Raw genomic sequence first — 56781 nt, 5'->3', positions numbered from 1 at the left:
TCCATGTGACGATAACGCCACCCACCCCCGCGATTTCGTCCCGTTCGCTGTGAGCGCTTTTCGCTGAGAGCGCAGCCCGGTGAATTCGTTTCATCGGCACCAGTTCAACTGTCCCGGTTTCGGCACACGTCCCGTCCCGGCCCACCCACCCCGGGCACGGTTCACGCCTCCCATCCGGTTCATGTGGCCTCACCCGGTTCGCGGCCCCTCTCGGAACCGTCCACGCCAACGAGAATCACTCTCCGTCACCAGGCGATCTCGCTGTGTGTGATGATTGCCACACCATGCCAGTGCCCGCGCCCCTGCGTCTCGCCCGCTCCTCGGCCTCCGCCGTGGTGCTTCTCAGGCTGGGCGTGGTCGCGCGCACGTGCACCGGGATCACGGCCACGGCGTGGGGCGCGGCGGGCGGGCTGGTTCCGGGGCTCGCGGCCGCCCTCCGCCCGTCCCCGCTCCGTCACGTGGTGATCCGGCGAGGCCCCCCCGGGCCCTGCCCCGTCACGCCCTTCCGACGGGGCCTCGCGACCTGACGACCCCGGGCCGGGCATGCCGGCGCCGGGTGTTCCACCCGACCTCCCGGCGTCTTCCCGCGGCATGTCGAGCACAGCTCCAGCCGCGGCGCCGTACACCCTGAAAGGTTTTCCATGATTGTCAGTCGTGTTCTCTCCGCCGCCCTTCTGGCCGCCCTCGCCACCGCGTCGGTGAGCGCATGCGGCGGCGAGTCCCCCAAGCAGGAGGCCGTACCGGCCGCGAACGCGCCCGCCGTGGCGAACACGGCCAACAAGGTCGTGCCCCTCTCGATCACCGATCCGTGGGTGAAGACCACCAAGAAGGGGATGAGCGCCGCCTTCGGCACCCTGGTCAACAACACCGACGGCGACGTGACCGTCGTCTCGGGCGCCTCACCGCTGTCGCCCAAGGTCGAGCTGCACGAGGTGGTCGACACCAAGGGCAAGATGGTCATGCGGCCCAAACAGGGCGGCTTCATGATTCCCGCGCGCGGCACCCACCAGCTCATGCCGGGCGGCGACCACCTCATGCTGATGGGCGTCACCAAGGAAGTGAAGCCGGGCGCACAGATCCCCTTCACCCTCACCCTCTCCGACGGCGAGACCCTGAAGTTCACCGCCGTCGGCAAGGACTTCGCCGGCGGCAAGGAGGACTACCGGCCCGGCGCGGACATGGGCAGGAAGCACGGCTGACCCAGGGACCGGAAGCATGCGAGACCCCCGAATCACTCGCAGGGGGCTGCTCGCGGGGGGCGCCGCCGCGGCGGCCGGCGCCCTCGCCGCGTGCGCTCCCGAGCAGACCCCCTCCACCGACCGTGCCGCCTCCGGGACCGCGCAGGTGGCGCTCTCCGCGCCGGCCGACACCGAGAACGAGTGGACGCCCCCCATCGGCTCGGCCGTGTTCGCCATCCCTCCGGGATGCTCGCCCGACGGCTGGATCGGAGAGACCCTCCTGTCCTGATCTACCATTTTCGCAGGTGAGAGCCGTTTAGCAGTGGGACACATCACCTACACTGGACTTGACAGTCCACTGCTGCCACCGCAAACTATGGACTAAACAGTCCATAGTTTGTCGGGGGATGAGACATGGGCGAGTATCCGTCTGAGCGTGCGATCTTTCTCGATCCGGTACGGCGAGCACCTATGGACGCACGATGATCGCAGCAGAACGGATCGCCGCCGTGCGGAGAAAGAAGCGCCTGGCGATCGCCAGGGCGTTGCGCGACCGGCAGAGTGCGGCCCCTCTGGAAGAGGGGATATCGGCCAGAGACACACCGGTCGAGGTGCCCTGACGTGCCCGTGGAATTCCGGTGCCGCCCGTGTGGCACCTCGCGGGACCGGTGCCGCCCGTCCTGAGGCCGTGGCTCCCGGCTCAGGCTGCCGAGAACGCGCCGCTCCCCTCCCGGGCGGTCGGCCCGGTGTGGAGGGCCTGGTGCTCCCACTGGTGCCGCGGCTGGGTGTGCAACCGCCAGTAGTGCTCGGCGATGTCGTCCGGATCGAACGCGGTGCCCGGGGCGTCCTGATCACATCGTGAAGCGGCTCAGCAGCCTCTTCGCGCCGGCGAAATCGGCGACCACGTCGGCGGCGGTCCGTTGCCGCCGCACCATCCCCACGGCCTGGCCCGCATAGATGCAGGCGGTGTCGAAATCGCCCTCGCGGCGGGCGTCGTCGAGCGTGGCACACGCATCGTCATCGGATGCCAGCTCCTCCTCCCGGCCCGCCCACCGGTCGAAGAACGCGTTGCGCAACGCGCGTCCGCCGTACTCCGGCGGCCAGGCAAGCCGCTGGGCGATGTCGAAAACCCGCCCGTAGGACGTGTCGGTCTCCCCCGCAGCCAGAAGACGCCGCCTGGCCTCCGAGGAGATCGTCGTCTCGACGCAGCCCATGAAGGCCGTACCGACCCAGGCGCCGTCCGCCCCTGCGGCGAGTACGGCGGCCAGCCCGCGAGCGGTCGCGATGCCCCCCGCTGCGAGCACCGGGATCCGCACCGCCTCCAGAACGCTCTGCAGAAGAGGCAGCGTCGCCACATCGTTGCGCCCGTGGCCGCCGGCTTCGGAGCCGCGCGCCACCACGACATCCACCCCGGCCTGCTCGGCAGCGCGCGCCTCGTCCGTCGTGCCCACCTGGGTGACCACGGTGCTGCCCGCCTGCCGCAGAGACTCGACGTATCCCGCGTAGGGCCCATAACTCACCGACACCAGATCGGGCCGGGCGGCCAGGACCGCCTCGAACGGGGCGGCATTGTCGCGCAGCGCCCAGGCCATGAGCCCGACCCCGTACGGCCGGCCGCCGGCCCCTGCGACCACGGCCTGTTCCGTGACCCACTGGGCCGACGCCGCAGCGGGAACGCCGACCATGCCAAGTCCCCCCGCCTCCGAAACAGCCGCAGCCAGGTGACCTGCGCCCACCCCCGCCATGGGTGCGCCCACCAAGGGCACCTCAAGGCCGAACCGGTCAGTAAGCCAGGTGCGCATCATCGTCCCTTTCTCCGTCAACCGCGCATCCGCGTCTTTTCACGGTGCCGAGTGTGCCTGCCGACCCGGTGGCCACTCGCACTCCATATTGCCTGCTTGCCGGATGCCGGCTGCGGGAGGTCCCCCGAGCCGGTGGCGGTCGCGGCGCGGGACGGGACGGGGCGGGGCCGGCCGGATGGTCCGGGAGGCGACGCGGCCGATGCGGCTGCTGCACGGTTGACGGCGCCGCAGGGCCGTTCCTCCGCAGACCGGGAGACAGCGGCAGGTGGCCGTCGACCAGACGGATCGACGGCCACCTTCTGGTATCCGGCGGGTCACCGGGCCTTTCGGACCTCGACTCTTTCCTTCCGGTAGTTGCCGCCGTTGCCGTCCGGCCGGTAGTTCTTCTCGACGTTGCCCGCGATGTCGACCGCGAACCAGTGAGTCATTGTCAGCAACCGGCGTTCACGCTGGGTGACAGCTGCTTGTGAGCTTGCTCCCGGTGGAAGAGGACGAGCGCCGCGGCGACGATACCGCCGATCTTCCAAGGGCACTTGCTGACGTTCCGCAGTGCCTTGAACCGCATCTTGAGCTGGGCGTTCGCTCGTTCGGCGAGGGCTCGGAGCGCACCGTGGACCTTGTTGTACTGGATCTGATCGTCGGTGAGTGTGCCACCCCGAGACCTCTTGTACGGCAGGCGAAACCCCATACCCGCATCGACGTAGCCGAGGTCGGCCAACGTGATCAGCCCGTCCTCGGCGGCCTTGGCCAGCAGGTCGAGGAGGCCGTGCAGGCGGGCACAGGTGAGATCGTGTTCACGGCCGGGCCGTACCTCAGAAGTCCACAGCGGGTCGCCGCCGGGGCTGGACAGGACCTGAATGTTGCCGCCGTGCTGCTTGTGTTTTCCACTCCACCACAGGTCGGCGCCGTTCGGGCCCAGGGCGCGGCAGCGGTCGGTTTCGATCAGCGTGCCATCCAGATGCAGGTGGGTGTAGCCGGCGGCCTTCGCCGCCGTGAGCGCCTCCTGTAGCGTCGGCGCCTGGGCCTTCAATACGGTGACCCCTTCTTCGACGTACCGATCACAGGTCGCGTGCGAGATGGCGTTATCGGCGGCCGGCCGGGCGATCCGAGCGCCGTCCACCAGCCAGCGGATGATCAGAACGGCCTGCTTGAACTCGCCCAGCGCCCGAGTGCCCGCGCGGGTGCGGCGCCGTACCCGCTCGGCGCGCAACAGCCCGGCCAGAAACAGCACAACCTCGCGCGGCATGTCCAACTCGGCTGTGTAGGTGATACTGGAGGTCACGTGAAGCCCTTGTGTGCGGTGCGGTGGATCCTTCGACAAGACCCACCCCTACCAGGGGCTTCACGCTTTTCTCTACTTGATCACTCCCACGCCCGCCGTGATCGGCTACACACGGTCATCGACCGTTGCTGACAACGTCTCAGTCTGCTGACCGCCGCCCTGTCCGGTTGCAGCAATCCATTGGACCCCAAGGGGCAGGCGACCGGCGAATCTACAGAAGTCGTCAAACAGCAGGCTACCGAGGCGAAGTCGCAGTTCGCCGCCGCGTTGCGCGGAGCCTCCAACGAAGGCGCCGCCGCAGAGATGGTCATCGCTCAGGCGATCAACGCTGTTCTGGGCGCCGGGGCTGTCAAGACCTTCGATACCTCAGATGATCCGCATGGCCTGATCAAGGTCGGGGCCGGGTTCACCGAGACGACCGAGAAGGGCGGAGGCTTGTGGTACAGCTCCATCACCGTCCTGTTATGCGTAGAATTCAGCGGCTCCATCCGTGCCCCTGGCGCGGTCACCATGACCGATACCACCTGCCCACCGCCTATCAGCGGCGCAGATCCGCTCTACCCGGAGGGCACACCGGATGTGGTGGCGCACCTGTAAGCGCGGATGCACGGCAACGGAATGAGGCGTTGCTGCCGGTAAGGCGCGGCGCTATACGATGGGTGCAGAGTTGAGGCGCCCCACCGTGGGCACGCGTCCTCACTCAGCGACGGCGACTGGCCTCCGGTTCGACTCCTGTCGGCAGGTGTTCTCCCCGGCGACGGTCAATCAGGCGCTGGCGGTGGTGACGTTGCTGTATGAGCACGGCCCCGGCCTGCGCCTGGCCGTCAAACGCGCCCGCATCCCCAAACCCGGCGCCCCGAAGCGCTGACCCGGGCGCAGGGGAACGCGGTGCGCCGGGCCGCCGACCGGCGCGGCCCCCTGCGACGCCTCCCTTTTCGGCGCCGGCGCCCGCGCCGAGGAATGCCAGCGCCTGACCATCGCCGACGTCCCCATCACCGCCCGGCCTGCACGGCAAGGGCGACGAAGTCCGCACTGTTCCGCTCCCGGTCCCGGCCCGCGAACGCCTGGCCGCCTGGCTACTGGCCCGCGCCGAACTGCTGACCACACCCGGCCTGCCCTCGCCGAGGGTGTCGGCGACGGGCTATGGACCGGGCAGCGCGGGCGGCTGACGGTCGACGGCGTCACCGACGTCGTACGCGCCGTCGGCAACGCCGCTGGTCTGCCTGGGCTGCGCCCACACCGGCTGCGCCACTGCCCGAAATGAGTTCAACCGGCGAGCCCAGTCAGCCGGGGACAAGCATGAGCACGACCAGAACGACGAGTACAACGACGACGATCGCCGATCGGGCTGATTACCGAATTGTCCTTACAGGGAATCAAAGCGCGGCCCGCCGGCGGGCCGCTGACGCGCCGCCGGGCGGCCGCGGGCTGGGCCCGCGGCTCTCCGGCCGGCCCACACCGCCCTACGGCGCGTCAGTCGATCTGCCCGCGGTAATGCCAGACGTACGGATCCGCTCCAGGCTCAGGCTCGTACACCGCCCGGGACGCCTCTCCCGGGACGATCATGTACGCCCCTGTCTCCAGGGTTCCGTCCGCTATCACCATCGGCCCCGGGACCGCCGTCCCGTCCAGCGGGCCGCCCATCAAAGTCACCGCTCGCTCGGTCATGGCCTGAGCCTGGCCCGCGAGCCTCGCCCGTGTCCCCGGCTCTCGGCGGATCGTGACGGGGCCGTGACGGGCCGCGTGCGCAGGCCTGCTTACCTCCATCGGAAGGTGTGGTCGTTGAGCGGCGGAAGGAGAACCTCCGTGATGACCGCTTCAGGCGAGGCCAAAGCTGCGACCTTGGCACCAAGGCCGGGGTAGAGGTGGATGCTGGAGAGCTCGTGGTAGTCGACGGCCCGAACCAATCCGCGCTGACCGGCATACACTGGGCGCAGCCAGGACCCACCTCGATGCACCCCGAGGAGACGACCGTGACAGCTCAGCCGGTGGATCACCACGGCGCCGGGCACGACCCCGACGACATCCTGAGTCGGCTGCCTGCCGAGCATCGAAGCCAGTTCCTGGCCGACTACCGTGCCGCGCTGGAGGCCGCCGCCGAACCCTGGCGCTACCGGCAGCTGCAGAAGGTTCTCCACCTCTGGGATCTGCGCGCCCTCATGTACGCCGACCCCGGACACGAGCAGGCCCGCGCCGAGGCCGCGGCCGGCATCAACACCGTCCCCGCCGAAAACATCATCCCCGGATGGGCCGACCTCGTGGCCGCCCGCGCCGCCGGCCGCCCCGCGTGAACTACCGCATCACCTACCACGCATCCGCCTCCAGCAAGATCCCCGGGCTGCCGCCCGAGGCCTTCACCGCGCTCGTAGAGCGACTGCTGGAGATCGGAGACGACCCGCTGGACAGCAGTCCGATCCGCAGCGAAGAGCCCAACTTCCGGCACGCCACCTTCGGCGAGCACGGCATCGTGGCGTTCTTCCTGGACCGGCCCGCCCGCACCGTCACCGTGTACGACATCCTCTGGGCAGGCTGACCCCCGCCAACTTTCGGGTCTCGAACGTGACGAGGACGCCGTACAGGCCCGGTACGGATCGCTCTACGGTGTCGGGCCACGGGCGAAGTGTGGCAAGACCTGGGCGCGGTGGCCGACCCGAGCGAACTGGTCAAGGCGCTGCATGTCATCGGCCTGCTGCAGCGCGGGTTCACCCCGGCCGAACATCTGTGCCGATTCAACGGGTGAGGGCTGTGACGTTTCCTTGTCGCACGCTTCTCGTGGTTGTCTCTTCGTAGATGGCGGTGTAGCGGTCGGCCACGGTTTGCCAGCTGTAGGTGTTGTAGGCGTGAGCGGAGCCGTTATGGGCCCGTCGTGCTCGCTCGCCGGGGTGGGTGAGGGCGTGGATGAGAGTGGCTGCCAGATCGGGCGCGTTGTTGGGCCGCACAGTCCATCCGTTGGCATGCGGGCCAGCGGGGGTAATGGTGCGGGCGGGTCCACCGGTGGCGGTGGCGACGGGCGGGGTACCGCAGGACATGGCTTCGATGTAGACCATGCCGAAGGGTTCATCAACGGCGGGGGCGACCATCAGGTCGGCGCAGTTGAGCCCGATGGGGAGTTCGTCGTGACCGCGCCAGCCCAGGAAGAACACGTCATCGTCGATTCCGAGGTCCTGGGCGAGGTCGGCCGGGTGAGGGCCTTCGTACTCGCCGGGGTAACCTCCCCACATCAGGAGCGCCGGGGCGGGGTCGAGTTCCTTTCGGACCTGGGCGAAGGCTTCCAGCAGGACGGGAACGCGTTTGAAGTGCAGGAACCGTCCGACCCACAGCAGCAGCGGGCGCAGGCGTCCGTTGGCGTCATACAGGCGGCGCAGGTCGGCGTCGGTGTAGCGGATGCTTGCGGCTTTGCCGCCTGGCCGCCATCCGCGCGGGTCGGTGACGAGCCAGTGGCGCAGGTGGGCGCTGCGTTCGTTATCGGTCAGAGGGCGGGGGCGGAACTGGTTGACGTCCACGCCGTTGGTGATGACGGGCAGGTCCTGGCCCTGGAGTGGCAGGAGCCGGTAGGCGAGGTCACGGTCGTGTTCGGAGACGGTGACGATCGTGCTGGCCTGCTCGGAGGCCGCACGTAGCGCAGACAGCCAGTAGGGGCTGTGGCTCCACTTCTCCCAATGGGTGTCTGCGAGCAGGGCCGCGTCTGGTTCGCTGAGTGCGGCGCGTGCGGCGAGCTGGTCGGCATTCTGCCGTTGCGCGGGATTCGGGTCCAGCCGAGATACCGGCAATTCCGGCCAAGATCAGATCATGGAGGGCTCTGAGCTGGGTGGATGCCGACTCGGCAGTCCGACCGAGCTCCGCCTCCACTTCCGGGATGTATCGATCTCGGAAATGGTCTCCAGGGCGGACTGCCGAGATCGCGCTGTTCGCGCCCGTTGGGAGGCCGGATTCCACTTCCGAGATTACGAAGCAGCTTGATCAATGGCCGCTTCTGGTCGCACCTCGGCCGGACCCGCTCGTGGGCGTCGTCGTGGCGCTGGCCCTGCCGATCGTGGGGGTGATCCTGCTCAACACGGCACCCCAAGCTCCGCCGCTATCTGGCAATTACGGACTGCGACACTCGACAATACTATTAGTAATGCTATAGTAACGCTTCGCTATGGAAATTATCAGCGGATTGCCGCGTCACGTGGCTTGTGTGATGGATGGGAACGGGCGGTGGGCCGCGCAGCGATCGCTGCCGCGCACCGCAGGCCACGAGGCGGCAGAGGCCGCCGTAATCGACGCCATCGAGGCGGCACGCTCGGCTGGCATCAAGTGGCTAAGCCTGTACGCCTTCTCCACCGAGAACTGGCGGAGGCCGGCGGGCGAGGTCGACATCCTGATGAGGCTCGTGCGCCGGACCATCCGCAAGCATGCACCGGCGTTGCACGCGCGAGGTGTCCGGTGCAGGTTCCTGGGCATGGCCGATCCGCGGATCCCACCACTGCTGGCTCAGGACATCACCGATCTGATGACACTTACCAGTGACAACAGGCAAATGACGCTGACGATCGCCTTCGATCACGGGGGACGTCGCGACATCGTGGAAGCTGCCCGTTCACTGATCCGCGCCGCCGTACCCGCCGAGCAGGTCACCGAGGCCACCTTCGCCCGGCATCTCCCATACTCCGACACGCCGGATGTGGACCTGGTCATTCGTACCTCCGGAGAGCAACGGATCTCCAACTTCATGCTCTGGCAAGTGGCCTACGCCGAATGGGTCTTCCCGCAGGTGCTATGGCCTGACTTTCGCGCGACCCACCTCTGGGAATGCCTTGACGCCTACCGGCGGCGCCAGCGCCGATTCGGCGATGTCCGCCAGCCGGCCGCCACGACGGGAGAGAAACTTCGATGAATCAGACCACCGCAGAGGAGACCGTCGACGTCTTCGGGCCGAACTCGATGCTGCGCCGCCTCGTCAACGAGGCACGCTGGGGCCTTGCGGTGACCCGCGCCACGGTTCTGGAAGCCGCGCACCCGCAGATCGGCACGGCGTTGATCGGAAACTCGACGTTCGTGACGCATCCGTGGCGGCGTCTGCGCAACACCGTGGTAAGCGCGCAGCGGATGCTCGACCCGGACCGGCACGTTCGCAGCCGGGAGGCAGCTCGCCTCAACCGCCTGCACGCACGCATCTCGGGCACCGACCCGCAAGGCCGCCGCTACGACGCGATGGACGCCGAAGCACGCGCCTGGGTGGTGGCGACCTTGTTCGAGTCGGCGGTGACGATGTATCGGCTGGGCGGTGAGTCGCTGGACGGGCCCGCGGTGGAACAGCTCTACACCGAGTTCCGGACGTTGCTGGCCCTGCTCGAGGGCAACAGCGACCAGCTCCCTGCGACGTTGCAGGAGTTCTGGCCCTACTACGACGACATGATCGACCATCGTCTGGAGAGCACCGAAGCGGTGCGCGTCATCCTCTACCGGCTCTTCGCCAATGTGCCCGCGCCGCCCCTGCTGCGCAGCCATCCCGCGGTGTGGGCCGCAGGCCGGGCCGTGGCAGGCCCTGTGGCCGCCGCGGTCACCATCGCGTCGCTGCCGGAATCCTTCTGCCGACGTGTCGCCCTGCCTGACCTCCCAGGGGCGCGGGCACTTATGCACGGGGCCTACCTGACCGCCGGATTCGCCACCCGCCTGCTTCCAAACGGCTGGGTGCAGGTCGGCTCGTTCATGAGCCTGCTGGATCCCGACCACGCCGGTGGTTCTGGACCGTGGGAGAACGTACGCCGCAAGGCCGGCCAGGCCGCGGCCATGCTCAGACTCATCACCCCGGCTCCCGACGAGGTCAATCAAGCCACACGCTCGGCTGACCAGTTCTTCGCCGAGGTCCTGGACCAGACCGGCGACGGCTACCTCGCCTGGCCCGACCTGGCCGCCATGGCCAGAGAGATCGCCACTCGGCTCGACCTGGATGAACAGGACGAGGAGCGGCTTTACAACGCCTACGCCGCCTGGTGGCGGGAGTTGCAAACCAATCTCGACGCCGACGGCGACGGACGCGTCACGCGCCAGGAATACGCCGCCTCAGCTCCCTCTCTGCCCAGCTCCGGACTGGTCAAGATCGCCGATGTGCTGTTCGATGTCACCGACGTCGACGACGACCAGACGATCGACGCCCAGGAGTATCAGACGTTGTTCCGCACGGCCTTCCACCGCGATCTGACCGGCAGAGGCGACAGCTACTCGCGCAGCGCTTTCGTCAGGCAGTTCCTGTCCTTTATGTCTGGGCAGCAGCACTCGGTCGCCTACAACTCCCTCCTGTCCTAGCTAGTACGGCAGCCGCCATTCGCCTTGTGAGCTGGCCAGATACTCGCCTGGGTCGATGTGATCTTGTGATGGGAATCCGGTCCAACGAGAGCAGCCGCTCGTGATCATGTCTGTGTGAGAAGAACAAGATCGGGAGCGGCTGCTGCGCTCATCGTGGAGGCAGAGCGTGTCCAGCGGAACTGAACGAACTGATGACCGCGCCGGCACCCGTGTTCGCACGGATGGAGCCGCGCCTGCAGGCCGTCAAGTACGTCCGCGCGGTCATGTCCGACCTGTACAAACGCAATGGCTGGAGCATCGCTGCGCGGGTGGCATCGACAACGGCATCAACACCGTCCACCTGGCCTACATCCGCGCCGGGGACGAGGTGTACGGCGCCTGCCCCCAACTGCGCACCTTCCTGGAGGAACACCGGCAGGCGTACGTGCTGCGGGTCCGCTCCTCCTTCACCCTCACCCTCGGCGGCGGCACCCGCCTGACCTGCGAGCAGGTGGTCGCCAAGCACCTGAAGCAGAAACGCAGGTGGACCATCCGCTCGGCCGGCGACGGCTCCAAGGGCGAACGCACCTACGCCTGGGTCTGGATCGCCACCGCCGGTCCCGACCAGCAGCCGCCCGAGGACCCGGGCATGATCCCGCTGACCATCGCCGAGCTCAAGCACCTGTCCAACGCCGCCACGACAACGTCGCGTTCGTTGTTCCGCACGGCCTACTGGTCAGCATGGCGCCGCCGACACCAAGCCCGCGCCCGATGGGTTCACCGACGCGCCCGCCTGACCACCGCATACTCCCAGCTCAACTAGCGAATGGCGGCTGCCGTACTACCCAAGCATTGGCACTGGCAGTACGCGTGGCTGAACGCCTTCGACCCCGTCCACGACCCGCCGCCCGCCCGAGCGGCCTGACCCGCCCGAACTCCCCGGTCACCGCCCCGCCACGACCCCAGAAGTCACCCGCGCACCCGCACCAGCCCCCATCGCCGAGCCCCTGCACACCTGGACAAGCCGCGACCCGCGCACGGCGGCTCTCCCACACCCGAAAACAGCGCTTCGTCAGGAGAAACGGCCCTCGCGGAGAAAATGGACCAGACAATGATCAGCAGGAATCACGCGGTGGATCCAGGCTGAGGAAGACACGTTGACACCCACTTCGCACCGGTCAGCCCGCCAAGACGATACTCATCCTTCAGGCCGACAGCGCAGGATGAAGAAAGGATCTGAAACTGGCGTGATCGAAGATCTCGATAATTCACTCTGCACGTTTTCACTTATCTCTCCGAGACGACAAATCGGTCATTGCGCGATCGGGATGCCGGAGTGTTCGTTCCGGGTGTAGAAAGTGCCTCACAGCGAGAAGGCGGCGACCGCCGTCGTGAGCAGCGGCTGTGGCCCGACCGCGGAAGCCCATAAGGGTGAGGTCGGCGACGCAGTCGCCCGGACAAATAAAGACGGCCCTGAGCCGGTGTTAGCGCACCGACCCAAGGCCTTGATCAATCACCCTGCACCACCAGGAGAAAGATCCATGCCCGACTGTACCGGCGCGCCCGCGTCCGTTTCAAACACCCCCTCCGGCCAGGCGGCCGGAACGCGCCTCCGGTCCGTCCCCCCGGCTCCGGGGAGCGGACGGCATGCCCGGCGCGCGACGCCCCCCACCAGCCGGTTCACCCGGATCTCCAACCAGTGGCTCCGCGACGGGCGGCTGTCATGGAAGGCACGCGGCCTCCTGGGCTGGCTGTCCTCCCACGCGGCCGGTTTCCGGGTCTCGGAGAAGACCATCGTCTGCGCCGCCCCCGACGGCCGCGACGCGGCCCGGACCGCCATCAGGGAGCTGGAGGGCTACGGCTACCTCGTGCGCGAGCGCGACCGAGGCCGCGACGGCAGGCTCGGCGTCGTCGACTACATCCTGTGCGACCCCTGGGCACCCCGGCCCCACCCTGAGGAGACCACCACCCCCACCAAAGACACCGTCCCTGTCCCTGGGACCGTCCCGCCCTCACCCGCGCCGGAAAACCCGCCGCTGGCCCCGACCAGCACGAACACCGAAAACCCGCAGGTAACGACCTACGACGGGAAAACCACCAGTGGGAAACCCACCCCCATAAGAAGAACAGACAGGCAAGAAGACCAGCACCCCGAGGAGACCAGAAAAGCCCTTCCTCTTCTCGCCGCAGGCGAGCGTGCGGACCGTAACGCGCGAGGCGCCGCCACGACGCCTGCGGCGAGGCCCGAAGAACTCACCCGGATGGCCGCCACCGTGCTCGGCCTGCTGCCCGGCCACTACCGCTGTGCTCCGGCCTGGCTGCGCTCCCGGCTGCTGAAAAGGATCTCAGAGGCCCTGGTCCACCACGCTCCGGCGGCCATCGCCGACTACTGCGCCAAATTCGTCACCGACCCGGCATTCGGGCACTACGAGCACCTTCTCCGCTTCGACGACACACTCCGGAAACTGGCCGCCGACATCACCGACGGCACCGCCTGCCCCGCCTGCCCCGGCTGCGGGCGCGACCCCCGCCACCCCTTCTGCACCGCCGCCACCGAAGGAAGGAGACGTCCCGCACCGCCGGCGGTCAACGGCTCACCGGTAGTCCTCCGGGTCCCCCGCCGCGCCGCGCTGGGCGTCGGCGAATTGACATCCACTCCGCCCTGAAGGACTCTGTTGGCCGATTGACATCAGGCTGCCAGGCCGAGATCGCAGGCGAGTCGGGTCAGGTGCGAGATGCGGGTACGGCCGCGTGTGGTGCCGGTCCACCAGGCATCCAGGCGGATGAGGTTGATCGCGGTGGCGGTGAAGACGTGCCCAAGCGCGGTCTTGGGCAGGCCGTGGTAACGAGTCCGACGGATCTGGGTGGCCCGGACAGCTTGGGAGATCGTTCCTTCCACCCCTGCCCGGACGGCATAGCGGTCCTTCCATTCCTGGGTCTGCTGGTCGTATCGGCGCTGCTCCAGCACCTGTTGCAGAGGCTGGGGTAACAGGGTCAGGGTGCGGCCGTACTTGCCGTGGGCAGCGCGTGTGCATGCCTGGCGTACCGGGCATGGACCGCAGTCGTCGTTGGAAAAACGGATCTGGGTGATCGGGGTTCCGTTGGATTTGCGCTGATCAGACCAGGAGACACTGACCGCGCCACGCGGGCAGGTGACCCGATGACGGTCCCAATCGATGGCGAAGTCCCCCTGCGTCAGCCCGGCCTGGGCCTGCCCCGGTTCGGTGGTGTCGATGCCGACCGGCCCGAGCAGGTCGATCCCGTAGGCGCTGTGGGCCGAAACGATGAGCGCGGCACTGGTGTATCCGGCATCGACCGCGTGTTCGCCGGGTCGTGGCCCGCGTCGCTCCAGTGCGGCATAGACCGGTGCGGTCAGCTCGATATCGCCGGTGCAGGCGTTGGTCGTGGCCACGTTGGTGATCAGATGTGGGGCGTCCTCGTCACAGGTCTCGCTCAGGTGGACCTTGTAGCCGCACCAGCCCGAGCCGCGTTTGACGCCGTAATGCGCCTGTGGATCGTAGGGCGAGGCCAGGCGGGTTCTGCCCGGCGGGAGATCTTTCGCCTCCCGCCGGCGCACCCCCTTCTCGTCGCGGTGATACTGCTGCACCCAGGCCACGCGCAGCACTTGAACCGCCGGGATCTGCCGCAACCAGGCCGGGGCGCCGGGCGCATAGACCGCCTCCAGCAGGGCGAACCCATCGGTTTCGACCCTTAGAGCCCACCGGGTCCGGGCATCTTCCCCCTTGGGGAACCGATAGGCGTCCACCCGCGCCCCATGCCGTTCGATCCACTCGGCCGAGACCACCTCGGCCAGCCAGCCAGCCGGGCGCCGCGGCGGCCAACGCCTCCAGCGCACAACGCAGCGTCTCGCCGACGAACTCCATCCGGTTCAGCGTCCGCACGGCCGCCAGCACATGGGTGGAATCGGTGCGCTGACGGCCACCGGCGCGCAACAACCCCAGTTGCGAACACCGCTCCAGCAGCGTATCCAGCACCTTCTGCTCGATCCCGCGCGCGATGATGCGGTCGCGAAACTCACTCAGCACCGAGAAGTCGAATCCCGGATCTGTCAGCTCCAGGGCCAAGCCGTACTTCCAGTCGATCCGCCCGCGCACCGCGTCGGCGGCTTGCCGATCGCTCAGCCCTTCGGCGAACTGCAGTACCGACACCGGCGCCGGTATCCCGGGAGACAGCCCAGGTCCGCCCCGCGCAGGGAACGCCTCGGCGAACTGCTCGTCTTCGAAGAACGGACCGAGTTCATCACGGACCCGCATCGCCAGACATCCCTTGGGGAAAGCCGCCCATGCTACCCGGACGGTCGATTCCGGCACCTCACCAGCGGGACGGGGACGCAGAGACATGGCAGAACCTCCTCCACACACTGTCTGCAAGAGGGTTCCTCCACCGTGCCACGTCAAACGATGATCACCACTCGAATCGGCCAACAGAGTCCTAAAGAACGGAGATTCCGGTCTGCCGCGCGTGCGGCTCCCGGTGGGTTACTGCTTCTTCGCGCGGCGCCGGAACATGTTCCGGTCTTACCCGCACTCCACAGTCGTTTAGTCTCTCCGCCTGCCCGGCGGCGAGAATGTTGATCGCGGCGGAGCGCGTCGGCGAGCGAGCCCGACCGGGTCATCGCCCAGGTGAGCTGGGTGCCGTTGCGGATCGAGTCGGCGGCCGAGGCCAGCGCGGCAAGGTCGGCGGTGCTCACCAGGTGACCGCCCGCCACGGCGGCCTCCAGGTAGCCGAGCAGCTCGGCCCGGACGCCGCGGATGTGGTCGCCCAGGAGCGCGCGGAACTCGTCGTCGGCCAGCTCCAGGTGGAGGAAGGCGAGGAGCAGGCCGCGCTTGCTGCCGTAGCGCTGGACGAGCGCGCCCGTCGACACCCCGGCCGCCGCGGCCACGTCGGCCGGCGTCAGCAGGGAGGACCCCACCGCTTCTCTCAGGAGGGGGAGACCGCCCGGGCGCCGAGTGCCGCGACGACCCGGCCGAGCACGTCGTCCCAGGGGCGTGCGGTCACCACCGGGACACCCACCTCGGCGGCCTGCGCGGCCAGGCGTCCGCCGTACAGGGCGCTCACCCGGGCGCGGTGGAGCTGCTCGCCGTGGTCCGGTTCGCGGCGCCGGTAGTTCTCCACCAGCTGGGCCTCGTCCGGCTCGTGGAGGACCACGGCGGCGACCCGGCCGTCGGCGGGGACGCCCGCGAAACTGTCCCGTACGGCGAGGGCGGGCAGCAGGTAGTCCCCCTCGATGACCACCGGGGTGTCGGTCTCCAGATGGTTGCCCACGATCGCGTCCACGGCGGGGACGAGTGCCTCGGCGATGGCGATCTGCAGGTCGGCGATGTCGTCCGGGGGCAGCCGTGCGGCTTCGGGGTGGGTGCGCCAGTGGTGCAGGAGTGGCTGCTGCTCGGGTGTGGTCATGGCCTGCAGCGCCTCGACGAGATCGTCCACCTCGACGATCGGGATCCCGTGGTGCCGCGCCAGCGGATAGCTGACCTGGCTCTTGCCCGTCCCGGAGGCTCCGCACAGGAGGAGCACTTTCCAAGGAGGTCTCCCGCCCCATACGGGCATGTCGTCCGCCGTCACCGTCGGAGCCGCGAGGCCCATGTTTACCCCTCTCCGCTGAGGACACCAAGTATCACTGCACGAAGAGCACAAGGAGCACATATGTCGCCGACCGGGCATGGAGCCCGGCAGCCGGTACGGAACCTCCTGGACCACCTCGGCTCCCAGGGAGAACGACCATGACGGTGACACGATTTCAGGACCTCCCCCTCGCCGACCGGGACCGGCAGTGGGACGCAGACGCGGCGGAGAAGCGGGTCCGCGCATGGGCCGGGGCCGCCTCGTGTCGTTCGCACTGGTGGCGATCGCCGGCATCGGCGTGCTCGGTTTCGTGGCCGGCCTCACCTGGCTCACCGTGGTCATGGCCGTGCCGGCCGTGGTCGCGGTCGCGGTCGCGGACATCGTGCTCGCCGTGCGCCGCCAGTCACGGGCGCCCGGTGGCACCACGACCGAAGCGGGCTGAGGCGTACGGCGATCAGCCCACTCGTGGAAGGGCGTCGACGGCCTCGGGCGACAGGATGTGGTCGAGGACCATGTGGGCACAGCCGACGATGCCCGCGCCGGGGCCCAGGCGGCTCCGTTCGATCCGCAGATTGCGGGTGGACAGAGCGGTCGAACGGCGGTGGACGACCTCGCGCACACCGGACACCATGGGCTGGAAGGTCTCGGCCACGTCGCCGCCCAGCACGACCACGGAGGGGTTGAGCAGGTTGACGGCGCTGGCGACGACCTCCCCGAGCATCCGCGCGGCGTCGCGGACCACGGACATGGTCTCGGCGTCACCTGCCCGGACCAGGCTCACCACGTCGTCCAGCGTCTTCACCTCGCGCCCCCGGGCGCGCAGGTCGCGCAGGATCGCGGTGCCGCTGGCCACCGAGTCGACGCAGTCGATGTTGCCGCACCGGCACAGCACTCCCCCGCCGTCGCGGACCGGGATGTGCCCGATCTCCCCGGCCGCGCCGAGCGCGCCGCGCAGGATCTCGCCGCCCGCGATGACACCGGAGCCGATCCGGGTGGAGACCTTGATGAACAGCAGGTCGTCGGCCTCGCCGGCGTAGACGGCCCGGTGCTCGCCGATCGCGATGACGTTCACGTCGTTGTCGAGGAAGACGGGGACGGGGAAGCGCTCGGCGATGATCGGCGGGATGGCGACGCCGGTCCAGCTCGCCATGATGCGGGCGCTCTCGGTGCGGCCGGCCGCGAACTCCACCGTCGCGGGGACGCCCAGGCCGACGCCGCGCACCTGGGAGATCGGCCGGTCGCCGAGCAGCTCGCTCCAGGTGTCCATGACCAGGGGGAGGACGACGTCAGGTCCCTCCTCCACGTCGACGCCCAGGCTCGTCCGGGCCAGCTCACGGCCCGCGAGGTCGCAGACGGCGATCTGCGCGCGGCTCGCGCCCAGCGAGGCGACCGGCACGACGCCGCCGGAGGCGTTGAAGACCAGCCGGGTGGGCGGCCGCCCGCCGGTGGAGGGGCCCTCGCTGTCCTCCATGATGAGGCCCCGGTCCAGCAGCTCGGTGACCCGCAGCGAGACGGCGGGCCGGGACAGGCCGGTGACACGCCCTATGTCCGCGCGCGTGGCAGCCTCACCTGTGCGGATGAGGCGGAGCACCTCACCGCTGGTGGCAAGCGCGGTAGCGGGACGTCGAGGCATCGGCCCAGTGAACCACACCTACTTATGAAATGAAAGCTTCGAGCTTTCTCATCTAAGATGACAAAACTCCGCTTGTGTAGAGCGCAAGATATGACTAGTGTCCGATCCATCCCCAATTTCGGTAGATCACCACGGAGCCCTCCCCATGTCAGAGAACCCGCAATCCGCCGACCTGATCGTCTTCGGCGGCACAGGTGACCTCTCCATGCGGAAGCTTCTTCCCGCGCTCTATCACTGTGACCGTGACGGCCGGCTCTCCCCCGAGACCCGGATCATCGCGATGTCCCGTGGCGGGCTCGACGACGCCGACTTCCGCGGCAAGGTGGACGCCGAGGTACGGGCCTCCGTACCGGTGGACGACGCCGAGATCTGGCAGCGTTTCCTCGGCCGCCTGCACCACGTCTCGGTCGACATCGGCGGCGAGGACACCGCAGGCTGGTCGAAGATCACCGGCCTGCTCGCCGGGCACGAGCAGCGTGACCGGGTGTTCTACCTGGCCAGCCCGCCCATGACGTTCGGGCCGTTCTGCCGGGAGCTGCACCGCGCCGGCCTGGTGACCCCCGCCTCGCGGGTGGTGCTGGAGAAGCCCCTCGGCCGCGACCTGGCCAGCGCGCAGCGCATCAACGACGAGGTCGGCGCCATCTTCGACGAGCGGCAGATCTACCGCATCGACCACTACCTGGGCAAGGAGACGGTCCAGAACCTGCTCGTCCTGCGGTTCGCCAACGCGTTCCTGGAGCCGATCTGGAACTCCCTGTGGATCGACCACGTCCAGATCACCGCCTCCGAGACCGTGGGCACACCGGGCCGGCGCGGCTACTACGACCACGCGGGCGCGCTGCGCGACATGGTGCAGAACCACCTGCTCCAGCTGCTCTGCCTGGTCGCGATGGAGCCGCCGTCGCGCAACGACCGCGAGTCCATCCGTGACGAGAAGGTCAAGGTCCTGGAGTCGCTGCGGCCGATCACCGGCGGCGAGGTGGAGCGTTTCACCGTCCGCGGCCAGTACACCGCGGGTGAGTCCGGCGGCGTGCGGGTCCCCGGCTACCTCGACGAGCCCGACAACACCGCCCCGACCGAGGCGTCCCGCCAGGTGGAGACCTTCGCCGCGATCCGCGCCGAGGTGAAGAACTGGCGCTGGGCGGGCGTCCCGTTCTACCTGCGCACCGGCAAGCGCATGCCGTACCGGTGCTCGGAGATCATGGTGCAGTTCAAGGAGGTGCCCCACTCGATCTTCCCGGGCAGCGCGCCCAACCGGCTGGTGCTGCGCCTGCAGCCCAGCGAGGGCATCAAGCTGGACATCATGGCCAAGGAGCCGGGCGCGGGCGAGGTGGCCCTCAAGCCGGTCCCGCTCAGCCTGAGCTTCGCCGAGACTTTCACCACCCGGGTGCCCGAGGCCTACGAGCGGCTGCTCATGGACGTCCTCACCGGCAACCCGACCCTGTTCATGCGGCGCGACGAGGTGGAGGCCGCCTGGCGGTTCATCGACCCGATCCTGCGCGAGTGGGAGTCGTGGGGCACGCCGCCCGAGCCGTACCCGGCGGGCTCCCCGGGGCCGGCCGGAGCCCACGAGCTCGTCCTGCGCAGCGGCCGTTTCTGGCATGAGGACAGCTCGGATGAGTGACCGCCCGCAGCGAACGGAAGCAGACCGACCCGACAACGTTGGAAGAGGCCTGATGAACCCCGTGATCCAGGAGATCACCGACCGTCTGATCGAGCGCAGCCGTGCCGGCCGCACCGCCTACCTGGCACGGCTCGACGCCGAGGCCGAGGCGGCCCGCCGGCGTGGACCGGCCCGGGCCAGCCTGGGCTGCGCCAACCTGGCCCATGGCTTCGCGGCCGCCGGAGAGGCCGACAAGCTGGACCTGCGCGCCAACGTCAAGCCGGGCGTGGCGATCGTGTCGAGCTACAACGACATGCTGTCGGCGCACCAGCCGTACGAGACCTACCCGCCGATCCTCAAGGCGGCCGTCCGCAAGGCGGGCGGAGTCGCGCAGTTCGCCGGTGGCGTGCCCGCGATGTGCGACGGCATCACGCAGGGCCGCGCGGGGATGGAGCTGTCGCTCTACAGCCGCGAGGTCATCGCGATGGCCACCGCGATCGCCCTCTCTCACGACATGTTCGACGCCTCGCTCATGCTCGGCGTCTGCGACAAGATCGTTCCGGGGCTGCTGATCGGCGCGCTGCACTTCGGCCACCTGCCGGCGGTGTTCGTGCCGGCCGGGCCGATGTCCTCCGGCCTGCCCAACAAGGTCAAGGCCCGCACGCGGCAGCTGTTCGCCGAGGGCAAGGTCGGCAAGGGAGAGCTGATCGACGCCGAGTCGAAGTCCTACCACTCCGCCGGCACCTGCACCTTCTACGGCACCGCCAACTCCAACCAGGTCATGATCGAGGTCATGGGCCTGCACCTGCCGGGTTCGACCTTCGTCAACCCGCGCACCGAGCTGCGCGAGGCCCTGACCAGGGCCGCGGGCAAGCGGGCGGTCGAGCTGACCGCGCACGGCGAGGAGTACACCCCCGTCGGCCGGGTCGTCGACGAGAAGGCGATCGTCAACGCCTGCGTGGCGCTGCTGGCCACCGGCGGCTCCACCAACCACACCATGCACATCGTCGCCATCGCCGCGGCGGCGGGCATCGACCTGCTCTGGGACGACCTGGCGGCGCTGTCGAAGGTGGTGCCGCTGCTCACCCGCATGTACCCCAACGGGCAGGCGGACGTGAACCACTTCCACGCCGCGGGCGGCATGCAGGTGCTCATCGGCAACCTGCTGGACGCGGGGCTGCTCCACCGTGACGTGCTGACGATCGCCGGGCGGGGACTGGACCACTACCGCTCGTCCGTCGAGCTCAAGGACGGCGAGCCGGTCTGGCAGGAGCGCACCGGTGGCAGCACCGACCTCGACGTGCTCCGGCCGGTGAGTGAGGCGTTCTCCCCCGACGGCGGCATCCACATGCTCGACGGCAACCTGGGCCGCGCGGTCAGCAAGGTCTCCGCCGTCAAGGACGAGCACCTGGTCGTGGAGGCCCCCGCCAAGGTCTTCGACGACCAGCTGGAGCTGCTCCGCGCCTTCGAGGCGGGCGAGCTGGACGGGCAGGACTTCGTGGCGGTCATCCGCTACCAGGGGCCGAGCGCGAACGGCATGCCCGAGCTGCACAAGCTCACCCCGCCGCTGTCGGTGCTGCTGGACCGGGGGCAGCGGGTGGCGATCGTCACCGACGGCCGCATGTCCGGCGCGTCGGGCAAGGTCCCGGCCGCCATCCACCTGTCGCCCGAGGCCGCCCACGGCGGTCCGATCGCGCTGGTCTGCGACGGCGACCCGATCCGTCTCGACTCCACCGCGGGCACCCTGGAGCTGCTGGTCCCGGCCGAGGAACTGGCCGCCCGCACGCCGCAGGGCGCGCCGCTCACCGACGCCCAGTGGGTGGGCACCGGCCGCGAGCTGTTCGCCGCCTTCCGCCGTTCGGCGAGCCCCGCCGAACGCGGCGCCGGAATCTTCGCCCTGAACGGCCACGCCGAGGGCGTCGCCGCGGACGCCGTGAAGGGAGCCGGAGCGTGAGCCTTCCCTGGCTGGTCGCCGACATCGGCGGCACCAACGCCCGGTTCGGGCTCGTCACGGAGCCGGGCGGGCAGCCGGAGGCGGTGGCCGTACTGGCCGGAGCGGATCACGATGGGCTCCCCGAAGCCGTAGCCGCCTATCTCGCAGATCATGCGGGCGGAGTTCAGCCGGGAGCGGCCTGCATCGCGATCGCGGGGCCGGTCGAGGGCGACCGTTACCGGCTCACCAACGCCGGGTGGTCGGGTTCGATGCGCGACCTGGGCATCCCCAACGCCGAACTGCTCAACGACTTCGAGGCTCTGGCGGCGTCCCTGCCGTACCTGGGCGCCGGTGACCTGGCCTCCCTGGGCGGGCCCGAGCCCTCGCGCGGGGTCAAGGCCGTGCTGGGGCCGGGGACGGGGCTCGGCGTGGGCGGCCTGGTGCCCGCGGGACGGGGCTGGGTGCCCGTCCCCGGCGAGGGCGGGCACGTCACCATGCCGGTCCTGGACGATCGCGACCACGCGATCGTCCAGGCGCTGCGCGCGGACGGACTGGACCACGTGGTGGCCGAGCACCTGCTGTCGGGGCCCGGACTGGCCCGGCTGCACCGGGGTCTGGCACTGGTGCAGGGCGTGGACGCGCCGCGGCTGTCCGCCTCCGACATCGTGGCCCGGATGGACGACTCGCTGTGCGCGGAGACCGTCGAGGTCTTCTGCGGGATGCTCGGCACCTTCGCCGGGAACGTCGCGCTGACCCTGGGCACCCGGGGCGGTGTCTACCTGGGCGGCGGCGTGCTACCCCGTATCGTGAACCGGGTCGCCTCCAGCGACTTCCGCCGCCGGTTCGAGGCCACCCCCACGCTGAACGGCTATCTTTCCGCCATCGCCACGACGCTGATCGTGGCTCCCCAGCCCGCGCTGGTCGGCGCGGCGGCCTGGTTGAACCAGCGCCTGTCGAACATGGAGTATGTATGAGTCTGCTGGACATCGCCCCGGTCGTGCCGGTCGTCGTGATCGACGACCTGGAGACCGCCGTGCCCCTGGCGCGCGCCCTGGTGGCGGGCGGTCTGCCGGTCATCGAGGTGACCCTCCGTACGGCTGACGCGCTGAAGGCGATCGAGCGGATCGCCGCCGAGGTGCCCGACGCGGTGATCGGCGCCGGGACGATCCGCACCCCGGCCGACGTGGCGGCCTCCGTGGCGGCCGGTGCCCGGTTCCTGGTCAGCCCGGGCGGCACGCCGAAGCTGGTGGACGCCATGGAGGCGAGCGGTGTGCCGTTCCTGCCCGGCGTGGCGACCGCGTCGGAGGTCATGGCCCTGGCCGAACGCGGGCTGACGGAGATGAAGTTCTTCCCGGCCGAGGCCGCCGGGGGCCTGCCGTACCTGAAGTCGCTCGGCGGCCCGCTGCCCGACGTCCGGTTCTGCCCGACGGGCGGGATCAGGCTCGCGACGGCCCCCGACTACCTCGCGCTGCCGAACGTCGGCTGCGTGGGCGGGACCTGGCTCACCCCGGCCGACGCGCTGGCCGGCGGCGACTACGCGCGGATCGAGAAGCTGGCCGCCGAGGCCGCCACGCTCCGCTAGCCGGACGGTGCCGAGCGGGCCGCCCTGAGCATGTGACCGTGCGGGTGACCCGCCCGGACCCGGCTCCGGGGCTCCCGCGGGTCCCGGCTTCGAAGTCTCGCAGGCGGGCCGTCCCTCCCTTCAGGCCCGCGTGCGCCATGAGCCGCCGTGACCCGGTGTGACACTCATGGAACCCGGCCCATGACCGCCCCACCCGGCGGTCATGGGCTTTCCCCTGTGCGGGATCCCCGACGGCCTGCCCGGCTTCGACGAGGTCCACCGTCCCGCCCACTTCGCCGTCGCCAACGCCGTCGGCGCCGCCATCGCGCAGGTCGGCGGCGAGGTGGACCAGGTCTTCTCCGGAGCCCGCGAGGCCATGCTCAACGGGGCCCGCGACGAGGCGGTCTCCCGCGCCGAACGGGCCGGTGCCCGCACCGGCAGCGTGCGGATCGCCGAGGTGGAGGAGATCCCCCTGGCCTACCTGCCCGGCGGCGCGACCCGATGGCCCTCGCCGACGACAAGGGCAACACCCTGGTCGTCGACGCGGTCTCCAACCGGTGGTCGGAGAGGATCGCCCGCGCGGCCTGCGTGGAGATGGGCTGCCAGGTCTCCTGCGCCGACACCGTGCTGCGGGGAGACCAGCTCCGCGAGGGGCTGGTGCCCGCGACGCTCACGCTGGCCGAGGATCTGGGCCGGGCCGTACGGCTGGCACGGGCCGCGCACGCGGACCCGGTGGCCGAGGCGACGCGGCGCCCGGCGGCCGTGGCCGCCAGAGGACAGATCCATAACTACAGGGACACATCGGGGCGGCGAACCGGCGGAGAGGTGGAGTGACAGGCCGGAGTCCCCTACCCTGTCATGACGAGGGGAGTACTTCCCAAGGACCGGCCCGGTCAGTACGGACGCCCTGTGGCGTCCCCGGGCGGTCGCCCGCGAGACGCGGGTGAAGGAGACCTCGAATGGCCGAGCGCATTCGAGGAGTCCCCATGTCCGCTGACACCCCGCCTCCCGCCTCCGGGGCTCCCATCGGGCACGTCCCCTCCCCCGGGGCGGACGGAAGCGGGCACCTGGCCTATCCCCCCGGATCGCTGGTGCTGCTCGCGGGACTTCCCGGCGCGGGCAAGAGCACCCTGCTGGACCGGCTCTACGGGCTGCGCGGCGACGAGAGGGAACCGGTCCGGACCGGGGAGGTGCGGGTGATCGACTCGCGGCAGTCCCGCAACTGGTGGGCCCGTTACCTCGGCCCGATCCCGCCGCGGATCCGCACCCCGATCGTGCACGCCACCCACGTGTCGCGGATCGCGCGGGCGCTGGTGCGCGGGCACGGCGTCGTGGCCCACACCCGGGGCACCTGGCCGCACATCCTGTACGGCTTCGCCTGGCTGGCCCGCCGGGTCGGCAGCGAGGTCCATCTGATCATGCTCGACGTCGAACCGGAGGTCGCCCGCGCGGGACAGCTCTCCCGGGGCAGGGTCGTCACCGGAGCCGGTTTCGCCCGGCACTGCCGACGCTGGCGGGTGCTGGTCGACCGTGCCCGCGGCGGGTCCCTTCCCCCTGCCGCGAGCGTCACCGTGCTGGACCGGCCCGCCTCTGACCTGCTGTGCGCCATCCGCTTCGACGGCCCCTGACCCGGGCGGCCGAGATCGCCTCGGGAACACGGGGAACCCGTTCTCGTTCCGCCTCGGATCCCCTCAGGCAGGCTCGCCCGGTGGCGTGGGTCAGTGGCCGGAGACCTTGAGGTCGGCCAGGATCGCGCGGTGGTCGCTGCCCGACATCGGCAGCACCCGGCTGTCGAGGGCCGTGAAACCACGGGTGAGCACGTGGTCCAGGCGGACGATCGGCAGGGTGGCGGGCCAGGTGAACTGCAGGCCGGTGCCGGCCCTGTCAGCGACGGACGACAGGAGCGGGGTGAGACGGCTCAGCTCCCGGTCGGTGGTGGCGGTGTTCAGGTCGCCGGCGACGATGATCTGGGGGCTGGGATCCCCCTGGACCGCGCGGGCCAGGGCCTCCATCTCGGCGTTGCGGCCCGCGATGACGGACGGCTGGTCGGGGCGGAAGGACGACAGGTGCACCGCGTAGAAGCTGACCGGCCCCCGCGGCGTGCGGATGATCGCGTGCCGTGAACGCACCACCCCGGGCACGGGCTGCGGCAGGCCCTCGACGGGATACTTGCTCCACACCGCCACACCCGGATTGTCAGGGAAGCGGTAGGGGTAGCCGGGATCGATCTCCCGGGCGAAGGCGGGATCGACCGTCCCGTTCATCAGCACCGGGTCGTCGGGGACCTCCGCGGCCATGAGGATGTCGGCGTCCGTGGCCCGCAGAGCCCGGGCGGTCGCCGCCAGATCGCCGTTGGCGTAGTTGACGTTCTGGTGGACCACGCGCAGGTCCCGCGGCCCGGCACCGGTGACGCGGACGAACGTGGGACCGAACATCATCGCCCACATCACGGCCGGCATCACGACTCCGGCCAGCGCGAGCCACGACCATCGGGCCAAGGCGACCAGGGCCAGGACTGGGATCGCCAGCCCCAGCCACGGCAGACCGCTGTCGAAGGTGTTGCCCATGCCCCGCCAGTTCGGCAGCAGCCGGTGACCCACCAGGAGGAGGGCGACCGTCGCGCCCATGGCTGCGGTCAGCCCGCCTCGAAACCGCGGTGACACGATGATGAGAGACCCCTTCGGCGACCGCGGGTTCCAGCGGCCTTCACCGGAGTAGTCCATCATGCCGCCGACGGCGCCGCGAGAAAGCCGGCCGTGTCGCGGTGGTCGCCCGACGGGCGGACTGCCGGTCGACCCCTGTCCGGCCGGCAGGCCACCCGTCAGCGACCGTGCACGGCCTCCAGCGGCAGAGGCGCCGCGGGGACGCGTACGCGATCGTCACGTCCGGCGATCGCGATGGCCGGACGGAGAAAGCCGGCCGGCCCCCCTTCGCGCCCGTACGGGTATGACAGGAGTGCTTCGGCGATCAGCCCGGAGCGCGGGTGCTTCTCCCTGAGCTCGGCGTAGCGCAGCATCACCGCGCGGCCGACGGCGGCCGGGTTGTCCATGCCGTACACGGCGTAGAGCCGCTGCCTGGTTCTCGGTGCCAGGCAGCCGTTCCACCAGCGGTAGACCATGCCGTCGGTCCAGACCACCAGGTCGGCCCAGACCGACACCAGGGCCAGTCCGTAGCCGTCGTGGACGTCGCCTTCCACGCCGTGCCGTTCCAGCTCGTCACGGAGCAGGGAAGCGGCGTGCAAGGCGGGCGTTCCCGCGAGCACACCTCGGAGGTCAGCCACTGCCCACCTCCTTTCGGTGTTAGGGAAAACCTCGAGTCGTTTCCTCTTCACAGGGTGCCGTGAGATGATTACTTTCGGTAGGTGCTCGATTACCAAGAGACACATGCATCTTGGTTGGGTTCCCCTGTGGGACCCACCCCGGCACATGTAGGACCCGAAAGGACGGGAGCCCCCATGCCCGCCCCAAACGAGCTGGACCCCAGCGCCAGCGTCATGGCTTACTGGGGTTCCGAGCTGCGCCGGCTGCGAGAGGCCATGGGCTGGAGCCAGCAGGAGCTCGCGAAGCGGACGGCTTACTCCACCTCGCTGGTGGGCCTGGTGGAGACCGCCATGCGGGCCCCGACCAGGAAGTTCGCGCAGCGATGCGACGAGGTGCTGGAGACGGGCGGCGCGCTCATCAAGCTCTGGCCGCTGATCGGCCGGGAGTCCTCGCCCACCTGGGTCCGCTCACTGTTCGAGCTGGAGTGGGAGGCGCGCACACTCCGTAACTACCAACTCGCGGTGGTGCCGGGGCTGTTACAGACCGAGGACTACGCACGGACGCTGACCCGGCTGGGTCGGCCGTTCGACACCGTCGAGCAGGTGGAGGAGATGGTGACGGTGCGGATGCAGCGGCAACGGCTGCTGGACCGCCCCGAACCGCCGATCCTCTTCGTCCTGCTGGACGAGGCCGTGCTGGCCCGCCCCATCGGCGGTGCCCGAGTGATGCGCGCGCAGCTCGAGCACCTCCTGGAGGCGGCGACACGGCCACGGGTCACCCTTCAGGTGATCCCGTTCGAGGTGGGGGCCTACCCCGGGCTGGCCGGACCCATGTTGGTCCTCTCCTTCAGAGGAGCGCCCGATGTGGTGTACATGGAGAACGCGGAGAACGCGCAGCTCCTGACCGACCCCGCCCGGGTTGACCCCCTTTCCGCCCAGTTCGACGCATTGCGTTCCTGGGCACTTCCCCAGGCCGCCTCCGCGGCCTTTATCGAGAAGAGGATGAGTTCATGGATCTGACCGGTGCACGGTGGCACAAGAGCAGCCGCAGCAACGGCAACGGCGGCGAGTGCGTCGAGGTGGCCGTCAACCTCCCCGGCGTCGTCGCCGTCCGCGACAGCAAGAACCCCGGCGGGCCGGCCCTGCTGTTCTCCCCCACCGTGTGGAGTGACTTCCTGACCCGGATCAAGACCGACTCCGTCTGAGGCCAGGAGGGTCGACGGTGACGTCGGACCCGGCTCCCACGAGTCTTTCGGAGGGATTCGTGGTGAGGATCGTCGCTGTTCCGTGACGCCCGGCGGGGTTCCCCTGTCACGGTAAAGAAAGTGATCAGCAGATACGTCGAGGTCGAGGCTGCCGACCTCGACAAACTCCTGCGCGTGGTGAGGATCCGGCCGGCCTGCGCCGCCCTCGGGATCCACCCGGCGCCGTGACGCCGGCGCTCAATCCCCTCCATCAATCCCCTCCACCACACATCCTGCGCCGGCCTGCTCCGGAGGCCGGATCACCGTGCTCCTCGCGTAAGCCGTGTCACACCCCGGGATGTCAGGGAAGGCAGCCGACGTACGCGAGAGCCTGCTTCAGCAGGGTGCCCTGTCCACCGGGCATCTCCTGCTGTACCAGCGGCGACGCGGCCTCCTGCGGCGTGAACCAGACAAGGTCCAGGGCGTCCTGCCGGGGCCGGCAGTCTCCCGCGACCGGGACGACGTAGGCGAGGGACACCGCGTGCTGCCGGGGGTCGTGATAGGACGTGACACCCTGCGTCGGAAAGTACTCGGCGATGGTGAACGGCTGCGGAGAGGCCGGGACGCGAGGCAGCGCCACCGGGCCGAGGTCCTTCTCCAGGTGGCGCATGAGCGCGTCGCGGACGCGCTCATGAAGGAGCACGCGCCCGGAGACGAGGGCGCGGCTGACCGTCCCGTCCGATCCGATGCGTAACAGCAGGCCGACATGCGTGACCACTCCGGCGTCGTCGACCCGCACCGGCACGGCGTCGACGTAGAGGATCGGCATCCGCGCACGCGCCGACTCCAACTCCTCAGGAGTGAGCCAGCCGGGCGTGGTCTCGGTCATTTCGGTCATTGGTCGATCGTACTTCCCTGCCGGCTCGGGGCACGATCACTCCCGGAGGCGGAGACCGGCGGGTCGAATGGGCCTATGACGGGCTCGCCGGCCTTGTCGCCCACCTCGGGCTCAGCCGGGCCATGATCCGGCGGCCTATCCGTCATCCGGCGATGCCGGGATCGGCCGACGACGAGGCGGCGGCGGACCTCGCTCGCGCCGTTGAAGACAAGGTAGATCTTCGGGGTTCGACGGCAACCGTCGTCCATATATATCCGAACTGTTTGGATATACGACCCAATCGGGTCAGATGCACCACTAATGTCCGCTTCATGGAGAGGCCTCAGCTGTGGGAAGCCCCATGAGAGCCGCCCCGGACGAGAGATCCAGCGAGCTGGGGCTGGAGGTGTTCGACCCGGCCCCCGTCGGGGTGGCGGTCACCAGGGAACGAGACCGCCGGCTGGTGTACGCCAACGCCGTCTATCGGGCGATCTTCGGCGACAGGACGCTCAAGGCCCTCGCCCAGGAGGCGTTCAGCGGACATCCCGACCGTGACTACTACTACGGGCTGGCCGACCAGGTCCTGGCGAGCGGGCAGCCGGTGACCGTCACCGCGGCCCCCGTGAAGCTCGCCTACGCCGACGCCGGCCCGCAGGAGCGCTTCTTCACCTTCAGCCTGTCGGAGATCGCCCTCGGCGACGGTGAGCGCGGGGTGCTGCTGGTGTCCGCCGAGGTCACCGAGCAGGTCACCGCCGCCCGGCAGATCCAGTCCCTCGCCGAGAACCAGCGCCGCCTTCTCCAGCGCTACCAGAAGCTGGGGAGCGTCGGCGTGCAGATGTTCTGGGTGGCCGACGCCGAAGGCGGTTTCATCGAGCCGAGCCCGAGCTGGGAGAGGATGACCGGGCAGTCATGGGAGGAGTTCAGGGGAGACGGGTGGCTGAACGCCCTCCACCACTGCGACCGCGAGCCGACCGCCCGGGCGTGGAAGGAGGCGCTCGAGCAGGTGGTCCCCCTGTGGGAGCACGCCTACCGGCTCCGGCTGGCGGACGGCTCCTACCGGCATTTCGGCATCCGCGCCGTGCCGGTGCTCGAAGGCGAGAGCGTGGTGGAGTGGGTGGGCACCTGCACCGACATCGAGCAGGAGTGGCAGGAGAGCCGGCGCCGTGAGCTGCTCGACCGTGCTGCCGCCGCCACCGCCGACATCACGCGCCTGGAGGAGATGCTCACCGCGCTGACCCACGTGATCGTGCCGGACCTGGCCGACGGGTGCATCATCTACCTGCTCCCCCAGACCCCGGACCGTCCCGAGGCCTCACCGATCTCGGCGCACCATGCCGTCTCGGCCGTGCGGCCGGGGCTGCCCGAGCTGCCGGAGAGAGGCGAGGAGACCTTCGATACCGAGAACATATTCACGTACACGGTACGGCGCCGCCGTCCCGTGCACAGGACGTTCCCTCCGGGAAAGCCCGCCCCCGGCGCCGCGCCGGCGGCGGCCGAGGCGTGGCTCGTCTCGGCCAGGGCCAACAGCGTGGTCCTGGTGCCCGTGATCGTCGACGGCACCGTGGCGGCCGTGGTGTCCGCCTCCGCCTGCGGGGAACGCACCCCGATCAGCATGGCCGACGTCGCCCTGATCAGCCAGATGTTCGACCACGCGCACGACCCTCTCAGCAACGCCATCGAATACCGGCGCACGCAGCGCGTGGCACTCGCCCTGCAGCACAGCCTGCTCCCGGAACCGCCCGCCGTACCGGGCCTGCAGATCGCCTCCCGCTACCGGCCGAGTCCCGCCGCCGCCGAGGTCGGTGGCGACTGGTACGACTGCTTCCGGCTGCGCGACGGCGCCACGATGCTGACGATCGGGGACGTGGCCGGCCACGACCTGCCCGCCGCCGTCACCATGAGCCAGATACGCAACATGCTCAGGGGGCTGGCGGTCGACCGAGAGGAACCGGTCGGGGACATCCTGAGGCGCCTGGACATCGCCATGGAGACCCTGTACGGCGAGGAGACCGTGACCTGCGTCCTGGCCCGTGTCGAGAGACCGGAGGACGGCCCATGGCGGCTGAGCTACTCCGTGGCCGGGCATCCGCCACCCCTCATGGTCACCGATGACGGCGGCAGCCGCTTCCTGGAGGGGGCACGCGCCCCGATCCTCGGCGTGCTCCGCGACGGCCCGCGCGCCAGCGCCGTCGAGCCGCTGCCGCCGGGCGGCACGCTGCTCCTCTACACCGACGGCCTCGTCGAACGGCCGGGTGAGGACATCGGCGAGGGCCTGGACCGGCTACGCCACCACGCCGCGCGGCTCGCCAGGAGGCCCCTGGAGGCGTTCTGCGACGAGTTGCTGGCCACGCTTGCCGACGGCGGGGACGACGACATCGCGATGATCGCCGTACGCCTGCCGTCCGATCTCCTCGATGAGCGGGTCTCACCTTCTCGGGCCGGCGCCGGGCCGATCACGTGGCGCTGACGGTCACAGCGGCAGAGCACCACCCGGCTTGAGGGCTTTCATAGCGATCTGGGAGGTGAGCTTGTCGAGTCCGGGCAGACGGCCGAGCTTCTCCAGACAGAGCTGGCTGTAGGCGTCCATGTCGGGCACGGCGACCCGCAGCACGTAGTCGGGCCGGCCGAACATGCGCAGGCACTCGATCACGTCGTCGATCTTCATGACGGCCGCCTCGAAAGCGGTGACGGTCTCGGCGTCCTGCCCCTCGAGCTCGACGTAGGCGAGAACCTGGAACCCGCGCCCGACGGCGGCCGGGTCGACCACGGCACGGTAGCCGGTGATCACCCCCGACTCCTCCAGGTTGCGGACCCGGCGCAGGCACGGTGACGGGGTCAGCCGTACCCGCTCGGCGAGCTCGAGGTTGCTGAGCCGCCCCTCCACCTGCAGAAGCCCGAGAATTGCGCGATCAGTTGCATCCATGGCAATAGATGCTAACCAGAGCATCAATGGCTATAAATGTTGACATCGGATTCCGTCTCCCCTGGCATAACCTTGCGGCAGCCAGAACGGCGCAGACAGACGGGACCACGATCATGACGATCATCGCCGACGCCCGCGAGGTGACCTCCGAGGACCGCTACGTCCTTGAGGCCGGGCAGGTCTTCATGACCGGAACGCAGGCGCTGGTCCGAGTGATCCTCGACCAGATGCGCGCCGACCGCTCCGCCGGCCTCGACACGGGCGCGATGGTGTCGGGCTACCCCGGCTCCCCGCTCGGCGGCTTCGACCAGGAGCTCGCCCGCTCGCACAGGCACACCGGACCGCTCGACATCGTGCACCGGCCGGGCCAGAACGAGGAGCTGGGTGCCACCGCCGTCTGGGGCAGCCAGCTCGTGCCCGTGCTCCCCCGGCCGCGCAAGGCGGGTGTCCTGGGCGTCTGGTACGGCAAGGCCCCCGGCGTCGACCGCGCGGCCGACGCCCTGCGGCACGGCAACTTCGTCGGCGCCCACCCCCAGGGCGGCCTGATCGCCTTCTGCGGCGACGACCCGACCTGCAAGTCCTCGACGCTCCCCTCGGCCACCGAGAGCGCGCTCGCCGCGATGGGCATGCCGATCATCCATCCGGGCAGCGTCCAGGAGCTGCTCGACCTGGGCCGCCACGCGATCGCGGCCTCCCGGGCGAGCGGCCTGTGGGTGGCGGTTAAGACGGTCACCAACGTGGTGGACGCCACCGGCACGGTCGGCGTCGGTCCCGGCCGGGTGGTCCCCGTCATGCCCGTCGTCGAGCACGAGGGCAGGCCGTACCGGCACACGCCGGACGCCACCCTGCTCACCCCCTGGTCGCTGGAGATGGAGCGCACGCTGGTCGGCCCCCGGCTGGAGCTGGCCCGTGCCTACGCCAGGGAGAACCACCTCAACCAGGTCACGGTGGACCCCCGGGAGGCGTGGCTCGGCATCGTCGCCTCCGGCACGGCCTACCACGACGTGCGTGAGGGGTTCCGCAGACTGGGCGTGGACCCGGCCGAGCTCGGCATCCGCATCCTCAAGATCGGCATGATCTGGCCGCTGGAGCCGGAGATCGTCCGGACCTTCGCCCGCGGGCTGGAGGAGATCCTGGTCGTCGAGGAGAAGGGTCCGCTGCTGGAGACCCTGGTCAAGGACGTCCTGTACGGCACCGCCGACGCCCCACGCGTGCTGGGCAAGCTCGACGAGAACGGCGCCGCCCTGATCCCGCGGGCCGGGGGCGTCGACGCCGACCTGGCCGCCCGGGCGATCGCGTTCCGGCTGCGCCGCAAGGGGCTGGACGGACCCGCCGCGGCGGTGCCGGTCGAGTCCTCCTCCGGTGCCGCGGAACAGGCCGTCTCCGGCGCGGGCGGGCGGTTCACACCGGAGGTGCGCGACCGGATCGCCCAGGGGCTGACCGTGATCTCCCGCCCGGCGCCGCTGAAGCTGCTCGGCCCCCAGCGCACCCCGTTCTTCTGCTCGGGCTGCCCGCACAACCGCTCCACCGCCGTCCCGGACAACGCCCCGGTGGGCGCGGGGATCGGCTGCCACACGATGGTGGTGCTCAACCGCGAGGGCAAGGGCACCCTGACGGGTCTGACCCAGATGGGCGGCGAGGGCACGCAGTGGATCGGCCAGGCGCCGTTCACCGACACCCCGCACATCTTCCAGAACCTGGGTGACGGCACCTTCCACCACTCGGGCTCACTCGCCGTACGCGCCGCGGTGGGCGCGGGCGTCAACATCACCTACAAGCTGCTCTACAACAGCGCCATCGCCATGACGGGCGGACAGACGATCACCCCGTCCCTCGCCGTGGCCGACCTGACCCGGTGGCTGGAGGCGGAGGGCGTGCGCCGGGTGATCGTCACCACCGACGAGCCCGAGCGCTACCGGGGGGTCAGACTGGCGCGGATCGCCGAGGTCCGCGACCGCACCGCGCTGGAGGACACGCAGCGCGAGCTGGCCGCGACGCCCGGCGTGACCGTGCTGGTCCACGACCAGCAGTGCGCGGCCGAGAAGCGGCGGTTGCGTAAGAAGGGCGACCTGCCCGACCCGGTCAGGCGGATCGCGATCAACCAGCGGGTGTGCGAGGGCTGCGGCGACTGCGGGCAGAAGTCGGAGTGCCTGTCGGTGCTGCCGGTGGAGACCGAGTTCGGCCGCAAGACCGAGATCCACCAGTCGTCCTGCAACAAGGACTACTCGTGTGTGGAGGGGGACTGCCCCTCCTTCCTGACCGTCGTGCCGGGTGGGAAGAACCGCGGACGCACCGCCGTACCGGTCCCTCCCCCGATGCCCGTGCCCGAGTCCCGCACCGGGGAGACGACGGTCCGGCTGGTGGGCATCGGCGGCACCGGCGTGGTGTCCGTGGCGCAGATCATCGGCGCCGCCGCGATGCTCGACGGCAGGCAGTCGCGCGGACTCGACCAGACCGGCCTGGCCCAGAAGGGCGGCACGGTCGTCTCCGACATCCGGATCTTCGACGGCGGCGACGACCGGACCGGGCAGTCCGGCACCGGAGGCGTGGACGCCTACCTCGCGCTCGACCTGATCGGCGCCACCGACCCCAAGCAGCTGGGCGGCGCCGACCCCGGCCGGACCGTCGCGGTGGTCTCCACCAGCCTGGTCCCCACCGGCTCCATGGTCCTCGACCCGGCCACGCACGTCACCGGTCTCGGCTCGCCGATCGGCGCGCTGGAGGCACGGACCCGGCGCGAGCTGAACGTCTACCTCGACGCCGAGGACCTCGCCCAGAAGCTCTTCGGCGACCACATGCCCGCCAACACGATCGTGGTCGGCGCGGCCTGGCAGCGCGGGCTCATCCCGCTGAGCCTGGAGTCGATCGAGCGGGCCATCCGGGTGAACGGCGGGAAGGCCGCCGAGAAGACCATCGCCGCCTTCCACTGGGGCCGGGCCGTCGTCGCCGACCCCGACGCCGTGTCGCGGGCGACCGGCTCCCCGGCCCCGGCCGAGCAGCCACCCGCCCCCCGGGTCGCCGCGCTCGTGGACTCGGTCGCCGCGCCCGGCACCGAGCTCCACCGGATCCTGGCGGTACGGGTGCCCGACCTGGCCGCCTACCAGAACCTGCGTTACGCCGCCCGCTACGCCGACGCGGTCCGCGCGGTCCTGGCCGGGGAGCGGGAGGTCTCCGCCGACCGCTCCCCGATCACCGAGGCCTACGCCCGCCAGCTGCACCGCCTGATGGCCTACAAGGACGAGTACGAGGTGGCCCGGCTCCACCTCGACCCGGCCGAGCGGGCCCGCATCGCCGCCGAGTTCGGTCCCGGCGCGAAGATCTCCTACAACCTGCACCCGCCGGTCCTCCGGGCCCTGGGCATGGACCGCAAGATCCGCCTCGGCACCTGGTTCGACCCGGCCTTCCGCCTGCTGTACGGCATGCGCGCGCTGCGCGGCACCCCGCTGGACCCGTTCGGCATGGCCGGGGTGCGCAGGACCGAGCGCGGCCTGGTCGCCGAGTACACCCGCGACGTGCACAACGCCCTGGCGCGCCTGTCCCCGGAGAACGAGGAGCGGGTCCGCGAGCTGGCCGAGCTCCCGGACGTGATCCGCGGCTACGAGCACGTCAAGCTGCGCAACGTGGCCAGATACCGCGCTTCTGCCAGGGCCATCCTCGATCAGCTGAACGATGATCAGGACTCCGGCGCTCCCGGTGCGCGTTGATCTTCGACCATGCGTCCTCCGCCGCGTCGTGCGCATCTGGAGCCAGATGCGCGTACCGCAGAGTCGTCGCATACGAAGCGTGACCAAGAAGCTTCTGAACGTTGTACAGCGGAACCCCCTGTTGCACGAGCCGGCTCGCCGCCGTGTGTCGGTGGTCGAGGTGCCCGGTCGTTCTCCCGTGGCGATCTCGGCCCGGCTGGCCCCTGCCAACGGAGATAGACGACGGTGGTCCCGTACCGCACAGCCACGGCGACGTGGGCGACCGAGTGGCGATAGGTCGGCTTGCGCGGCAAGTTGCCCCGCCGTACGGCGAAGCTCTCCATCTCGCCCGACCATGTTCCGCGTCTGAAGGGCCCGACCTTGCGGGGGATTCTGACGTCCGGGACGGGGTTCGGCTCGTAGATGTGGGAGCCGTCGGGACCATTGGGGTCGTTCCACGAACAGGGCCTGATGATGTCCTGTCCGTCGATGCCGGTCAGCGGTCCATCTCTTCGGTGCGTCCCCATGCTCGGTGAATGTCACAATTTCAATATCACGCCCCCATTGCCGCAATATATCGGATCTATCACCGTATTCACCGCAAACTTGTCCGTGGCCCTGATTCCCCGGAACGTGCGTACATCGGGGCGCGATGAATGCACGGAAGGCGGATTCCATGCGGGGGCGGACACCGTTGGTATTCCGGCGGGTGTTCAGCGAGCCGCTCCTGCTGTTCGCGGCCTTCGGCGCGATCCTGCTCGCCACCACGGCACTCGTCGGGCTGACCATGTACGCCACCTCGGTGGCGGACGGGGGCGTCCGCCAGACGCTGGAGAGGGCGTCGATCGGGACCGCCGGGGCCGTGATCAAATCCCCGGTGCGCGGCGACTCCTTCGCCCGGACCGACCAGGCCGTGCGCGCGCAGGCCGCCGAGACCTACGCCGGCCTGCCGACCTCGGTGACCATGAGCGCCCAGTCGGACTCCTACGCGATGCCCGGTCAGGAGCGCAGGCAGCGACCCGAGCTGCTCCGGTTCGGCGTCTACCAGGGACTGAGACGTTGTCAGCAACGGTCGATGACCGTGTGTAGCCGATCACGGCGGGCGTGGGAGTGATCAAGTAGAGAAAAGCGTGAAGCCCCTGGTAGGGGTGGGTCTTGTCGAAGGATCCACCGCACCGCACACAAGGGCTTCACGTGACCTCCAGTATCACCTACACAGCCGAGTTGGACATGCCGCGCGAGGTTGTGCTGTTTCTGGCCGGGCTGTTGCGCGCCGAGCGGGTACGGCGCCGCACCCGCGCGGGCACTCGGGCGCTGGGCGAGTTCAAGCAGGCCGTTCTGATCATCCGCTGGCTGGTGGACGGCGCTCGGATCGCCCGGCTGGCCGCCGATAACGCCATCTCGCACGCGACCTGTGATCGGTACGTCGAAGAAGGGGTCACCGTATTGAAGGCCCCGGCGCCGACGCTACAGGAGGCGCTCACGGCGGCGAAGGCCGCCGGCTACACCCACCTGCATCTGGATGGCACGCTGATCGAAACCGACCGCTGCCGCGCCCTGGGCCCGAACGGCGCCGACCTGTGGTGGAGTGGAAAACACAAGCAGCACGGCGGCAACATTCAGGTCCTGTCCAGCCCCGGCGGCGACCCGCTGTGGACTTCTGAGGTACGGCCCGGCCGTGAACACGATCTCACCTGTGCCCGCCTGCACGGCCTCCTCGACCCGCTGGCCAAGGCCGCCGAGGACGGGCTGATCACGTTGGCCGACCTCGGCTACGTCGATGCGGGTATGGGGTTTCGCCTGCCGTACAAGAGGTCTCGGGGTGGCACACTCACCGACGATCAGATCCAGTACAACAAGGTCCACGGTGCGCTCCGAGCCCTCGCCGAACGAGCGAACGCCCAGCTCAAGATGCGGTTCAAGGCACTGCGGAACGTCAGCAAGTGCCCTTGGAAGATCGGCGGTATCGTCGCCGCGGCGCTCGTCCTCTTCCACCGGGAGCAAGCTCACAGGCAGCTGTCACCCAGCGTGAACGCCGGTTGCTGACAATGACTCACTGGAGGGACACGCCCGGCTGCTGGAGGGATCCTGGCCCGGCACGGGCCGGGACCGGACGGTGGAGGCCGCCATCACCGGCGCCGTCGCGCGGGCCACCGGGTTCTCCACCGGAGACCTGATCACGGTGGAGGGACGGCTGGACCACCGGAGGGTCCGCGTCCGGGTCGTCGGCGTCTTCGAGCTGTGGGAGCCCTACTCCGAGCGCTGGAACGGCCAGACGCTGCTCAGCCGGGGCGTCGAGATCGGCGGCTACGTCACCCACGGACCGCTCATGGTGTCCGAGCGGACGTTCCTGGAGCGGTTCGCGGCCGGCACCACCGTGAGCTGGCTCGCCGTACCCGATCTGCGCCCGGTCCCGCGCGAGCGGCTGCGGGCGGCCTTCGCCGCCGAGGTCACCGGCTCCCAGAAGGCGCTCAGGGCGCGGCCCGGATGCGAGGACTGCTCGCTGTCGACCAGCCTGCCGGAGACGCTCGACCAGCTCGCCACCGCCACCCTGGTGGCCAGGTCGACCATGCTCGTCCCGGTCCTGCAACTGCTGCTGCTCGCCGCCTACGCGCTGATGCTGACGGCCCGCCTGCTGGCCGACCACCGGCGGATGGAGACGGCGCTGCTGCGCTCGCGCGGCGCGGGCACCCTACGGCTGGCGCTACTCGCCGCGGCCGAGGCCGCCCTGGTGGCGCTGCCCTGCGCGGCCGTCGCGCCCCTGCTCGCCCCGCCGCTGCTCCGGGCGGTGAGCGCGATCCCCTGGCTGAAGACGTCCGGGGCGAGGCTCGCGATCGAGGCCGGGCCCACGGCCTACGCCGTCTCCGCGGCGGTCGCGCTGGGCTGCGCCGTCCTGATGACCCTGCCCGCGCTGCGCGGCGCCCGCCGTACCTACGTGGAGGACCAGTCGGCGCGCGGGCGCGGCGAGCGGTACGGCCTCGCGCAGCGGGCGGGCGCGGACGTGGCGCTGCTCGGGGTGGCCGCGCTGCTGCTGACCATGGCGATCGCGATCGGCGTGGTCAGCATGGCGACCACCGCCACCTGGCGGGCCTCCCAGGACGACCAGGCCAGGCACCGGGCCGGAGCGGACCTGCGGGTGGCGTCGCCGCCGGAGAACGTGGAGCTCGGGCCGCTCGGGCGGGCGTCGGCCTACGCGGCGCTGCCGGGCGTGACCTCGCTCAGCCCGGCCTACCGGGCCGGGACCGAGCTGGCGGCCGAGGAGGCCACCCTTCTCGCCGTGGACGGGGCCGAGCTGCCCGGCATGCTCAAGCTCCGCCCCGACCTGTCGGACGAGCCGATAGGCGTGCTCGCGAACCGGCTCACCGCCGGGCGGCCGAACCTGCCGGGGCTGCCGATCCCGGGCAGGCCCGCACAGCTGGCCGTGCGGACGCGGCTGACTCTGGACGATTCGGCCCTGGCCGAGTCGTACGCCCGGGTCCCGCTGACGCTGACGATCGTCGATGGTGAAGGTGTGCGCCATTCGGTCCCGGTCACCCCGGCTCTCGGCGAGAGCGAGTCGGCCGTCGACCTGGCGGCACTGCGCGGGCGCAGCGGAAAGCTGACCTACCCGCTGGTCATCGCCGCGATCACGGTGGACCTGCCGCGACAGCGGGCACGGGCTGTTCACGATCGCGTTCAAGGCCCCGCCGAGCCGCGACCCGTTCGACGCGCTCGCGCCGCAGCGGGTCACGTTCGTGCCGGTCGCCGACGGGGTGCCCGACGGTAACGTCTTCACCCCCGAGGGCGCGCCACAGGGCGCCTTCCTCGGTCCGCTGCCGGTGGTGGTCACCGCCGACCTGGCCGCCAAGCGCGGGCTCGCCGCCGGCTCCGAGGCCAAGGTCACCCTGGACCGCAGGCCCACCCTCATCAGGGTCGCCGGGATCGTGGACGAGCTTCCCGGGACGCCCCCCGACAAGCCCGCCGTCCTGCTCGACTGGCAGACCATGCAGGCCTGGAACCTGCTCGCCCACCAGACGCCGCGCCCGCCCACCGAGTGGTGGCTGGGGACGCGCGGGGCGGACACCACGGCCGCCGCCGCCGAGCTGGTCCGCCACCCCGAGTGGGACGTGACCGTGGTGGACCTGTCCTCGCTGGCCCGCGGGCTGCAGGGCGACCCGCTGGCCGGCGGCCTGCAGGGGGCGCTGGTCCTCGGCTTCCTCGCGGCGCTGGTCTTCGCCGCTCTCGGGTTCGTGGTCAACGCCGCGGTGGCGGCCAGGGAGCGGACCGCCGAGTTCGCCATCCTGCGGGCGCTCGGGGTGGGTTTCCGCCAGGTGTTCGGGCTGCTCGTGGTGGAGCAGGCCTTCCTGATCGGGCTGTCCCTGACGGCCGGCACCGCGGTGGCCGTGGTGGTGGCCTCCCTGGTGGTTCCCCACCTCGTGCTGACCGGCCAGGCGACCTCCGTCACCCCGGAGGTCCTGCTGGACATCCCCTGGCTTCCCACGCTTGCCCTGCTGGCCGCGGTGGCCGCGCTGCTGTTCGCGATCGTCGGGGGGCTGGCCCGCACGCTGCGGCGGCAGGGCATGGGCCGGGCCCTGCGGATCGGGGAGGACCGATGAACGCCTGGGTGCTGGTCCGGGTCCACCGGGGTGCGGCCGCCGTGCTGGGGCTGCTGGTGTTCAGCGCCTGCCTGCTGGTCGCCGCGGTGCCCAAGGCCACGCAGTCCTCCTACGACGAGGCGTTGCGGGACGTCATCGCCACGAGTTCCGCGAGCCGCAGCGACCTGATCATGACCAGCGCCCGCCAGGCCGGCCCCGACGGGCCGGTCACCCGGGAGTCCCTGCTGGCGATGGAGCAGAGCCTCAGGGCCGGCCTGCCCGCCGACCTCCTGCCCGTCGTGACACCGCTCGGCTCGGGGACCAGCCACTACGGCCTGTCCAAGCCCAACAACTCGATCATGTCCGTGGACGGCGAGGCCCGTATCCACCAGGCCCTCGACCTGAGCTGGCTGTCGGACGCCGACGGGCGCGTCCGATACGTCGCCGGCCGGCCGCCGGGCCCGCCCTCGCGGCTCGACGGCGGGCCTCTGCTGGAGGTGGCACTGGCCCGGAGGGCGGCGGAGGAGATGCGGCTGGCGGTCGGCGCGACCATACTGCTCACGGGCGAGAAACTCGCAGCCCGCGTCAGCGGCCTGTTCGAGCCGGCGGATGCCGGGGACCGCTACTGGCAGCACAACGCCGCCGTCCGGCAGGTCATGAAGATCCGCCCGCCGAGATCGGACGTCGACATATGGCACGCCACCGGGCTGGTGTCCACCGAGAGCCTGCCGGTGCTGGGACCCCTGTACCAGAACATGTCCTACCGTTGGGTGATCGGCGTCGACCGGTCGGCGGTGACGGCGCTTGGGGCCCCGGCGCTGATCGAGGCGGTGCGGGCCTTCAGGGGCGCCGTCCCCGTGGCGGTCACCGGCTCCTCGCGGGCGGCGCTGGAGACCGCCTTCGACGACCTGCTGACCGGCTACCTGGCCAGGCTGCGCGTCGCCGAGTCCCTGCTCCTCCTCGTCCTCGGCGGGTTGCTCGCCGTCGCCGTGGGGGTGATCGCGCTCGCCGTCAGGCTGCTGGCCGAGCGCATGCACCGGAGCCTGGCCCTGATGCGCGCCCGGGGGGCCTCTCTGGCGGGAGTCGCCGTGACGGCGACGGCGGTGACCTCGACGGTCGCGGTGCCAAGCGCCTTGGCCGGATACGCCCTGTCCTACGCCGTGCCGGGCCCGCTCACCGCGATCGTGCACCTCGGCCCGCTCTCCGTCGTGGCCGCCGCGGCGCTTCTCGCCGCCGGGCATGCCGCCGCCCACCGATGGCCGTCACTTGAGCGGCGTGACGACGTCACCGCCGCCCGGCCCTCGCCCCGGCGGATCACCGTGGAGGCGGTGATCGTCGTCGTCGCCCTCGCCGGCGTCTACCTGCTGCGCTCGCGCGGGCTCACCACCCAGGTGGGCGAACGGGGCCCCGACCCGCTCCTGCTGCTGGCGCCCGCCGGGCTGACCCTGGCCGTGGCGCTGGTCGTGCTGCGCTGCTACCCCTTCCCCCTCCGCCTGGCCGTACGGCTGGCGGCCAGGCTGCGGCCCGCCGTTCCCTTCCTCGGCCTCACCCTGGCCGCCAGGGCCAGGCCCGCGTCCGCGCTGCACGCGCTGATCCTGCTCCCCGCGCTCGCGGTCGCGGTGTTCGGCGCGGTGATGTCCGGCGGGCTGGCCGCCACCCAGGAGGCGGCGGCCTGGCAGCGGGTGGGGGCGCCCGCCCGCCTGGACAGCGACCTGCTCATCGGCCCGGAGGTGGTCGACCGCGTCAGGAAGGTCCCGGGGGTGCGGAAGGTCGTCCCCGCGACGCGGACCAGCGCCGCCGTCGGCGCCGACCGGCTGACGGTCACGGTGCTCGCGGTGGACGTCCACGCCTACCGGGCCATCCTGCGTGACAGCCCGTTCGCCCTGCCGGACGCGCCGGTGCTGGTCTCCCCCGAACTCCGGGGCCGCGGCGTGATCGAACTCCCCGGCACGCCTCCCCGCGAGCTGACCCCCGGCGGAGTCGTCACGGGTCTGGCCCGCGCGTACGGCACCGGCCCGCTGATCCTGGTCCCGCCGGGTGACAGCCTGCCCAACACGGTGCTCGTCGAGGGCGACAACCTGGACGGCAGGCGGCTCCTGGCCGCGGCCGGCGTTCCCGGAGCCCTGGTGACGACCCTCGGCGACGTGCGCGCGGAGATCGCCAGGGCGCCGCTCACCGAGACGATCCGCCGCACCTTCACCGTCGTCACGATCGCTATGGCCGGCTACGCACTGGCCGCCGTGATGATCGCCCTGGTGATCGGAGCGGCCGACCGGAACGGGGCCCTGTCCCGCCTGCGCACCCTGGGGCTGTCCGAGGCGCAGGCCCGCCGCCTGACCGTGCTGGAGATCTCCCCGATCATCCTGCTCACCGCCGCGGCTGGGCTGCTGCTCGGACTCGGCCTGCCCGCCGTACTGGGGCCGGGCGTCGACCTCCGCGCCTACACCGGAGACCTCGCCGTGGACGACTATCCGACCGACCTGACCATGCCGATCCTGCTGGCCGGAGGGCTGGCCGCGACGGCCGTGCTCGGCGCCTTCCTGCACGCCGCCCTCGGCCGCCGGCGTTCCCTCGGGTCCGCCATCCGAGTGGGGGACTGAGTTGAGCCGACCGAGTGAGCCCGCATCGCCCGCGCTGTCCGAGCTGGAGGCGGAGGCCGTACGGCACCGGCCGGCCTTCGGGGAGAACGCGCACGTCCTGTGCGACAACCTGGTGCGCATCTACAAGACCGAGGGTGTCGAGGTGGTCGCCCTGCAGGGGCTCGACCTGCTGATCGACGCCGGTGAGCTGGTCGCGATCCGCGGCCGGTCGGGGTCCGGCAAGACCACCCTGCTCAACCTGGTCGGCGGCCTGGACCGGCCGGACGCGGGACGGGTGGCGGTCGCCGGACAGGACGTCACCGCGCTGGCCGAGGACGGCCTGCTGGCTCTGCGCAGGGACGTGATCGGCTTCGTCTTCCAGTCGTTCGGGCTGATCCCCGTCCTGTCCGCGGCCGAGAACGTCGGTGTGCCGATGCGGCTGGCCCGGACCCCGGTGGCCGAGCGTGAGGAGCGCACCCGCATGCTGCTCTCCCTCGTCGGCCTGGCCGACCACGTCAACCAGCGCCCCTACGAGCTCTCCGGCGGCCAGCGGCAGCGGGTGGCCATCGCCCGCTCGCTGGCCAACCGCCCCCGCCTGCTGATCGCCGACGAGCCGACCGGTCAGCTCGACTCGCAGACCGGCCACCAGATCATGCAGCTGATCCGCGCCCTGGTCCGCAGCGAGGGCGTCACCGCGCTGGTCGCCACCCACGACCCCGGCCTGATCACCCTGGCCGACCGTGTCCTGGAGCTGCGCGACGGCGCCCTCAGCGTGGCCGACACCCCCACCCCGGCCTGACCTCCCTCCGACGCCGCCGAGCTCACCGTCGGCCGGCTCGCCGCGCGCTCGGGTGTCGCGGTCACCGCCCTGCACTTCCACGAGGGAAAGGGCCTCATCCGCAGCCGCAGGACCGCGGGCAACCATCGCCGCTACCCGGCTGATAGGCCACCATCAACTTAGGGGAGTCCCTCGTCTCATGGCTACGGGAGCCGGGCGGGCTCCCGGTCACGGCGGAGCAGCGTCGCCTCGTCGATGGGATCCTCGTGGGTGCCCTGAGCCGTACAGGCGTGTGCGCCCGCGAGACCGCCCAACCGGACGGCCTCGTCCAGCGGACGGCCCGCGAGGAGGCCGTACAGGACGCCGGAGACGAAGGCGTCGCCGGCGCCGTTGCCGTCGACCACCGGGCCGGGCAGCGGGGCGGCCGGAACGTGCCGGAGCCCGTCGGCGTCGAGGACGTGGCAGCCCTCGGCGCCCGCCGTGCAGATCACGGTCGTGGCACGGCCGCCGTCCAGGATGTCGCGCATGACGGCGTCGCGGCGGGAGCCGAGGGCGGTGCCCGACAGGAAGACCAGGTCGGAGGAGTAGGCGAAGTCCCTGTGGTAGTTGTTCTCCCCGTCCCAGTCGTGCAGATCGGTGGAGACGGACCCGACCCCCAGGCTCTCCAGGTCGGGGTAGACATGCCGGGAGAAGTCGGTGAGCGACACGTGGACGTGCCGGGCGTCACGCACCGCCGCCAGGTAGAGCTCTCCGGGCAGCCGCTCGTCCGGCACGGCGCGCGGATCGAACAGCGACAGTCGCCGCCCGTCGGGACCGACCAGCAGGACGCTGCGCCGGGTGCCCTGGGGGGCGGGCGCCCAGGCGAACTCCACCCCCTTGGTTTCGAGGTGTTCCCGGATGAGCCGGCCCTGCGGGTCGTCGCCGATCAGGTCGACCAGCCTCACCTTGAGTCCGAGCGCGTGGCAGCCGAGCGCGACACCGCTGCCGGTGTTGCCGATCCGGTCGATCATCGGGGGGACGGCGTAGGTGTCGGCGTAGGGCAGTGGCAGCTCGGGCACGTAGGCCGTGGTGTCCACTCCGGTGCCGCCGATGACGACGACGTCGTAGTCGGTCTTCATCTCTCCATGATTCCAGTCCGCGCCGGGGGTCCCGCCCCGCGGCGCACGCTCAGCGGTTGACCAGCGGGCCGGAGCCCGTCGAGCGGCGCACGACCAGTTCGGGCTGGAACATCAGCTCGATGTGCCTGCTCGGGATGCCGTTGATCTCCTCCAGGAGGGTCGCCACGGCGGCCGAGGCCATCGCGCCGATGGGTTTGCGCACGGTGGTCAGCGGCGGATCGGTGAACGCGATCAGCGGCGAGTCGTCGAATCCGACCACCGAGACCTCCCCCGGGACCGACAGCCCCCGGTCCCGGCAGGCCCGGATCGCGCCCAGCGCCATCAGATCCGACGCACACACGATCCCGGTGCAGCCACGCTCCAGCAACTGCGCCGCCGCCGCCTGCCCACCCTCCACCGAGAACAGCGAGTGCGAGATCAGCTCGTCCACCTCGGTCGCGCCCAGCAGCTGCGCCATCGCCTGCCGGTACCCCTCGATCTTGCGGATCACCGGCACGAACCGGCGCGGCCCGACGGCCAGGCCGATCCGCTCGTGCCCCAGATCCACCAGATGCTGTACGGCCAGCCGCGCCGCCGCCCGGTCGTCGGGAGAGATGAACGGCGCCTTGATCTGGCCGCTGTAGCCGTCCAGCAGGACGATGGGCAGGCCGCGGTCGGTCAGCCGGGCGTAACGGTCCATTTTGGCCGTGGTGTCGGCGTGCAGCCCGGAGACGAAGACGATGCCGCTCACCCCGCGATCGATCAGCAGCTCGGTGAACTCGTCCTCGGGGGCACCGCCGGGGAGCTGGGTGCAGAGCACGGGGGTGTAGCCGTGCTGGGTCAGCGCCTTCTCGATCGCCTGGGCGAACGCCGGGAAGATCGGGTTGTCCAGCTCCGGGGTGACCAGGCCGATCAGCCCGTTGCTGCGCTGGCGCAGCCGCTGCGGACGCTCGTACCCCATCAGGTCCAGCGCCGTCAGCACCGCCTGCCTGGTCCCCTGCGACACGCCCGGTTTGCCGTTGAGCACCCGGCTGACCGTGGCCTCGCTGACCCCCGCCTGCGCGGCGATGTCGGCCAGCCGGATCCCCGCGCCATCAGGTCGGGATCGGGGCGTATGCGTGATCTCGCCATCCATCAGACGTACCCCACCATGCGACTGAATCGCGTGCAAGCCAGGAGACGTTCAGCTCTCCGGGCATGAAACGCGTTACCGAAACTTTGTGCAAACCGTAACATCCCCGCCCATCGTTACGGGCGTTGATCCAGTTGTGGCCCGATGTCTTCTGACTCGAAACTTTCCTAATAGTCGAAAAAAAGCGAAGTAACCGGTAGATGTGCGATTTCTAACAACACCTATGGACACATGGGCAAGTAGCGCGATGTACTACCTCATCAATCACAAGGCTGGATCCGGGCAACATGGTCCGGGAGGAACGAGCGCGCATGGGTACCGTCGTCCTCGACAATGTGAGCAAGGTCTACCCCGGCGGGTACCTCGCGGTCGATCGAATGAACCTGCGCGCCGAGAACGGGGAGTTCCTGGTCCTGCTGGGCCCTTCCGGTTGCGGCAAGTCCACTCTCCTCCGGATGATCGCCGGCCTGGAGGAGATCACCACCGGAGATCTGTGGCTGGGCGGCGACCTGGCCAACGACCTCGCCCCGCGCGACCGTGACGTCGCGATGGTCTTCCAGAACGGCGCGCTCTACCCGCACCGGACGGTGCGCGGCAACATGGCCTTCCCCCTGGAGATCGCCAAGGCCGATCCGGCGATGGTCCGGGAACGGGTGACGGAGCTGTCCAAGGCGCTGCACATCGACGAGACCCTCGACCGCCGCCCTGGAACGCTCTCCGGCGGCCAGCGCCAGCGCGTCGCGATGGGCAGGGCGATCGTCCGCCAGCCCTCGCTCTTCCTGATGGACGAGCCCCTCTCCAACCTCGACGCGGGCATGCGCACCGAACTCCGGATGGAGATCTCCTCGCTGGTCCGCTCGCTCGGCGTGACCACGATCTACGTGACCCACGACCAGGTCGAGGCCCTGACGCTGGCCGACCGGATCGCCATCATGAACCGGGGCGTGCTCCAGGACGTCGGCACCCCCGGCCAGGTCTACAACGACCCGGCCACCGCCTTCACCGCCGCCTTCCTCAGCTCCCAGCAGCTCAACCTGCTCGCGGCCACCGTGCGCACCCCGCAGAACCAGTTCATCCTGCTGGACTTCGGGGCGCACCAGATCATGATCCCTTGGACCGATCCGCGGGCCTACGCCATCTCCCAGCACGTCGGCCACCAGATCATCGTCGGTCTGCGCCCGGACTGCCTCGCCCCGGTCCCCGAGACGTTCGAGGGCCCCACCTTCCTCGGCCGCGTCCGGACACTGGAGTACCACGGCCACGAGTGGCTCGCCTACGTCGAGAGCGGCATCCCCTCCGTGGCCGTCCCCGAGCCCCCCGACCCCCGTCGCAAGGCGCGGGACCTGGCGGCCTCCGCTCCGGGCGGCCGGGCCCGGGCCGTCATCAGGCGACTGCTGCCCGGCTCCGGGTTCGGCTCCGAGCCCGAACCCCAGCAGGAACAGGAGCAGGTCGCCGGGGGCACCCATCGCCGGGCCGATCTGATCGTCCGTCTCGGCGTCCGGCCCGTCTGGCGGGCCGGTGAACCCGCCCGCGTGGGTGTCGACGTCACCCGTCTGATGCTCTTCACCATGGACGGCGCCCGCATCGCCCCCCCGCACCGCTGAGCCACCGGGCCGGTCGCCGGCACGGCGCGGGACCTCAACGGCCGATGATGGAGACGATCTCCAGGACGCGGATGGCACGGTCCATCTCCACCCGGTGGAAGGGCGGCCCCTCGGTCCGCGCGAGGATGAGATGCAGGGACGCCTCCGGCACGGGGAGGCTCATCAGCCGGTGGCGGCCCGCGCCGAGGGCGGAGGGGCGCAGCGGGGTGAGGTCGGCCGCCTTGACTCCGGCGAGACCGCCCGTCTCGTCCAGCGACCGGGGTGCCTGCCAGCTACGGTGGACGAGTTCGCCGGTCACGGAGGACATCAGGACCGCCCATTCGGCGCTCACCAGGTCGGGCAGGGCGTCCACGAGGGTCGCGAAGGCCCTGCCCGGATCTGACGCGACGTGCTTGAGCAGGTCGTAGTCGGGGGCGGCACCGGGGATCTCACGGGTGGGCCAGACGGCCTCGACGCGTATCCCGGGGACGACCGACAGCCGCTCCCGGACGGTGTCGGCATCGGCGGTGCCGGGCCAGGAGACGGTGAAGTCGTCCACGGCCCGGCCCGTCTGGCGTTCCAGCACCGTGACCTGGAGGATGTCGGCTCCCAGCGTGCCGAGCACCCGGGCCACCTGGCCCAGCGCACCCGGGCGGTCGGGAAAGGACACCCGTAGCCGCACCATCATTTCGATCACCTCTCTCTGGACATCAGGGTGTCCTAGACAGGTTTCACGGATGTTCCCGGAATATGTCAAAAGTAAGACCTGGCACCCGGAAATGTCAGATCTGCAGACCCTGACCGGAAAGCTTCAGCGGAGAATCTTCGGGCCCGAGCCCGTCGAGCCCCGGACGATGAACTCCGGTTGGAAGATGAGCTCGGACTGCTGTGCGGGCGCGCCGGAGACGGCCTCCAGCAGGGTGTGCACCGCGGCGGTGACCATCGACTGGACGGGCTGACGCACGGTGGTCAGCGGCGGGTCGGTGAACGCGATCAGCGGCGAGTCGTCGAATCCGACCACCGAGACCTCCCCCGGGACCGACAGCCCCCGGTCCCGGCAGGCCCGGATCGCGCCCAGCGCCATCAGATCCGACGCACACACGATCCCGGTGCAGCCACGCTCCAGCAACTGCGCCGCCGCCGCCTGCCCACCCTCCACCGAGAACAGCGAGTGCGAGATCAGCTCGTCCACCTCGGTCGCGCCCAGCAGCTGCGCCATCGCCTGCCGGTACCCCTCGATCTTGCGGATCACCGGCACGAACCGGCGCGGCCCGACGGCCAGGCCGATCCGCTCGTGCCCCAGATCCACCAGATGCTGTACGGCCAGCCGCGCCGCCGCCCGGTCGTCGGGAGAGATGAACGGCGCCGGGACGCCGTCCGCGTGCCCGTTGAGCAGGACGATGGGCACACCCTGCCCGATGAGCTGGGTGTAGCGGTCGGAGCGCGCGGTGGTGTCGGCGTGCAGTCCGGAGACGAAGATGATGCCGCTGACCCCGCGCTCCACGAGCAGCTCGGTGAACTCGTCCTCCACCGCGCCGCCGGGGAGCTGGGTGCAGAGCAGCGGGGTGTAGCCGTGCTGGGTCAGGGTCTTCTCGAAGGCCTGGGCGAACGCCGGGAAGATCGGGTTGTCCAGCTCCGGGGTGACCAGGCCGATCAGCCCGTTGCTGCGCTGGCGCAGCCGCTGCGGACGCTCGTACCCCATCAGGTCCAGCGCGACCAGGACGGCCTGCCGGGTGGCGGCGGAGACACCCGGTTTGCCGTTGAGCACCCGGCTGACCGTGGCCTCGCTGACCCCCGCCTGCGCGGCGATGTCGGCCAGCCTGGCCACGCCGTTCCCCGGCAGGCCGCCGTTATACGGCATCGCGTTCCCACCAGACGGCGGAGTCCGGTGCGAGCCGTACCACGTCACCGTCGACGGCCGGTTCCTCGCTGGCCAGCAGGACCCGCCCGGGGAGGGGCAGCTCGACCGGCTCGCCGGTCAGGTTGACCGTGCAGGCGAACTCCTCGCCCCGGCGGAAGGACAGCGTCCCCTCGGGGGAGTCCAGCCAGGTCAGCGGCGCGCCGTCGAAGGCCCGGCGGCCTTTTCTGATCTCCAGCGCCGCCCGGTAGAGGCGGAGCGTGGAGTGCGGGTCGCGCAGCTGGGACTGGACGCTGAGCGGACCCCAGGAGGCGGGCATGGGCAGCCACGACTCCTCGATGCCCGGCAGGCTGAAGCCGAAGTGCGGTTCGACGTCGGCCCACGGGATCGGAACCCGGCAGCCGTCGCGGCCGTCGTCGGGGTTACGCAGCCGCTGCGGGTCGCGCAGGAACTCCTCCGGCAGGTCGAGGACCTCCGGCAGGCCGAGCTCCTCGCCCTGGTAGACGTAGGTCGACCCGGGCAGCGAGAGCATCAACAGGGCGGCCGCACGGGAGCGACGCAGACCGGTCTCGCCGCCGCCGTAGCGGGTGAGATGCCGCTTGACGTCATGGTTGGACAGCACCCAGGTGCTGGGCGCCCCGACCAGCGCGGCCGTGGCCAGCGACTCGGCGATCACTGCGCGGAACCTGGCCGCGTCCCACGGAGTGTTGAGGAAGTGGAAGTTGAACGCCTGGTGCAGCTCGTCCGGGCGGACATAGTCGGCCAGCCGCTGCGGGGACGGCGCCCACGCCTCGGCGACGCCGATCCGCTCGCCCGGGTAGGAGTCGAGCAGCCTGCGCCAGGCCCGGTGGATCTCGTGCACGCCGTCCTGGTCGAAGAACGGGACCACGTCGGAGCCGATCATCCTGACCTGGTCGGGGTGGCCGACGTCGGGCAGTCCCTCGGCCTTGACCATGCCGTGGGCGACGTCGACGCGGAAGCCGTCCACGCCCAGGTCGAGCCAGAACCGCAGGACCGACGCGAACTCCTCGTGAACCTCGGGGTTCTCCCAGTTCAGGTCGGGCTGCTCGGGGGCGAACAGGCGGAGGTACCACTCACCGTCGGGCAGCCGGGTCCAGGCGGGACCGCCGAAGACCGACTCCCAGTCGTTGGGGGGCACCTCGCCGCTCTCCCCCTTGCCCTGGCGGAAGATGTAGCGCTCCCGCTCGGGGCTGCCGGGGCCGGCGGCCACGGCCTGCTGGAACCACACGTGCCTGTCGGAGGTGTGGTTGGGCACGACGTCGACGATCACCCGCAGGCCGTGCCGGTGCGCGTCGTCGATCAGTGCCCTGGCGTCGGCCAGCGATCCGAAGATCGGGTCCACGTCCCGGTAGTCCGCCACGTCGTAACCGAAGTCGGCCATCGGCGAGGTGTAGAAGGGGGTCAGCCAGACGGCGTCGACCCCCAGGTCGGCCAGATACCTCAGCCGGCTCCGTACGCCCAGGAGGTCGCCGATGCCGTCGCCGTTGCCGTCGGCGAAGCTGCGTACGTAGACCTGGTAGATCACCGCGTCGCGCCACCACCGGGTGGCGGTTTCGCTGGCGTGGCCCGCCTGGACGAGCTCGGTCATATTGGTCCCCCGATCAAGTGACATATCAGGACGTGATAGCACAGTGGTGTTACGACTTCGTGGCGCCGGCGGTGAGACCGGCGACCAGGTGGCGCTGGACGAGCAGGAACACGATCGACGCCGGAACCGCGATCAGCACGGCCGAGGCGGTCAGCAGCCCCCAGTCGGACCAGTGCTGGCCGACGAACTGCTGCAGACCGACGCCGAGTGTGCGCTTCTCCTCCTGCGACATGAAGACCGAGGCGTAGGCGACCTCACCCCAGGCGGTCATGAAGGAGTAGAAGGCGGTGACGGCCAGGCTCGGCCGGGCCAGCGGAAGGATGACCCGCCAGAACGTACCGAACGGGGTCAGCCCGTCGACCATTCCCGCCTCGTCGATCTCCCTGGGGATGGAGTCGAAGTAGCTCTTCATCATCCACGCACAGAACGGCACCGAGACCGTCATGTAGGCGATGACCAGGCCGGGAATCTGGTTGAGCAGGCCGAGCCCGGCCATCAGGTTGTAGAGCGGGACGATCAGGATGGCCACCGGGAACATCTGGGTGATCAGCAACATCCACATGACCCCCCGGTGTCCCGGGAAGCGGAACCTGCTGATCGCGTATCCGGTGGTGGAGGCCAGGAACACGCCGAGGACCGTGGTGAGGCCGGCGGCGATCACCGAGTTGAGCAGCCAGGTCGGGAACTGCGTCTCGGTCAGCACCCGGATGTAGTTGTCCAGCGACGGCTGGTTGAACAGCTCCAGCTCGGTGGAGAGCCAGCCGTCCCGCGGCTTGAGCGAGGTCAGGATCAGCCACACGATGGGGAAGATCGAGATCAGCGACGCGGCGATGAGGGTGGCGTGCAGCAGGATCGAGCTGCCGACGCCGCGTTCGCCGCGCCTGCGCGCGCGTCCGGTGGAACCTGCGGTGATCGAGCTCACCAGACCTCCCCCTGCCTGCGCAGCGCGCGGCGGTAGACCAGGGCCAGCACGACGAGCAGCAACAGGATGATCATTCCCCAGGCCGCGGAGCCCGAGTAGTTGCGGATGCTGGTGAAGGCCTCGCGATAGGCGTAGGTGACCAGGATCTCCGTGGAGCTGCCCGGCCCTCCCCGGGTGATCAGGAAGATCACCGGGAACATGTTGAACGTCCAGATCGTGCCCAGCAGGACGACGGTGCTCGACACCGTGCGCAGGCCGGGGACGGTGATGTGGCGGAAGCGCTGCCACGGCGTCGCGCCGTCCATCTCGGCCGCCTCGTAGAGCTCGCCGGGGATCGACTGGAGGCCGCCGAGAACCGCGATCATCATGAACGGCACGCCCATCCAGACGTTGACCGCGATCACCGCGATCTTCGCCGTGGTCGGCTCGTCGAGCCAGCCGACCGCCCCGAACCCGGCCGCCTTCAGCATCGCGTTGATGACGCCGTAGTCGCTGTTGTAGAGGTAGCGCCAGATGAACGCGGCGACGAACCCCGGGATCGCCCAGGGCAGGATCAGCAGCAGCCGGTAGGTGGAACGGAACCGCACCCTGCGGTTGAGCAGCATGGCCAGGCCGAGACCGAGGCTGTAGTGGAGGCCGACGCACACGACGGTCCAGATGACGGTCCAGACCAGCTTCTCCCAGAACAGTCCGCTACCCAGGATCGAGACGTAGTTGTCGAGCCCGACGAACTCGTAGGTCGAGGGGATGACGTTGACGCCGATCGTGCGGCCCATGGTGGCCTCGGTGGCGTCGGTGAGGGACAGGTAGACGCCCCGGACCAGCGGCCAGCCGATCAGCAGGCCGGTGACCAGGACCACCGGGACGACCATGGCCCAGGCGTACCAGTGCCGGGCCATCGCCCGGCGGGCGGGGCCGGCCTTCTCACGGCGGCCCGGGCCGCGGACGCCGGTGGCGTCCGCGGCCCGGTCGCTGGTCGTGCCGTTCACACGTCCAGTCGAGAGCGCCACGGGTCAGCTCCAGTCCTTGAAGATGCCGTGGTAGTCGCTGTCAACCTTCTTGAGCATGTCCTCGGGGGTCGTCTTGCCGCCCACGATCGCCTGGTAGCCCTCGAGCAGCGGCTGGAAGAGCTGGCCGCCCTCGGGGATCCACGGCCGCGCGACCGCGGTGTCGATGATCGGCTTGAAGGTGGCGACGTCCTTGTTGCCCTGGACGTCGGGGTTGCCGTAGGCGGAGGTGCGGGTCGGCAGGAGGCTGATCTCCTTGGCGACCTTGGCCTGGGCCTCGGCGGTGCTCATGAAGCGGACGAACTCGTAGGAGGCGCCCAGGTTCTTGGAACCGGCGTAGATGGCCAGGTTCCAGCCGCCCGTGGGGGCACCGGCCTTGGCGGAGCCCGCGGGGACGGGGGCGATGCCGAGGTTGGCCTTGTCCTTGAACTCCTTGCCCTGGTAGATCTCCGACAGCGCCCAGGGGCCGTTGTAGATCATCGCGGCCTTGCCGTCCTTGAGGGCGGTCATGGCGTTGGCGTAGCTGTCCTGGGTGGCGGGCTTGGGCGCGGCGCCGGAGGTGATCAGGTCGGTGACCGTCGCCATGGCCTTCACGTTGGCCGGGGAGTTCACGACGATCTTCTTGTTCTGGACGTCGAGGAGGTCTCCGCCCTCGCCGTACATGAACGGCAGCAGGAAGTAGGAGTCGACGTTGAGCGCGAGCCCGTTGACACCCGTCTTGGACTTGACGTCGAGCGCGACCTTCTTGAGCTCCTCCACCGTGGTGGGGGCCTTGTCGTAGCCGGCCTTCTCCAGGAGCTTCTTGTTGTAGAGCAGCGCCAGGGTGTCGGTGACCTGCGGCACGGCGTAGGCCTTGCCGTTGTACTTGGTGCTGCTCAGCGGGCTGGCCATGAAGTCGGACTCGTTCTCGACGGCGCGCGTGCCGTCCAGCGGCTGGAGGTAGCCGAGGGAGGCGAACTGCGCGGTCCAGGCCACCTCCGAGCGGATCACGTCCGGCGCCCCGGTGCCGGCCTGCGCGGCGGTCTGGAACTGCCCCTGCGCCTGGTCCGACGGGACGTTGACGTACTTGACCTTGATACTGGGGTACTTCGCCTCGAATTCCTTGATGAGCGCCTGGAACGTCGGGCCCTCACTGTCCGGCCGGACGGTGTCCCACCAGGTGATCTCGCCGCTGATCTTCGACGGATCGGCCGCGGCCGACTGGGCGGGCGCCGCCGCCGAATCACTGGTGCCGCCACCACAGGCGGAGACCGCCAGGGCGAGGGCCGCGACGATCGTCGCAGCCGAGAAGGCTCGCCGCATCATTTCTCCTCATAGTTCAGGGGACCGGCCAGGGCTGGGGGAGCCGACAGGCCGGAGTTGGAGTACGCCGGACGTTACGCCGACGTGAACTTCATTGGAAGAATTTTCTGCAAGTGTCTGCAAAGTTGTTACAAACTCCCCTAAAGCCGCGAGTGGTGACAACTTCCCTCACTCCAGCCCCACAGGGGATACATGCACGTCAGATGACATGTCCGTCTCCCCGGAGACCCCGTGCTCCACAGCCGCAACCCCGCTGTACACCCTGGAATCATCACAATTCAGAAAGTTGCAGCAAGGGATTGCATAGATCATGTCCAATGAGTAACTTCCGGGCAACACCCCCGAAATAACTCAGCGGAGGCCCCCGGTGGTCTGGCCACTCCTCCCCCGACGCGAAGGGCCTCGGCAGCACCGCGATCTGGATCACCGACTTCACCGGGATCGACCCGCACCTGGGCACGAACGCCCAGATGAAGCAGCTGGTGCGTGAGGCGCACAAGCGCGGGATGAAGGTCCATCCGACCCGGGCCGCGGCCGAGAACATCGCGATCATGCATTACCACCGGCCGGATGGGAATTACGAGGGCTGGGGACTGCACCTGTGGGGGATGTGGCCGCTCCCACCGAGTGGGCCGCCCCGCTCCGGCCGGCCGGCGAGAACGGTTTCGGGGTCTACTTCCGCGTCCCTTTGAGCGAGAGGGCGAAGAACGTGAGTTACATCATCCACAAGGGTGACGAGAAAGACCTGCCGGACGACCAGGCGCTGGACCTCACCACCCTCGGCAACGAGACCTGGCGGGTGGCCGCCACCGAGGGCTACCTGCTGCCCCAGCCCTCCGCCCGTGGCGCGGACGCCGACCTGAGCAAGGCGGCGGCGCACTGGATCGACCGCGACACCGTCGTATGGAAGGTCGAGCCGTCCCCCTCGCTCCACCGTTCGCTGGCCTTCTCCGCCAAGGGCGACATCGCCTACGCCAAGGGGGACCTCACCGGCGACCTGCGGATCATCCGGCTGACCCCCGGCACGCTCACCGACGCGCAGAAGGCGAAGTGGCCGCACCTGGCCGCCTACGCCGCGTTCACGGTGGACCCGCGCGACACCGACCTGATCGCCGGCGCGCTGCGCGGCCAGGTCGTCGCCGTCGAGCGCGACGCCTCGGGCGCCCTGCTGACCGCCACCGGCGTGCAGCTCCCCGGCGTGCTCGACGACGTCTACGCCAAGGCGGCGGGCGCCGAACTCGGCCCGGCCGCGCACGGGGACTCGCGGCTGTCGGTATGGGCGCCCACCGCGCGCAAGGTCGAGCTGGCCCTCTACCGCGACGCCGCCGGCACCGGCCGCACCGTCCACGAGATGCGGCGCGACGAGGCGACCGGTGTCTGGTCGGTGCGGGGACCGGCCTCCTGGAAGGGGCGCTACTACACCTTCCTGGTCACGGTCTACGCGCCCGCCGCGGGCAAGATCGTCACCAATGAGGTGACCGACCCCTACAGTCTGTCACTGGCCGCCGACTCGGTCCGCAGCCAGATCGTGGATCTCTCCGACCGTTCCCTGACCCCCGCCGGCTGGTCGTCCCTGCCCAAGCCCAAGGCCGTCCCCCAGAGCGCGGCGTCGATCTACGAGCTGCACGTGCGCGACTTCTCCGCCTCCGACGCCTCCGTCCCCGCCGCGCAGCGCGGCACCTACGCGGCGTTCGCCGGAGACGGCGCCGGGATGAAGGAGCTGCGCGGGCTCGCCGAGGACGGCCTGACCCACGTGCACCTGCTGCCGGTCTTCGACATGGCGACCGTCCCGGAGAGGAAGGCCGACCGCAGCGAGCCCGGCTGCGACCTGGCCTCCATGCCCGCCGACTCCGAAGAACAGCAGGCCTGCGTCATGCGGACCGCGGCCAAGGACTCCTTCAACTGGGGCTACGACCCGTTCCACTACACCGTGCCCGAGGGCTCCTACGCCTCCGACCCGGACGGCTCCGGCCGGATCAAGGAGTTCCGCGGCATGGTGGCGGGGCTCAACGGGGCCGGACTCCGGGTGGTCATGGACGTGGTCTACAACCACACCCACGCCGCCGGCCAGGACCCCACCTCGGTGCTCGACCGCATCGTGCCCGGTTACTACCACCGTCTGCTGGACGACGGCACCGTGGCCACCTCCACCTGCTGCGCCAACACCGCGCCCGAGCACGCGATGATGGGCAAGCTCGTCGTCGACTCCATCGTCACCTGGGCGAAGCAGTACAAGGTGGACGGCTTCCGATTCGACCTGATGGGCCACCACCCGAAGGAGAACATCCTCGCCGTCCGCAAGGCCCTGGACGGGCTGACCCTCGCCAGGGACTGCGTGGACGGCAAGTCGATCATCCTGTACGGCGAGGGCTGGAACTTCGGCGAGGTGGCCAACGACGCCCGCTTCACCCAGGCCACCCAGCTCAACATGGCGGGCACCGGGATCGGCACCTTCAGCGACCGGCTGCGTGACGCGGTGCGCGGCGGCAGCCCGTTCGACGCCGACCCCCGTGTCCAGGGCTTCGGCTCGGGCCTGGCCGGCGCGCCCAACGGGTCGCCCGCCAACGGCACGGCCGAGCAGCAGCGGGCCCGTCTCCTGGGCTACCAGGACCTGATCAAGGTGGGGCTCACCGGCAACCTGCGCGACTACACCTTCACCGCCTCCAGCGGCAGGCAGGTCAAGGGGGCGGAGGTCGACTACAACGGCTCCCCCGCCGGTTACACCGCCTCGCCCGGCGAGGTCGTGACCTACGTGGACGCCCACGACAACGAGACGCTGTTCGACGCGCTGGCCTACAAGCTGCCGCAGCCCACCTCGATGGCCGACCGGGTGCGCATGCAGTCGCTCTCGCTGGCCACGGCCGTACTGGGACAGGGCACCTCGTTCGTCCACGCGGGCAGTGAGCGGCTCCGCTCCAAGTCGCTCGACCGCAACTCCTTCGACTCCGGCGACTGGTTCAACCGGCTGCTGTGGGACTGCTCACAGGGCAACGGCTTCGGCGCGGGCCTGCCGCCCAAGACCGACAACGAGGACAAGTGGGCCTACGCCCGGCCGTTGCTCGCCGACCCGGCGCTCAGTCCGGACTGCGCGGCGATCGGCTCGGCACGGGCCGCGTACGGCGAGCTGCTGAAGATCCGCTCCTCCTCCCCCGCCTTCTCGCTCGGTTCCGCGGCCGAGGTGCAGAGGCGGCTGTCCTTCCCGACCAGCGGCACCGCGGAGACCCCCGGTGTCGTGACCATGCACCTGGACGCCTCCGGTGTCGACCCGCACTGGAAGTCGATCACCGTCGTCTTCAACGCGACCCCTTCGGAGCAGCCGCAGACCGTGGCCGTGCTCAAGGGCGCCCAGGTGACGCTCCACCCCGTACAGACGGCCGGCGACGACGCCGCCGTGAAGCGGTCGGCCTTCGATTCCACCACCGGCACGCTGACGGTCCCGGCCCGCACGGTCGCGGTCTTCGTCCAGCCCTAGGTCCTTGCTGACGAGGACTTTGGTAGTTGGGCAGCGTTTTCCAGCGACGCGAGCGTGTAGGTCAGCTGCAGGTTCTTGCGCCGGGTCTCGACCC

Annotated in this window: 50 protein-coding genes and 3 pseudogenes; 32 read left to right on the top strand and 21 right to left on the bottom strand. The window is 70.2% G+C overall.

The annotated features are described in order from the left end of the window. Positions 1-641 precede the first annotated feature (641 nt). The 3 genes from FHR32_RS39585 (at position 642) to FHR32_RS39575 (ending at position 1798) form a co-directional block, all read left to right on the top strand. Positions 642-1199 carry a copper chaperone PCu(A)C gene (locus tag FHR32_RS39585; RefSeq protein ID WP_184759734.1) on the top strand — a complete coding sequence of 186 codons (558 nt, stop codon included), beginning with the start codon at positions 642-644 and terminating at the stop codon, positions 1197-1199. Between the two features lie 16 nt (positions 1200-1215). Next, positions 1216-1467, top strand: coding sequence for a twin-arginine translocation signal domain-containing protein (locus FHR32_RS39580; protein WP_184759948.1), 252 nt, complete (start codon positions 1216-1218; stop codon positions 1465-1467). A gap of 193 nt (positions 1468-1660) precedes the next feature. After that, positions 1661-1798 carry a hypothetical protein gene (locus FHR32_RS39575; protein ID WP_184759733.1) on the top strand — a complete coding sequence of 46 codons (138 nt, stop codon included), beginning with the start codon at positions 1661-1663 and terminating at the stop codon, positions 1796-1798. Between the two features lie 231 nt (positions 1799-2029). Here FHR32_RS39575 and FHR32_RS39570 read toward each other — a convergent pair whose 3' ends face one another. Continuing rightward, positions 2030-2983: an NAD(P)H-dependent flavin oxidoreductase gene (locus FHR32_RS39570; RefSeq protein ID WP_184759732.1), complete on the bottom strand. Its 954-nt coding sequence runs from the start codon at positions 2981-2983 to the stop codon at positions 2030-2032. Positions 2984-3410: 427 nt separating this feature from the next. Beyond that, the gene (locus FHR32_RS39565; RefSeq protein WP_184756502.1) at positions 3411-4226 is read right to left on the bottom strand and encodes an HARBI1 family protein; all 816 of its coding nucleotides are present in this window, start codon (positions 4224-4226) and stop codon (positions 3411-3413) included. Positions 4227-4442: 216 nt separating this feature from the next. On the opposite strand from FHR32_RS39565, the gene FHR32_RS39560 reads away from it, so the two are divergent. Both FHR32_RS39560 and FHR32_RS46445 read left to right on the top strand, forming a co-directional pair. After that, positions 4443-4859, top strand: coding sequence for a hypothetical protein (locus FHR32_RS39560; RefSeq protein ID WP_184759731.1), 417 nt, complete (start codon positions 4443-4445; stop codon positions 4857-4859). A 145-nt stretch (positions 4860-5004) separates the two neighbouring features. After that, on the top strand, positions 5005-5130 hold the full coding sequence (locus FHR32_RS46445) for a hypothetical protein (protein WP_281391203.1): 126 nt from the start codon (positions 5005-5007) through the stop codon (positions 5128-5130). A gap of 605 nt (positions 5131-5735) precedes the next feature. On the opposite strand, the gene FHR32_RS39555 is transcribed toward FHR32_RS46445, so the two are convergent. Next, positions 5736-5930, bottom strand: a complete 195-nt coding sequence (locus FHR32_RS39555) for a hypothetical protein (protein ID WP_184759730.1) — start codon at positions 5928-5930, stop codon at positions 5736-5738. Positions 5931-6235: 305 nt separating this feature from the next. Between FHR32_RS39555 and FHR32_RS39550 the strand changes: the two genes are divergently transcribed. Then, complete coding sequence (locus tag FHR32_RS39550; RefSeq protein ID WP_184759729.1) at positions 6236-6553, top strand: DUF6247 family protein; 318 nt, start codon at positions 6236-6238, stop codon at positions 6551-6553. Continuing rightward, entirely contained in the window at positions 6550-6795 is a 246-nt protein-coding gene (locus tag FHR32_RS39545; RefSeq protein WP_184759728.1) for a type II toxin-antitoxin system RelE family toxin, read from the top strand. Before FHR32_RS39550 ends, FHR32_RS39545 begins: the two co-directional genes overlap by 4 nt. A gap of 196 nt (positions 6796-6991) precedes the next feature. On the opposite strand, the gene FHR32_RS39540 is transcribed toward FHR32_RS39545, so the two are convergent. Continuing rightward, positions 6992-8032: a glycosyltransferase family 4 protein gene (locus FHR32_RS39540; RefSeq protein WP_184759727.1), complete on the bottom strand. Its 1041-nt coding sequence runs from the start codon at positions 8030-8032 to the stop codon at positions 6992-6994. A gap of 371 nt (positions 8033-8403) precedes the next feature. Here FHR32_RS39540 and uppS point away from each other — a divergent pair, with 371 nt between their 5' ends. From uppS to FHR32_RS39520, 4 genes are all read left to right on the top strand, one after another. Continuing rightward, the gene (gene uppS / locus FHR32_RS39535; RefSeq protein WP_184759726.1) at positions 8404-9141 is read left to right on the top strand and encodes a polyprenyl diphosphate synthase; all 738 of its coding nucleotides are present in this window, start codon (positions 8404-8406) and stop codon (positions 9139-9141) included. Next, positions 9138-10553, top strand: coding sequence for an EF-hand domain-containing protein (locus FHR32_RS39530; protein WP_184759725.1), 1416 nt, complete (start codon positions 9138-9140; stop codon positions 10551-10553). Before uppS ends, FHR32_RS39530 begins: the two co-directional genes overlap by 4 nt. Positions 10554-10719: 166 nt before the next feature. Next, a complete protein-coding gene (locus tag FHR32_RS39525; protein ID WP_184759724.1) occupies positions 10720-11355 on the top strand; it encodes a hypothetical protein in 636 nt (211 codons plus the stop codon). A gap of 718 nt (positions 11356-12073) precedes the next feature. Then, complete coding sequence (locus tag FHR32_RS39520; protein WP_184759723.1) at positions 12074-13198, top strand: helix-turn-helix domain-containing protein; 1125 nt, start codon at positions 12074-12076, stop codon at positions 13196-13198. Between the two features lie 23 nt (positions 13199-13221). On the opposite strand, the pseudogene FHR32_RS39515 reads toward FHR32_RS39520, so the two are convergent. The 3 genes and pseudogenes from FHR32_RS39515 to FHR32_RS39505 form a co-directional block, all read right to left on the bottom strand. Beyond that, positions 13222-14893 (bottom strand): annotated as a pseudogene (locus FHR32_RS39515) (IS1182 family transposase). Positions 14894-14946: 53 nt separating this feature from the next. Further along, positions 14947-15465, bottom strand: coding sequence for a TetR family transcriptional regulator (locus FHR32_RS39510; protein ID WP_184759722.1), 519 nt, complete (start codon positions 15463-15465; stop codon positions 14947-14949). 8 nt (positions 15466-15473) lie between these two features. Next, positions 15474-16070, bottom strand: coding sequence for an AAA family ATPase (locus FHR32_RS39505; protein WP_312882914.1), 597 nt, complete (start codon positions 16068-16070; stop codon positions 15474-15476). Positions 16071-16362: 292 nt separating this feature from the next. Here FHR32_RS39505 and FHR32_RS39500 point away from each other — a divergent pair, with 292 nt between their 5' ends. Further along, a complete protein-coding gene (locus FHR32_RS39500) occupies positions 16363-16560 on the top strand; it encodes a hypothetical protein (RefSeq protein WP_184759721.1) in 198 nt (65 codons plus the stop codon). 12 nt (positions 16561-16572) lie between these two features. Here the strand turns inward: FHR32_RS39500 and FHR32_RS39495 are convergent, their stop codons facing one another. Then, the gene (locus FHR32_RS39495; protein WP_184759720.1) at positions 16573-17751 is read right to left on the bottom strand and encodes an ROK family transcriptional regulator; all 1179 of its coding nucleotides are present in this window, start codon (positions 17749-17751) and stop codon (positions 16573-16575) included. Between the two features lie 145 nt (positions 17752-17896). On the opposite strand from FHR32_RS39495, the gene zwf reads away from it, so the two are divergent. From zwf to FHR32_RS39465, 6 genes are all read left to right on the top strand, one after another. Continuing rightward, positions 17897-19375, top strand: coding sequence for a glucose-6-phosphate dehydrogenase (gene zwf / locus FHR32_RS39490; protein ID WP_184759719.1), 1479 nt, complete (start codon positions 17897-17899; stop codon positions 19373-19375). A gap of 52 nt (positions 19376-19427) precedes the next feature. Next, a complete protein-coding gene (edd, locus tag FHR32_RS39485) occupies positions 19428-21308 on the top strand; it encodes a phosphogluconate dehydratase (RefSeq protein WP_184759718.1) in 1881 nt (626 codons plus the stop codon). Beyond that, positions 21305-22261, top strand: a complete 957-nt coding sequence (glk, locus tag FHR32_RS39480) for a glucokinase (protein ID WP_184759717.1) — start codon at positions 21305-21307, stop codon at positions 22259-22261. Before edd ends, glk begins: the two co-directional genes overlap by 4 nt. Then, positions 22258-22869 (top strand): bifunctional 4-hydroxy-2-oxoglutarate aldolase/2-dehydro-3-deoxy-phosphogluconate aldolase, encoded by a 612-nt coding sequence (gene eda, locus FHR32_RS39475; protein WP_184759716.1) that lies wholly within the window; start codon positions 22258-22260, stop codon positions 22867-22869. The genes glk and eda overlap by 4 nt, the downstream gene beginning before the upstream one ends. A 480-nt stretch (positions 22870-23349) precedes the next feature. Continuing rightward, positions 23350-23682: an S-methyl thiohydantoin desulfurase domain-containing protein gene (locus tag FHR32_RS39470; RefSeq protein WP_246468548.1), complete on the top strand. Its 333-nt coding sequence runs from the start codon at positions 23350-23352 to the stop codon at positions 23680-23682. Between the two features lie 152 nt (positions 23683-23834). Then, a complete protein-coding gene (locus FHR32_RS39465) occupies positions 23835-24476 on the top strand; it encodes an AAA family ATPase (protein WP_246468547.1) in 642 nt (213 codons plus the stop codon). Positions 24477-24566: 90 nt separating this feature from the next. Here FHR32_RS39465 and FHR32_RS45490 read toward each other — a convergent pair whose 3' ends face one another. Further along, positions 24567-25511: an endonuclease/exonuclease/phosphatase family protein gene (locus FHR32_RS45490; RefSeq protein ID WP_184759715.1), complete on the bottom strand. Its 945-nt coding sequence runs from the start codon at positions 25509-25511 to the stop codon at positions 24567-24569. Positions 25512-25669: 158 nt separating this feature from the next. Further along, positions 25670-26128, bottom strand: coding sequence for a hypothetical protein (locus FHR32_RS39455; RefSeq protein ID WP_184759714.1), 459 nt, complete (start codon positions 26126-26128; stop codon positions 25670-25672). 174 nt (positions 26129-26302) lie between these two features. On the opposite strand from FHR32_RS39455, the gene FHR32_RS39450 reads away from it, so the two are divergent. Together FHR32_RS39450 and FHR32_RS39445 are read left to right on the top strand one after the other, a co-directional pair. Continuing rightward, positions 26303-27127 (top strand): helix-turn-helix domain-containing protein, encoded by an 825-nt coding sequence (locus FHR32_RS39450; RefSeq protein ID WP_184759713.1) that lies wholly within the window; start codon positions 26303-26305, stop codon positions 27125-27127. After that, complete coding sequence (locus tag FHR32_RS39445; RefSeq protein WP_184759712.1) at positions 27118-27312, top strand: DUF397 domain-containing protein; 195 nt, start codon at positions 27118-27120, stop codon at positions 27310-27312. Before FHR32_RS39450 ends, FHR32_RS39445 begins: the two co-directional genes overlap by 10 nt. Positions 27313-27652: 340 nt before the next feature. Here the strand turns inward: FHR32_RS39445 and FHR32_RS39440 are convergent, their stop codons facing one another. After that, positions 27653-28189, bottom strand: coding sequence for an NUDIX hydrolase family protein (locus FHR32_RS39440; RefSeq protein ID WP_221466850.1), 537 nt, complete (start codon positions 28187-28189; stop codon positions 27653-27655). Positions 28190-28529: 340 nt separating this feature from the next. Between FHR32_RS39440 and FHR32_RS39435 the strand changes: the two genes are divergently transcribed. After that, complete coding sequence (locus FHR32_RS39435; protein WP_184759711.1) at positions 28530-30635, top strand: SpoIIE family protein phosphatase; 2106 nt, start codon at positions 28530-28532, stop codon at positions 30633-30635. A 3-nt stretch (positions 30636-30638) separates the two neighbouring features. Here the strand turns inward: FHR32_RS39435 and FHR32_RS39430 are convergent, their stop codons facing one another. Beyond that, entirely contained in the window at positions 30639-31091 is a 453-nt protein-coding gene (locus FHR32_RS39430) for an Lrp/AsnC family transcriptional regulator (RefSeq protein WP_184759710.1), read from the bottom strand. Positions 31092-31204: 113 nt separating this feature from the next. Between FHR32_RS39430 and FHR32_RS39425 the strand changes: the two genes are divergently transcribed. Beyond that, positions 31205-34795, top strand: coding sequence for an indolepyruvate ferredoxin oxidoreductase family protein (locus FHR32_RS39425; protein ID WP_184759709.1), 3591 nt, complete (start codon positions 31205-31207; stop codon positions 34793-34795). Here FHR32_RS39425 and FHR32_RS39420 read toward each other — a convergent pair. Then, entirely contained in the window at positions 34698-35219 is a 522-nt protein-coding gene (locus tag FHR32_RS39420; protein ID WP_184759708.1) for a tyrosine-type recombinase/integrase, read from the bottom strand. The two genes, FHR32_RS39425 and FHR32_RS39420, sit on opposite strands and share 98 nt — an antisense overlap. A gap of 231 nt (positions 35220-35450) precedes the next feature. On the opposite strand from FHR32_RS39420, the gene FHR32_RS39415 reads away from it, so the two are divergent. The 7 genes and pseudogenes from FHR32_RS39415 to FHR32_RS39385 all read left to right on the top strand — a co-directional run. Further along, entirely contained in the window at positions 35451-35888 is a 438-nt protein-coding gene (locus FHR32_RS39415) for a hypothetical protein (protein ID WP_184759707.1), read from the top strand. A gap of 116 nt (positions 35889-36004) precedes the next feature. Further along, the gene (locus FHR32_RS39410) at positions 36005-36820 is read left to right on the top strand and encodes an HARBI1 family protein (protein ID WP_184759927.1); all 816 of its coding nucleotides are present in this window, start codon (positions 36005-36007) and stop codon (positions 36818-36820) included. 70 nt (positions 36821-36890) lie between these two features. Then, positions 36891-38540 carry an FtsX-like permease family protein gene (locus tag FHR32_RS39405; RefSeq protein WP_184759706.1) on the top strand — a complete coding sequence of 550 codons (1650 nt, stop codon included), beginning with the start codon at positions 36891-36893 and terminating at the stop codon, positions 38538-38540. Continuing rightward, on the top strand, positions 38509-39369 hold the full coding sequence (locus FHR32_RS39400; RefSeq protein ID WP_184759704.1) for an ABC transporter permease: 861 nt from the start codon (positions 38509-38511) through the stop codon (positions 39367-39369). The genes FHR32_RS39405 and FHR32_RS39400 overlap by 32 nt, the downstream gene beginning before the upstream one ends. After that, the gene (locus tag FHR32_RS39395; protein ID WP_184759702.1) at positions 39366-41948 is read left to right on the top strand and encodes an FtsX-like permease family protein; all 2583 of its coding nucleotides are present in this window, start codon (positions 39366-39368) and stop codon (positions 41946-41948) included. The genes FHR32_RS39400 and FHR32_RS39395 overlap by 4 nt, the downstream gene beginning before the upstream one ends. A gap of 1 nt (position 41949) precedes the next feature. Next, complete coding sequence (locus FHR32_RS39390; protein WP_246468546.1) at positions 41950-42726, top strand: ABC transporter ATP-binding protein; 777 nt, start codon at positions 41950-41952, stop codon at positions 42724-42726. 18 nt (positions 42727-42744) lie between these two features. Then, positions 42745-42870: pseudogene (locus FHR32_RS39385) on the top strand (MerR family DNA-binding transcriptional regulator); the annotation flags it as partial. Positions 42871-42908: 38 nt separating this feature from the next. Here the strand turns inward: FHR32_RS39385 and FHR32_RS39380 are convergent. Both FHR32_RS39380 and FHR32_RS39375 read right to left on the bottom strand, forming a co-directional pair. Further along, positions 42909-43823, bottom strand: coding sequence for a carbohydrate kinase family protein (locus FHR32_RS39380; protein ID WP_184759700.1), 915 nt, complete (start codon positions 43821-43823; stop codon positions 42909-42911). 49 nt (positions 43824-43872) lie between these two features. After that, complete coding sequence (locus FHR32_RS39375) at positions 43873-44937, bottom strand: LacI family DNA-binding transcriptional regulator (RefSeq protein WP_184759696.1); 1065 nt, start codon at positions 44935-44937, stop codon at positions 43873-43875. Positions 44938-45245: 308 nt separating this feature from the next. Between FHR32_RS39375 and FHR32_RS39370 the strand changes: the two genes are divergently transcribed. Next, on the top strand, positions 45246-46538 hold the full coding sequence (locus FHR32_RS39370; RefSeq protein ID WP_184759694.1) for an ABC transporter ATP-binding protein: 1293 nt from the start codon (positions 45246-45248) through the stop codon (positions 46536-46538). Positions 46539-46572: 34 nt separating this feature from the next. Here the strand turns inward: FHR32_RS39370 and FHR32_RS39365 are convergent, their stop codons facing one another. The 6 genes from FHR32_RS39365 to FHR32_RS39340 all read right to left on the bottom strand — a co-directional run bounded on the left by FHR32_RS39365 (position 46573) and on the right by FHR32_RS39340 (position 53218). Beyond that, positions 46573-47205: an ACT domain-containing protein gene (locus FHR32_RS39365; protein WP_184759692.1), complete on the bottom strand. Its 633-nt coding sequence runs from the start codon at positions 47203-47205 to the stop codon at positions 46573-46575. A 123-nt stretch (positions 47206-47328) separates the two neighbouring features. Continuing rightward, positions 47329-48378 carry a LacI family DNA-binding transcriptional regulator gene (locus tag FHR32_RS39360; RefSeq protein ID WP_184759690.1) on the bottom strand — a complete coding sequence of 350 codons (1050 nt, stop codon included), beginning with the start codon at positions 48376-48378 and terminating at the stop codon, positions 47329-47331. After that, positions 48368-49984: a glycoside hydrolase family 13 protein gene (locus tag FHR32_RS39355; RefSeq protein WP_184759688.1), complete on the bottom strand. Its 1617-nt coding sequence runs from the start codon at positions 49982-49984 to the stop codon at positions 48368-48370. The genes FHR32_RS39360 and FHR32_RS39355 overlap by 11 nt, the downstream gene beginning before the upstream one ends. Positions 49985-50033: 49 nt before the next feature. Continuing rightward, positions 50034-50906, bottom strand: a complete 873-nt coding sequence (locus FHR32_RS39350) for a sugar ABC transporter permease (RefSeq protein WP_184759686.1) — start codon at positions 50904-50906, stop codon at positions 50034-50036. Next, entirely contained in the window at positions 50903-51895 is a 993-nt protein-coding gene (locus FHR32_RS39345; protein WP_312882913.1) for a carbohydrate ABC transporter permease, read from the bottom strand. Before FHR32_RS39345 ends, FHR32_RS39350 begins: the two co-directional genes overlap by 4 nt. A 24-nt stretch (positions 51896-51919) precedes the next feature. After that, positions 51920-53218, bottom strand: coding sequence for an extracellular solute-binding protein (locus FHR32_RS39340; protein ID WP_246468545.1), 1299 nt, complete (start codon positions 53216-53218; stop codon positions 51920-51922). A 413-nt stretch (positions 53219-53631) separates the two neighbouring features. Between FHR32_RS39340 and FHR32_RS47035 the strand changes: the two are divergent. Beyond that, positions 53632-53960, top strand: a pseudogene (locus FHR32_RS47035) (pullulanase-associated domain-containing protein); the annotation flags it as partial. A gap of 54 nt (positions 53961-54014) precedes the next feature. Continuing rightward, the gene (gene pulA, locus FHR32_RS39330) at positions 54015-56687 is read left to right on the top strand and encodes a pullulanase-type alpha-1,6-glucosidase (protein ID WP_376773459.1); all 2673 of its coding nucleotides are present in this window, start codon (positions 54015-54017) and stop codon (positions 56685-56687) included. Positions 56688-56781: the final 94 nt, after the last annotated feature.

The sequence above is a fragment of the Streptosporangium album genome (genome assembly GCF_014203795.1).
Lineage (GTDB): Bacteria > Actinomycetota > Actinomycetes > Streptosporangiales > Streptosporangiaceae > Streptosporangium > Streptosporangium album.
The sequence above is the reverse complement of the archived record's forward strand: the minus strand, read 5'-3'. Positions and strand labels throughout refer to the sequence as shown.

Coding starts and splice junctions, on each gene's coding strand:
- FHR32_RS39340 (WP_246468545.1), bottom strand. CDS start 53,218: ATGATGCGGCGAGCCTTCTCGGCTGCGACGATCGTCGCGGCCCTCGCC.
- eda (WP_184759716.1), top strand. CDS start 22,258: ATGAGTCTGCTGGACATCGCCCCGGTCGTGCCGGTCGTCGTGATCGAC.
- FHR32_RS39380 (WP_184759700.1), bottom strand. CDS start 43,823: ATGAAGACCGACTACGACGTCGTCGTCATCGGCGGCACCGGAGTGGAC.
- FHR32_RS39495 (WP_184759720.1), bottom strand. CDS start 17,751: ATGCCTCGACGTCCCGCTACCGCGCTTGCCACCAGCGGTGAGGTGCTC.
- FHR32_RS39355 (WP_184759688.1), bottom strand. CDS start 49,984: ATGACCGAGCTCGTCCAGGCGGGCCACGCCAGCGAAACCGCCACCCGG.
- FHR32_RS39570 (WP_184759732.1), bottom strand. CDS start 2,983: ATGATGCGCACCTGGCTTACTGACCGGTTCGGCCTTGAGGTGCCCTTG.
- FHR32_RS39580 (WP_184759948.1), top strand. CDS start 1,216: ATGCGAGACCCCCGAATCACTCGCAGGGGGCTGCTCGCGGGGGGCGCC.
- FHR32_RS39565 (WP_184756502.1), bottom strand. CDS start 4,226: ATGCCGCGCGAGGTTGTGCTGTTTCTGGCCGGGCTGTTGCGCGCCGAG.
- FHR32_RS39420 (WP_184759708.1), bottom strand. CDS start 35,219: ATGGTCCCGACGGCTCCCACATCTACGAGCCGAACCCCGTCCCGGACG.
- FHR32_RS39555 (WP_184759730.1), bottom strand. CDS start 5,930: ATGACCGAGCGAGCGGTGACTTTGATGGGCGGCCCGCTGGACGGGACG.
- FHR32_RS39575 (WP_184759733.1), top strand. CDS start 1,661: ATGATCGCAGCAGAACGGATCGCCGCCGTGCGGAGAAAGAAGCGCCTG.
- FHR32_RS39520 (WP_184759723.1), top strand. CDS start 12,074: ATGCCCGACTGTACCGGCGCGCCCGCGTCCGTTTCAAACACCCCCTCC.
- FHR32_RS39370 (WP_184759694.1), top strand. CDS start 45,246: ATGGGTACCGTCGTCCTCGACAATGTGAGCAAGGTCTACCCCGGCGGG.
- FHR32_RS39500 (WP_184759721.1), top strand. CDS start 16,363: ATGGGCCGGGGCCGCCTCGTGTCGTTCGCACTGGTGGCGATCGCCGGC.
- FHR32_RS39530 (WP_184759725.1), top strand. CDS start 9,138: ATGAATCAGACCACCGCAGAGGAGACCGTCGACGTCTTCGGGCCGAAC.
- zwf (WP_184759719.1), top strand. CDS start 17,897: ATGTCAGAGAACCCGCAATCCGCCGACCTGATCGTCTTCGGCGGCACA.
- FHR32_RS39425 (WP_184759709.1), top strand. CDS start 31,205: ATGACGATCATCGCCGACGCCCGCGAGGTGACCTCCGAGGACCGCTAC.
- FHR32_RS39435 (WP_184759711.1), top strand. CDS start 28,530: ATGAGAGCCGCCCCGGACGAGAGATCCAGCGAGCTGGGGCTGGAGGTG.
- FHR32_RS39430 (WP_184759710.1), bottom strand. CDS start 31,091: ATGGATGCAACTGATCGCGCAATTCTCGGGCTTCTGCAGGTGGAGGGG.
- FHR32_RS39395 (WP_184759702.1), top strand. CDS start 39,366: ATGAACGCCTGGGTGCTGGTCCGGGTCCACCGGGGTGCGGCCGCCGTG.
- FHR32_RS39440 (WP_221466850.1), bottom strand. CDS start 28,189: ATGACCGAAATGACCGAGACCACGCCCGGCTGGCTCACTCCTGAGGAG.
- FHR32_RS39445 (WP_184759712.1), top strand. CDS start 27,118: ATGGATCTGACCGGTGCACGGTGGCACAAGAGCAGCCGCAGCAACGGC.
- uppS (WP_184759726.1), top strand. CDS start 8,404: ATGGAAATTATCAGCGGATTGCCGCGTCACGTGGCTTGTGTGATGGAT.
- FHR32_RS39410 (WP_184759927.1), top strand. CDS start 36,005: ATGCCGCGCGAGGTTGTGCTGTTTCTGGCCGGGCTGTTGCGCGCCGAG.
- FHR32_RS39585 (WP_184759734.1), top strand. CDS start 642: ATGATTGTCAGTCGTGTTCTCTCCGCCGCCCTTCTGGCCGCCCTCGCC.
- FHR32_RS39450 (WP_184759713.1), top strand. CDS start 26,303: ATGCCCGCCCCAAACGAGCTGGACCCCAGCGCCAGCGTCATGGCTTAC.
- FHR32_RS39360 (WP_184759690.1), bottom strand. CDS start 48,378: ATGCCGTATAACGGCGGCCTGCCGGGGAACGGCGTGGCCAGGCTGGCC.
- FHR32_RS39465 (WP_246468547.1), top strand. CDS start 23,835: ATGTCCGCTGACACCCCGCCTCCCGCCTCCGGGGCTCCCATCGGGCAC.
- FHR32_RS39375 (WP_184759696.1), bottom strand. CDS start 44,937: ATGGATGGCGAGATCACGCATACGCCCCGATCCCGACCTGATGGCGCG.
- FHR32_RS39470 (WP_246468548.1), top strand. CDS start 23,350: ATGGCCCTCGCCGACGACAAGGGCAACACCCTGGTCGTCGACGCGGTC.
- edd (WP_184759718.1), top strand. CDS start 19,428: ATGAACCCCGTGATCCAGGAGATCACCGACCGTCTGATCGAGCGCAGC.
- FHR32_RS39365 (WP_184759692.1), bottom strand. CDS start 47,205: ATGATGGTGCGGCTACGGGTGTCCTTTCCCGACCGCCCGGGTGCGCTG.
- FHR32_RS39415 (WP_184759707.1), top strand. CDS start 35,451: ATGCGGGGGCGGACACCGTTGGTATTCCGGCGGGTGTTCAGCGAGCCG.